This window comes from Lentzea rhizosphaerae, assembly GCF_042649515.1.
Classification (GTDB): Bacteria; Actinomycetota; Actinomycetes; order Mycobacteriales; family Pseudonocardiaceae; genus Lentzea; species Lentzea aerocolonigenes.
Map to the genome: position 1 here is coordinate 454,460 of NZ_JBHRZI010000011.1, position 55,605 is coordinate 510,064.

General features: G+C 69.5%; 61 protein-coding genes (2 of these 61 only partly in view). 26 read left to right on the forward strand and 35 right to left on the reverse strand.

Translation table 11 applies throughout. From position 1 onward, the window contains the following. From ACFOWZ_RS09495 to ACFOWZ_RS09520, 6 genes are all read right to left on the reverse strand, one after another. A protein-coding gene (locus tag ACFOWZ_RS09495) for a cation diffusion facilitator family transporter (RefSeq protein WP_382371201.1) crosses the window boundary here: on the reverse strand, positions 1-177 show its beginning. It extends 747 nt beyond the left edge of the window; 177 of the gene's 924 nt are visible here — the first part of the coding sequence; its start codon is at positions 175-177; its stop codon lies off the left edge, out of view. Positions 178-223: 46 nt separating this feature from the next. After that, positions 224-1,438 (reverse strand): mannose-6-phosphate isomerase, class I, encoded by a 1,215-nt coding sequence (gene manA / locus ACFOWZ_RS09500; RefSeq protein WP_382371203.1) that lies wholly within the window; start codon positions 1,436-1,438, stop codon positions 224-226. 18 nt (positions 1,439-1,456) lie between these two features. Further along, positions 1,457-2,521: a hypothetical protein gene (locus tag ACFOWZ_RS09505; RefSeq protein WP_382371205.1), complete on the reverse strand. Its 1,065-nt coding sequence runs from the start codon at positions 2,519-2,521 to the stop codon at positions 1,457-1,459. A gap of 4 nt (positions 2,522-2,525) precedes the next feature. Then, positions 2,526-2,726, reverse strand: a complete 201-nt coding sequence (locus ACFOWZ_RS09510) for a Trm112 family protein (protein WP_030473311.1) — start codon at positions 2,724-2,726, stop codon at positions 2,526-2,528. 10 nt (positions 2,727-2,736) lie between these two features. Next, positions 2,737-4,089 (reverse strand): phosphomannomutase/phosphoglucomutase, encoded by a 1,353-nt coding sequence (locus ACFOWZ_RS09515; RefSeq protein WP_382371207.1) that lies wholly within the window; start codon positions 4,087-4,089, stop codon positions 2,737-2,739. Positions 4,090-4,171: 82 nt separating this feature from the next. Beyond that, on the reverse strand, positions 4,172-4,531 hold the full coding sequence (locus ACFOWZ_RS09520; RefSeq protein WP_201780188.1) for a DUF3499 domain-containing protein: 360 nt from the start codon (positions 4,529-4,531) through the stop codon (positions 4,172-4,174). A 93-nt stretch (positions 4,532-4,624) separates the two neighbouring features. Here ACFOWZ_RS09520 and ACFOWZ_RS09525 point away from each other — a divergent pair, with 93 nt between their 5' ends. Further along, the gene (locus tag ACFOWZ_RS09525) at positions 4,625-5,068 is read left to right on the forward strand and encodes a metallopeptidase family protein (RefSeq protein ID WP_382371209.1); all 444 of its coding nucleotides are present in this window, start codon (positions 4,625-4,627) and stop codon (positions 5,066-5,068) included. Positions 5,069-5,369: 301 nt separating this feature from the next. Here ACFOWZ_RS09525 and ACFOWZ_RS09530 read toward each other — a convergent pair whose 3' ends face one another. After that, positions 5,370-8,528, reverse strand: a complete 3,159-nt coding sequence (locus ACFOWZ_RS09530; RefSeq protein WP_382371211.1) for a glycosyltransferase family 2 protein — start codon at positions 8,526-8,528, stop codon at positions 5,370-5,372. Between the two features lie 39 nt (positions 8,529-8,567). Further along, complete coding sequence (locus tag ACFOWZ_RS09535; protein WP_051784712.1) at positions 8,568-8,873, reverse strand: WhiB family transcriptional regulator; 306 nt, start codon at positions 8,871-8,873, stop codon at positions 8,568-8,570. A 245-nt stretch (positions 8,874-9,118) separates the two neighbouring features. Here ACFOWZ_RS09535 and ACFOWZ_RS09540 point away from each other — a divergent pair, with 245 nt between their 5' ends. Genes ACFOWZ_RS09540 through ACFOWZ_RS09555 form a run of 4 tightly spaced genes read left to right on the forward strand, consistent with a single transcriptional unit; the run spans position 9,119 to position 12,700 of the window. Beyond that, on the forward strand, positions 9,119-9,874 hold the full coding sequence (locus ACFOWZ_RS09540) for a site-2 protease family protein (RefSeq protein WP_382371214.1): 756 nt from the start codon (positions 9,119-9,121) through the stop codon (positions 9,872-9,874). Between the two features lie 33 nt (positions 9,875-9,907). After that, positions 9,908-10,861, forward strand: coding sequence for a 2-phospho-L-lactate transferase (gene cofD, locus ACFOWZ_RS09545; protein ID WP_382371216.1), 954 nt, complete (start codon positions 9,908-9,910; stop codon positions 10,859-10,861). Next, positions 10,854-12,176, forward strand: a complete 1,323-nt coding sequence (locus tag ACFOWZ_RS09550) for a coenzyme F420-0:L-glutamate ligase (protein ID WP_382371218.1) — start codon at positions 10,854-10,856, stop codon at positions 12,174-12,176. Before cofD ends, ACFOWZ_RS09550 begins: the two co-directional genes overlap by 8 nt. Continuing rightward, positions 12,173-12,700, forward strand: coding sequence for an NUDIX hydrolase (locus ACFOWZ_RS09555; protein WP_382371220.1), 528 nt, complete (start codon positions 12,173-12,175; stop codon positions 12,698-12,700). The genes ACFOWZ_RS09550 and ACFOWZ_RS09555 overlap by 4 nt, the downstream gene beginning before the upstream one ends. Positions 12,701-12,754: 54 nt before the next feature. Here the strand turns inward: ACFOWZ_RS09555 and ACFOWZ_RS09560 are convergent, their stop codons facing one another. Together ACFOWZ_RS09560 and ACFOWZ_RS09565 are read right to left on the reverse strand one after the other, a co-directional pair. Further along, on the reverse strand, positions 12,755-13,633 hold the full coding sequence (locus ACFOWZ_RS09560) for a DNA-3-methyladenine glycosylase family protein (protein ID WP_382371222.1): 879 nt from the start codon (positions 13,631-13,633) through the stop codon (positions 12,755-12,757). Then, the gene (locus ACFOWZ_RS09565) at positions 13,626-14,693 is read right to left on the reverse strand and encodes a sugar phosphate nucleotidyltransferase (RefSeq protein ID WP_030473323.1); all 1,068 of its coding nucleotides are present in this window, start codon (positions 14,691-14,693) and stop codon (positions 13,626-13,628) included. Before ACFOWZ_RS09565 ends, ACFOWZ_RS09560 begins: the two co-directional genes overlap by 8 nt. Positions 14,694-14,794: 101 nt before the next feature. Between ACFOWZ_RS09565 and ACFOWZ_RS09570 the strand changes: the two genes are divergently transcribed. Continuing rightward, a complete protein-coding gene (locus ACFOWZ_RS09570; RefSeq protein ID WP_382371224.1) occupies positions 14,795-15,199 on the forward strand; it encodes a hypothetical protein in 405 nt (134 codons plus the stop codon). 226 nt (positions 15,200-15,425) lie between these two features. Here the strand turns inward: ACFOWZ_RS09570 and ACFOWZ_RS09575 are convergent, their stop codons facing one another. The 3 genes from ACFOWZ_RS09575 to ACFOWZ_RS09585 all read right to left on the reverse strand — a co-directional run bounded on the left by ACFOWZ_RS09575 (position 15,426) and on the right by ACFOWZ_RS09585 (position 18,532). Beyond that, positions 15,426-16,271, reverse strand: coding sequence for a glycosyltransferase family 2 protein (locus ACFOWZ_RS09575; protein ID WP_382371226.1), 846 nt, complete (start codon positions 16,269-16,271; stop codon positions 15,426-15,428). A 75-nt stretch (positions 16,272-16,346) separates the two neighbouring features. Next, positions 16,347-17,501, reverse strand: a complete 1,155-nt coding sequence (locus ACFOWZ_RS09580) for a glycosyltransferase family 4 protein (RefSeq protein ID WP_382371228.1) — start codon at positions 17,499-17,501, stop codon at positions 16,347-16,349. Positions 17,502-17,548: 47 nt separating this feature from the next. After that, positions 17,549-18,532: a glycosyltransferase family 4 protein gene (locus ACFOWZ_RS09585; RefSeq protein WP_382371230.1), complete on the reverse strand. Its 984-nt coding sequence runs from the start codon at positions 18,530-18,532 to the stop codon at positions 17,549-17,551. A gap of 20 nt (positions 18,533-18,552) precedes the next feature. Between ACFOWZ_RS09585 and ACFOWZ_RS09590 the strand changes: the two genes are divergently transcribed. Genes ACFOWZ_RS09590 through ACFOWZ_RS09610 form a run of 5 tightly spaced genes read left to right on the forward strand, consistent with a single transcriptional unit; the run spans position 18,553 to position 24,100 of the window. Beyond that, complete coding sequence (locus ACFOWZ_RS09590; RefSeq protein WP_382371232.1) at positions 18,553-19,455, forward strand: glycosyltransferase family 2 protein; 903 nt, start codon at positions 18,553-18,555, stop codon at positions 19,453-19,455. Continuing rightward, positions 19,452-19,970: a hypothetical protein gene (locus tag ACFOWZ_RS09595; protein ID WP_382371234.1), complete on the forward strand. Its 519-nt coding sequence runs from the start codon at positions 19,452-19,454 to the stop codon at positions 19,968-19,970. The genes ACFOWZ_RS09590 and ACFOWZ_RS09595 overlap by 4 nt, the downstream gene beginning before the upstream one ends. Then, a complete protein-coding gene (locus ACFOWZ_RS09600) occupies positions 19,967-20,518 on the forward strand; it encodes a hypothetical protein (RefSeq protein WP_382371236.1) in 552 nt (183 codons plus the stop codon). Before ACFOWZ_RS09595 ends, ACFOWZ_RS09600 begins: the two co-directional genes overlap by 4 nt. A 3-nt stretch (positions 20,519-20,521) precedes the next feature. After that, the gene (locus ACFOWZ_RS09605; RefSeq protein ID WP_382371238.1) at positions 20,522-23,008 is read left to right on the forward strand and encodes a glycosyltransferase; all 2,487 of its coding nucleotides are present in this window, start codon (positions 20,522-20,524) and stop codon (positions 23,006-23,008) included. Next, positions 23,009-24,100 (forward strand): glycosyltransferase family 4 protein, encoded by a 1,092-nt coding sequence (locus tag ACFOWZ_RS09610; protein ID WP_382371240.1) that lies wholly within the window; start codon positions 23,009-23,011, stop codon positions 24,098-24,100. Between the two features lie 258 nt (positions 24,101-24,358). Here the strand turns inward: ACFOWZ_RS09610 and rfbD are convergent, their stop codons facing one another. Next, positions 24,359-25,207: a dTDP-4-dehydrorhamnose reductase gene (rfbD, locus tag ACFOWZ_RS09615; RefSeq protein WP_382371242.1), complete on the reverse strand. Its 849-nt coding sequence runs from the start codon at positions 25,205-25,207 to the stop codon at positions 24,359-24,361. A 3-nt stretch (positions 25,208-25,210) separates the two neighbouring features. After that, positions 25,211-26,197, reverse strand: a complete 987-nt coding sequence (rfbB, locus tag ACFOWZ_RS09620; RefSeq protein WP_382371244.1) for a dTDP-glucose 4,6-dehydratase — start codon at positions 26,195-26,197, stop codon at positions 25,211-25,213. Positions 26,198-26,304: 107 nt separating this feature from the next. Between rfbB and ACFOWZ_RS09625 the strand changes: the two genes are divergently transcribed. The 3 genes from ACFOWZ_RS09625 to ACFOWZ_RS09635 all read left to right on the forward strand — a co-directional run bounded on the left by ACFOWZ_RS09625 (position 26,305) and on the right by ACFOWZ_RS09635 (position 29,818). Next, complete coding sequence (locus ACFOWZ_RS09625) at positions 26,305-27,867, forward strand: LCP family protein (RefSeq protein WP_382371246.1); 1,563 nt, start codon at positions 26,305-26,307, stop codon at positions 27,865-27,867. 67 nt (positions 27,868-27,934) lie between these two features. After that, positions 27,935-29,125 carry an LCP family protein gene (locus tag ACFOWZ_RS09630; RefSeq protein ID WP_382371248.1) on the forward strand — a complete coding sequence of 397 codons (1,191 nt, stop codon included), beginning with the start codon at positions 27,935-27,937 and terminating at the stop codon, positions 29,123-29,125. Positions 29,126-29,134: 9 nt separating this feature from the next. Then, entirely contained in the window at positions 29,135-29,818 is a 684-nt protein-coding gene (locus tag ACFOWZ_RS09635; protein ID WP_382371250.1) for a TIGR03089 family protein, read from the forward strand. Here ACFOWZ_RS09635 and ACFOWZ_RS09640 read toward each other — a convergent pair. Both ACFOWZ_RS09640 and ACFOWZ_RS09645 read right to left on the reverse strand, forming a co-directional pair. Then, positions 29,799-30,215, reverse strand: coding sequence for a DoxX family protein (locus ACFOWZ_RS09640; protein WP_382371252.1), 417 nt, complete (start codon positions 30,213-30,215; stop codon positions 29,799-29,801). The genes ACFOWZ_RS09635 and ACFOWZ_RS09640 overlap by 20 nt on opposite strands. Before the next feature lie 94 nt (positions 30,216-30,309). Next, complete coding sequence (locus ACFOWZ_RS09645; protein ID WP_382371254.1) at positions 30,310-31,071, reverse strand: META domain-containing protein; 762 nt, start codon at positions 31,069-31,071, stop codon at positions 30,310-30,312. Positions 31,072-31,236: 165 nt separating this feature from the next. On the opposite strand from ACFOWZ_RS09645, the gene ACFOWZ_RS09650 reads away from it, so the two are divergent. The 6 genes from ACFOWZ_RS09650 to ACFOWZ_RS09675 all read left to right on the forward strand — a co-directional run bounded on the left by ACFOWZ_RS09650 (position 31,237) and on the right by ACFOWZ_RS09675 (position 34,671). Next, positions 31,237-31,563, forward strand: coding sequence for an ArsR/SmtB family transcription factor (locus ACFOWZ_RS09650; protein ID WP_382372621.1), 327 nt, complete (start codon positions 31,237-31,239; stop codon positions 31,561-31,563). Next, entirely contained in the window at positions 31,560-32,039 is a 480-nt protein-coding gene (locus tag ACFOWZ_RS09655; protein WP_382371256.1) for an SRPBCC family protein, read from the forward strand. Before ACFOWZ_RS09650 ends, ACFOWZ_RS09655 begins: the two co-directional genes overlap by 4 nt. Before the next feature lie 74 nt (positions 32,040-32,113). Continuing rightward, the gene (locus ACFOWZ_RS09660) at positions 32,114-32,473 is read left to right on the forward strand and encodes a hypothetical protein (protein WP_382371258.1); all 360 of its coding nucleotides are present in this window, start codon (positions 32,114-32,116) and stop codon (positions 32,471-32,473) included. Positions 32,474-32,705: 232 nt separating this feature from the next. Next, a complete protein-coding gene (locus tag ACFOWZ_RS09665; protein WP_382371260.1) occupies positions 32,706-33,110 on the forward strand; it encodes a hypothetical protein in 405 nt (134 codons plus the stop codon). 100 nt (positions 33,111-33,210) lie between these two features. After that, entirely contained in the window at positions 33,211-33,975 is a 765-nt protein-coding gene (locus ACFOWZ_RS09670; RefSeq protein ID WP_382371262.1) for a GntR family transcriptional regulator, read from the forward strand. A gap of 66 nt (positions 33,976-34,041) precedes the next feature. Further along, positions 34,042-34,671, forward strand: a complete 630-nt coding sequence (locus tag ACFOWZ_RS09675) for a hypothetical protein (protein ID WP_382371264.1) — start codon at positions 34,042-34,044, stop codon at positions 34,669-34,671. Here the strand turns inward: ACFOWZ_RS09675 and ACFOWZ_RS09680 are convergent. The 8 genes from ACFOWZ_RS09680 to ACFOWZ_RS09715 all read right to left on the reverse strand — a co-directional run bounded on the left by ACFOWZ_RS09680 (position 34,661) and on the right by ACFOWZ_RS09715 (position 41,087). Next, a complete protein-coding gene (locus ACFOWZ_RS09680) occupies positions 34,661-35,824 on the reverse strand; it encodes an acyl-CoA dehydrogenase (RefSeq protein ID WP_382371266.1) in 1,164 nt (387 codons plus the stop codon). The genes ACFOWZ_RS09675 and ACFOWZ_RS09680 overlap by 11 nt on opposite strands. Before the next feature lie 78 nt (positions 35,825-35,902). Beyond that, positions 35,903-36,394, reverse strand: coding sequence for a 5-(carboxyamino)imidazole ribonucleotide mutase (gene purE, locus ACFOWZ_RS09685; RefSeq protein ID WP_382371268.1), 492 nt, complete (start codon positions 36,392-36,394; stop codon positions 35,903-35,905). Next, positions 36,391-37,578 (reverse strand): 5-(carboxyamino)imidazole ribonucleotide synthase, encoded by a 1,188-nt coding sequence (locus ACFOWZ_RS09690; RefSeq protein ID WP_382371270.1) that lies wholly within the window; start codon positions 37,576-37,578, stop codon positions 36,391-36,393. The genes purE and ACFOWZ_RS09690 overlap by 4 nt, the downstream gene beginning before the upstream one ends. Continuing rightward, the gene (locus ACFOWZ_RS09695; protein ID WP_382371272.1) at positions 37,542-37,916 is read right to left on the reverse strand and encodes an MmyB family transcriptional regulator; all 375 of its coding nucleotides are present in this window, start codon (positions 37,914-37,916) and stop codon (positions 37,542-37,544) included. The genes ACFOWZ_RS09690 and ACFOWZ_RS09695 overlap by 37 nt, the downstream gene beginning before the upstream one ends. A 29-nt stretch (positions 37,917-37,945) precedes the next feature. Then, complete coding sequence (locus tag ACFOWZ_RS09700; RefSeq protein WP_382371274.1) at positions 37,946-38,908, reverse strand: hypothetical protein; 963 nt, start codon at positions 38,906-38,908, stop codon at positions 37,946-37,948. Beyond that, the gene (locus ACFOWZ_RS09705) at positions 38,905-39,699 is read right to left on the reverse strand and encodes an ATP-binding cassette domain-containing protein (protein ID WP_030473349.1); all 795 of its coding nucleotides are present in this window, start codon (positions 39,697-39,699) and stop codon (positions 38,905-38,907) included. The genes ACFOWZ_RS09700 and ACFOWZ_RS09705 overlap by 4 nt, the downstream gene beginning before the upstream one ends. Beyond that, positions 39,696-40,076 carry a GntR family transcriptional regulator gene (locus ACFOWZ_RS09710; protein WP_382371276.1) on the reverse strand — a complete coding sequence of 127 codons (381 nt, stop codon included), beginning with the start codon at positions 40,074-40,076 and terminating at the stop codon, positions 39,696-39,698. Before ACFOWZ_RS09710 ends, ACFOWZ_RS09705 begins: the two co-directional genes overlap by 4 nt. A gap of 243 nt (positions 40,077-40,319) precedes the next feature. Beyond that, positions 40,320-41,087 (reverse strand): GGDEF domain-containing protein, encoded by a 768-nt coding sequence (locus tag ACFOWZ_RS09715; RefSeq protein WP_382371278.1) that lies wholly within the window; start codon positions 41,085-41,087, stop codon positions 40,320-40,322. A gap of 135 nt (positions 41,088-41,222) precedes the next feature. Here ACFOWZ_RS09715 and tnpB point away from each other — a divergent pair, with 135 nt between their 5' ends. The 4 genes from tnpB (at position 41,223) to ACFOWZ_RS09735 (ending at position 46,092) form a co-directional block, all read left to right on the forward strand. Continuing rightward, positions 41,223-42,596 (forward strand): IS607 family element RNA-guided endonuclease TnpB, encoded by a 1,374-nt coding sequence (gene tnpB / locus ACFOWZ_RS09720; RefSeq protein WP_382371280.1) that lies wholly within the window; start codon positions 41,223-41,225, stop codon positions 42,594-42,596. Between the two features lie 98 nt (positions 42,597-42,694). Then, positions 42,695-44,914, forward strand: coding sequence for a sigma-70 family RNA polymerase sigma factor (locus ACFOWZ_RS09725; RefSeq protein WP_382371282.1), 2,220 nt, complete (start codon positions 42,695-42,697; stop codon positions 44,912-44,914). A 112-nt stretch (positions 44,915-45,026) separates the two neighbouring features. Then, positions 45,027-45,626 carry a GtrA family protein gene (locus tag ACFOWZ_RS09730; RefSeq protein ID WP_382372623.1) on the forward strand — a complete coding sequence of 200 codons (600 nt, stop codon included), beginning with the start codon at positions 45,027-45,029 and terminating at the stop codon, positions 45,624-45,626. Then, positions 45,556-46,092 (forward strand): GtrA family protein, encoded by a 537-nt coding sequence (locus tag ACFOWZ_RS09735; RefSeq protein WP_382371284.1) that lies wholly within the window; start codon positions 45,556-45,558, stop codon positions 46,090-46,092. The genes ACFOWZ_RS09730 and ACFOWZ_RS09735 overlap by 71 nt, the downstream gene beginning before the upstream one ends. 4 nt (positions 46,093-46,096) lie before the next feature. Here ACFOWZ_RS09735 and ACFOWZ_RS09740 read toward each other — a convergent pair whose 3' ends face one another. Together ACFOWZ_RS09740 and ACFOWZ_RS09745 are read right to left on the reverse strand one after the other, a co-directional pair. Continuing rightward, positions 46,097-47,371: an ATP-binding protein gene (locus ACFOWZ_RS09740; RefSeq protein ID WP_382371286.1), complete on the reverse strand. Its 1,275-nt coding sequence runs from the start codon at positions 47,369-47,371 to the stop codon at positions 46,097-46,099. After that, on the reverse strand, positions 47,371-48,045 hold the full coding sequence (locus ACFOWZ_RS09745) for a response regulator transcription factor (protein ID WP_382371288.1): 675 nt from the start codon (positions 48,043-48,045) through the stop codon (positions 47,371-47,373). The genes ACFOWZ_RS09740 and ACFOWZ_RS09745 overlap by 1 nt, the downstream gene beginning before the upstream one ends. 31 nt (positions 48,046-48,076) lie before the next feature. On the opposite strand from ACFOWZ_RS09745, the gene hisN reads away from it, so the two are divergent. Then, complete coding sequence (gene hisN / locus ACFOWZ_RS09750) at positions 48,077-48,856, forward strand: histidinol-phosphatase (RefSeq protein WP_382371290.1); 780 nt, start codon at positions 48,077-48,079, stop codon at positions 48,854-48,856. Here hisN and ACFOWZ_RS09755 read toward each other — a convergent pair. The 4 genes from ACFOWZ_RS09755 to ACFOWZ_RS09770 are packed head-to-tail and all read right to left on the reverse strand — an operon-like array spanning position 48,837 to position 52,531. After that, positions 48,837-49,091, reverse strand: a complete 255-nt coding sequence (locus tag ACFOWZ_RS09755; protein WP_382371292.1) for a hypothetical protein — start codon at positions 49,089-49,091, stop codon at positions 48,837-48,839. The two genes, hisN and ACFOWZ_RS09755, sit on opposite strands and share 20 nt — an antisense overlap. Next, entirely contained in the window at positions 49,088-51,733 is a 2,646-nt protein-coding gene (locus ACFOWZ_RS09760) for a TNT domain-containing protein (RefSeq protein ID WP_382371294.1), read from the reverse strand. Before ACFOWZ_RS09760 ends, ACFOWZ_RS09755 begins: the two co-directional genes overlap by 4 nt. Position 51,734: 1 nt before the next feature. Continuing rightward, entirely contained in the window at positions 51,735-52,049 is a 315-nt protein-coding gene (locus tag ACFOWZ_RS09765; protein WP_382371296.1) for a hypothetical protein, read from the reverse strand. Next, complete coding sequence (locus ACFOWZ_RS09770) at positions 52,046-52,531, reverse strand: YbaB/EbfC family nucleoid-associated protein (protein ID WP_382371298.1); 486 nt, start codon at positions 52,529-52,531, stop codon at positions 52,046-52,048. The genes ACFOWZ_RS09765 and ACFOWZ_RS09770 overlap by 4 nt, the downstream gene beginning before the upstream one ends. A 98-nt stretch (positions 52,532-52,629) precedes the next feature. On the opposite strand from ACFOWZ_RS09770, the gene ACFOWZ_RS09775 reads away from it, so the two are divergent. Then, positions 52,630-53,067, forward strand: a complete 438-nt coding sequence (locus ACFOWZ_RS09775; protein ID WP_382371300.1) for a MaoC family dehydratase — start codon at positions 52,630-52,632, stop codon at positions 53,065-53,067. Here the strand turns inward: ACFOWZ_RS09775 and ACFOWZ_RS09780 are convergent. The 4 genes in view from ACFOWZ_RS09780 to ACFOWZ_RS09795 are tightly spaced (at most 13 nt apart) and all read right to left on the reverse strand, a layout consistent with a single transcriptional unit that may run on beyond the window. Further along, positions 53,051-53,599, reverse strand: a complete 549-nt coding sequence (locus ACFOWZ_RS09780; protein WP_382371302.1) for a GNAT family N-acetyltransferase — start codon at positions 53,597-53,599, stop codon at positions 53,051-53,053. The genes ACFOWZ_RS09775 and ACFOWZ_RS09780 overlap by 17 nt on opposite strands. After that, positions 53,596-54,525 (reverse strand): hydroxymethylglutaryl-CoA lyase, encoded by a 930-nt coding sequence (locus ACFOWZ_RS09785; protein ID WP_382371304.1) that lies wholly within the window; start codon positions 54,523-54,525, stop codon positions 53,596-53,598. Before ACFOWZ_RS09785 ends, ACFOWZ_RS09780 begins: the two co-directional genes overlap by 4 nt. After that, positions 54,512-55,036 (reverse strand): PH domain-containing protein, encoded by a 525-nt coding sequence (locus ACFOWZ_RS09790; RefSeq protein ID WP_382371306.1) that lies wholly within the window; start codon positions 55,034-55,036, stop codon positions 54,512-54,514. The genes ACFOWZ_RS09785 and ACFOWZ_RS09790 overlap by 14 nt, the downstream gene beginning before the upstream one ends. A gap of 13 nt (positions 55,037-55,049) precedes the next feature. After that, positions 55,050-55,605: the 3' portion of a biotin--[acetyl-CoA-carboxylase] ligase gene (locus ACFOWZ_RS09795; protein ID WP_382371308.1), read on the reverse strand. It continues 248 nt past the right edge of the window; only the last 556 of its 804 coding nucleotides appear in the window; its start codon lies beyond the right edge, outside the window; it ends in the stop codon at positions 55,050-55,052.

Sequence of the window (55,605 nt, forward strand, 5' to 3'; positions counted from 1 at the left end):
CGTCTTCTGGCCGAGCAGCAGCAGGCCCTGGTTCGACGTGTCCGCCACCGAGTGCACCGACTCGGCCAGCATCGACGACGAGCCGGTGATCAAGAATCCGACGAACTTGGCCGCCGCGATGCCGGCATTCGCCACCAACGCCGCGACGATGGCCTTGGTCCCGCCCCCTGCTGACACGCCTGTCTCCTCGCTGAACCCAGTCCGGTTTGTCCGGTCGGGAACTTTAGTCGTTTCCGGCCGTGGCGCGGAAAAGTTGGGCGGATTCAACACCATCCGGCTTGATGAGCACCGCCGGGTCCGACGCGGGCAGCCACACGGACTCACCGCGGGCCAGCCGCAGCTCGTCCCCGCGGGCGTTCGTCAGCACGGCGGCGCCCGAGGTGCAGAGGATGATCTGCGGGCCGTCGTGGTTGATCCGCGTCTCGGCAGTCAGGTCCAACCTGGACAGTTCGAACTCCGGCGCGGGCGTGCGGTAGACGCGCACACCGGGCGAGACCTCCTCGCCGGTGAGCACCTCCATGTCCCCGCACGTGAAGTCGAGCACGCGCAACAGCTCGGGCACGTCGACGTGCTTGGGCGTGAGGCCGCAGCGCAGGACGTTGTCCGAGTTCGCGAGGATCTCGATGCCGGTGCCGCGCAGGTACGCGTGCAGGTTGCCGGCGGGCAGGTGGATGGCCTCGCCCGGCTGCAGCACGATCCGGTTCAGCAGCAGTGCCGCGAGCACGCCCGCGTCGCCGGGGTAGGACTCGCCCAGCTCCAGGATCGTGCGGCACTCCAGGTCGAACTCGCCGTGTTCCTTCACGTGCAGCACGCACGCGTCGAGGACCTGCGGCAGCAGCGAGGAGAGCGACGTCTGCGGCAACGTGATCAGCATCGTGAACAACGCCCGCAGGCCCGACGAGTCCGGCTGCGCGACCAGCATCTCGGTGTAGGGCGCGAGAGCGGGGGCGTCCAGCGTGCGCAGCAACGACACGGTCCGCGCCGGGTCGCGGAAGCCCGCGAGGGCGTGGAACTCGGTCAGCGCGCAGATGAGCTCCGGCTTGGCGGCCGGGTCCTTGTAGTTGCGCACGGCGGCGTCGAGCGGCACACCGCGGTGCTCCTCGGCCGCGAAACCCTCGGCAGCCTGAGCAGCCGACGGGTGCGCCTGCAGGCTCAGCGCCTCCTCGGCGGCGAGGACCTTGAGCAGGAACGGAAGCCTGCTGCCCCACCGCTCGGCCACGCGAGTGCCGAGCTGACCGTCGGGGTCCGCGCTCAGCAGGTCGAGCAACGAACGTTCGACGCCGTCCGCGCCCGTGACGCGGGACGGGTCGCCGGGGTGGGCGCCCATCCACAGCTCTGCCTCGGGATGGGGTGCGGGCACCTCCCTCCCGAGCAGCTCGGCGATGGCCGTGCGTGAGCCCCACGCGTACGGCCTGACCGCGTTGTGCAGCAGGTCCACTTCTAGTTCAGCTCCCAATCAGTACGGGTTGCCGCCGAGAGTTCCGGCGGCGAGCCCGAGGTACAGCGCGGCGAGTTCGAAGCGGAGGGCGAGGAGCGCGGCACTGACCGCGTCGCCTCCCGCCACCTCGACGGCCGGCTCCAGCACGTCTGCTCCCGGCAGGGCGTCCTCGGCGGCGTGCCGCGCGGCTTCGGCCACCGGGCCCTGGCGCACGGCCAGCAGCAGCACGCGCACAAGTCCACTTCCCGGTTCGTCGTCCGGGTCCGCGAAGAGGTCCGCCCCAGAGGTCCCCTGCACCGCACGGCGGTGCAGCACCGGGCGGGTCAGTGCCTGCGGATACCCGGCGACGTCGCAGGCAACCCCGGCGAACGCGGCCAGCGCGCCCGCGCCGTGCACACCGACCGACGTGGCGACCTCGTCGAGGCCCCACAGCAGCGGTGTGCGGTCGGCGACGCGCAACGCGAGCGACTTCGCCGGGTTCACGAACGACTCGTGCATCGGGTGGTCGCGCTCGGCCTCGCGGTCGAGCTCGTCCGCGACCAGCCCGACGTCCACCTTGAGCAGGTTCAGCGAGTTCAGCACCACGAGCCAGGCGGCGAACGCCTGGTGGAAGCTGAAGCCCGGCGGCACCTCGATCCGAGGCGCCAGCAGCACGGCCTGACCGGCGGCGGCAGCGGCGACCGGACCGGAGTCTGGCGCGGTCACCAGCGTCCGCGCGCCGCGCCGGGAAGCGCGGTCGATCGACTCGGCCAGCACCCGGTCACCGGGGTCCTCGGTGTGCGCGAGCACCACGTCGAGGGCGCCGACCCACGGCGGCACCTCGTCGGAGACCACCACGGGCACCGCGCAGCCGGGACCGAGCAACGCCATGATCACGCCCGCGACGGCGACCGCGTGGCCGGGCCGGGTGACCAGCACGATCGCACGCGGGCGTTCGGAGAAGATCCGCTCCACGCCCGCCTCGGCCGCGGCCTCGGCGGTGGAACGGACCTGGGCGCCCGCCCGTGCGGCGGCGCGCAACCAGCCACCGGTGTCGGCGTCGGCGAGGCGGCTCGGGTCGTCGAGCAGCGTGTCGTCGAGCACCGGATCACCCAGCAGACGGCGGCTCGACCGCCTCGTCCAGCAGCAGTACCGGGATGCCGTCGCGAACCGGGAACGAACGCCCGCACGCGGTGCACGTGAGGAAGTCCGCCTCCGGGTCGGCAGGCGTGCCGATGCGCAGCGGCGCGTGCTCGGGGCACGGGCAGGCGAGGATTTCGAGCAACTGCTCTTCGAGCTTGACGGCCACGGTTCTCTCCTCAGGCCCGCACGATCGCGAGGACCTCGTCGCTCAACGCGGCGACGGCCTCGGGAGTGGCGGCTTCGACGTTCAGGCGCAGCAGCGGCTCGGTGTTCGAGGCGCGGAGGTTGAACCACGACCCGTCCGGCAGCTGCACGGTGAGACCGTCCAGCTCGTCGATCGTGACGCCGTCCTTCGAGCCGTACGCGTCCTTGATCGCGGCGATCCGGCCCGCCTGGTCGGAGACGGTGGAGTTGATCTCACCGGAGGCGGCGTAGCGGTTGAAGGCGGCGGTCAGCGCGGACAGCGGGCCGTCCTGCTCACCCAGCGCGGCCAGCACGTGCAGCGCGGCCAGCATGCCGGTGTCCGCACGCCAGAAGTCGCGGAAGTAGTAATGCGCCGAGTGCTCACCACCGAAGATGGCGCCGGTCCTGGCCATCTCCTCCTTGATGAACGAGTGCCCGACGCGCGTGCGCACGGGCTTGCCGCCGTGCTCCTGCACGATCTCCGGCACGGCGTGCGAGGTGATCAGGTTGTGGATGATCGTGCCGCCGGGGTCCTTCGCCAGCTCGCGCACGGCCACCAGCGCCGTGATGGCGGACGGGCTGACCGGGTCGCCGTTCTCGTCCACGACGAAGCAGCGGTCCGCGTCACCGTCGAACGCGACACCGGCGTCCGCGCCCTCGGCCTTCGTGCGGGCCTGGAGGTCGACGATGTTCTTGGGGTCGAGCGGGTTCGCCTCGTGGTTCGGGAAGCTGCCGTCGAGCTCGAAGTACATGGGGATGATCTCGATGGGCAGGCCCTCGAAGACCTGCGGCACGGTGTAGCCACCCATGCCGTTGCCCGCGTCCACGACGATCTTCAGCGGACGGATCTCACGCAGGTTGACCAGCTCGTTCAGGTACTGCGCGTACTCGGCGAGCATGGTGCGCTCTTCGAACGTGCCCGGCGTCACGCCCTCGGCGTCCGGCACCTGGTTCTCGGCGTCCTGGCGGATCTGCGCGAGGCCGGAGTCCTGGCCGACCGGCGATGCGCCCGCACGGCACAGCTTGATGCCGTTGTACTGCGCCGGGTTGTGGCTGGCGGTGAACATGGCACCCGGCAGGTCGAGCTTGCCGGACGCGAAGTAGAGCATGTCGGTGCTGGCCAGGCCGATGCTGATCACGTTGACGCCCTGCGCCTGCGCACCCTCGGCGAAGGCCCTGGAGAGCCCAGGCGACGAGTCGCGCATGTCGTGACCGATCACGATCGCGGGTCCACCGACCAGGCGCGCGAAGGCCGCGCCGAAGTCGCGCACTACGCCGGCGTCGAGCTGCTCACCGACCACCCCGCGGATGTCGTACGCCTTGACGATGCCGGACAGGTCACGCACGCCGCACACTCCCGAAACTCGCTCTTGACGGCCACTGCCCCGGCAGCCTACCGGCGAGAGGATCTGGGATGCGTGTGGTCAGTCAGTCCTCGTGCGGATCAGGCAATACCCGCAGGTGACCACGCCTCTGCGTGCCGATGGGCACGTCAGGCACCTTCGGGGTCACATCAGCCCGCCCAGCCTCACGAACGGCCTCGGCCAACGCCGTCAGGTCGTCCACACTCGGCTCGGGCGCCGCGAACTCACCCTGGTGCCTCACGACCTCCCAGCCGCGCGGCGCCGTGAGCCGCAGGGCGTGCTCCTCGCACAGGTCGTAGCTGTGCGGTTCGGAGTACGTGGCAAGCGGTCCGACGACTGCGGTGGAGTCCGCATAGGCGTAGGTGAGCGTGGCGACAGCCGGGTTAGCACACCCGGTTCGCGAGCACCGTCTCACGCTCCGCACGATCGGGGACGATAGCGCGTCCACGCGACCCTGTGTGTGAGGCACGCTGTGTTTGCTCCCCGGCAGCAGCAACTAGGCTGCTCGGTTGTGGTGATGGCAAGGGGTTCACGTCGACAGGACGAACCGCGTCGGCGCAACCGTGACCGACACGGCCGAGGCCTGCGCGGCCCTCTGTACCCGGCCACCCTCCCAGCCGCCCGCTCAAGGGCAGAACGCTTCGACGCCCTGGTCATCGAAGCCCTCGAACCCCTGGAAGCCCGCTGGCGAACCGAGCTGACCCAGCTGGACGTGGCCGTGGACGACGTCCCAGACGTGCAGGTCGAGGGCGAAGACGGCGTGGTCGAGGACGGCAGCGTCCCCCTCGCCCGCCTGCTCCCGGCAGCCACCGACAACCGTGCCCGAATCGTTCTGTACCGCCGCCCGCTGGAGGCACGGGCGAAGGACGGCGCCGATCTGGCCGACCTGGTGCACGACGTCCTGGTGGAGCAGATCGCGAACTACCTGGGCCTGGACCCGGACGTGATCGACGAGGGCTAGTGCCCTGCGCCGGAGACCCGTGATCTAAGTCATGTTTGGCGCGAAAAGCACGTTCGGGCCATCTAGCGGCCCCGACGTCCCGTTCGCGCCATACGGCTCCCTTGAGCGAACGAGGAGCCAAGGCCATCTAGCGGCCCGAACGTGCTTTTCGCGCCAAAACAACAGAACACGACTTTGGCGGTTGATTTACGACGCGGGACACCAGCTGAGCCCCCTCTCACGCGCCGCGCATGTGCACGCGGGGAGCTTTCGTTCGCTCTGAGCGCACGGAAGGGCCCCGCGTGCGCTCGGACAAGCGGGATCACGGGCGGCGGCGGGTCGGGATCGCGGTCAGGAGTGTGAACAACGCGGCCGCGGCCTGAGCCAGCAGCAGGAAGTCCCGCAAAGTAGTGGACATCTCCACCCGGACCTCGGCATCCGAGGACGGCAACGGCACCCCGACCAGGTGCCCCCAGGCCCGGACCACAGGCACCTGCACCCCGTCCACGGACACCCGCCACCCCGGCTCGTCCTCAGCGGCAAGAACGAGCACCCGCCCCTCCCCACCAGGCGAAACCCGAACAGCCACCTCCGGCAACGACACGTTCACCGGCGCCACCCCAGCAGCAGCCAACTCACCAGGAGGCTCCCCACCAGTCCGAGCCCGCCGAGCCAACTCAGGCGCCAACAACACCCCGGTGTCCGCAGCAAACCGCAACCGCAAAACCGGCCGCCCATCAGAAGCCCCAGGCGCCACCGAAACCAGCTCCCCAGCAGCAGCACGAACCCGCGAAGAAGCCTCCTCAGAAGGCAACACCACAAACGCAACCCCAGACGAAGCCGCCTGAGCCAACGCAACCTTCACCGCAGGCGCAGCCCCGTCCAGCAACGACGAGTTCCACCGCCGCAACCGAGCAGGCGAGGAAACAGTCGGCACCAGGTCATCGTCCCCAAACGCAGGCATCCGCCCAGCAACCTGCCGAACCGGCGCCCCCAAAACCAGCACCGACCGACCGGTCCGCTCCAACTCGGCAGTCAACGACGACGACAACCGCACCCCGCCATCAGCCCTCAACGGCCCGGACCGAAGATCCAGGAACCCGGCCACCCCGAGGCTGACCAACGTCACCACACCGACGACGTACACAGCCCGTCGCACCCGAACCTGCCCCGCGACGCCAGGCGGAACCCCGCGCTGACACCCGGCGAGCACCACACACACGAGCCCCCACGCCACGAGAACCAACGGCGTCCCAGGCCAAGCCTTCACAGCGGCAACAGCGGCCAACGCCCCGATGGCGAGCACGATCACCAACAGCCCGGGAAGCATCCCCGCGTTGGGACGCAGCACAGCGGCAGCGAACGCGGCGGCCACGAAGACCGAGCACACGATGAGGTTCGGCGGCGGCGACTCGAAGGCCGCGCCGAGGCCGTTCAACACCATCTCCGGGTGTTGCAGCAGCACGGCCGGCCACGGCAGAAGCAACGCCATCGGCAGAAGCACGATCACGAACAGCGCCGCGATCCGCCGAGCCCCGCCGGACACCGCGATGAACCCGACCAGGGACCCGACGATCGTGACGGCATGCGTCAGCGGGGAGAACGCGCCCAGCACGGCGACGCCGATGGCTGTTCCCGATGCCATGGGCAACCAGGCGTGCGTGGACGACGCGCGCAAGACCGCGTACACACCGGCGAACACCACGGGCACTACGACGTGGACGACGACGACATCGAGGCGTCCCTCGGACACGGCCGTTGTCGCCACGGGCAGCAAGCCGTAGAAGGCGGCGACCACCGCGCGCACGGAACGTCGTACGCGCATGCCGCGTGACGCGATGTACGCCGACAACGCGGCGAGGGGGATGTCGCCGAGCAACAGCATCGCCACGGCGAACGACGGGCCGCCCGGGATCAGGCCCAGCACGGCCAGGGCGGCGGGGGCCGGAGCCGCGGTGCCGCCGGAGACCGGGTGCCACGACGACAGGTAGGTCGACCAGACCTCCCCCAGCGAGCCGACCGGGAGCAGGCGGCCGCCCGCGAGGTCGAGGCCGAGGCGCGACCAGTTCGCGATCACCGCCACCAGCGAGAGGCTCAGCACCAGCAGCACCGGGGGCGCGAGCAGCAGCGACCGCAGCACCCGCGACTGGTCGACCTCGACGAAGACCATCTCGCCACCGGCGCGCGGACCCGGGGACGGACGTGGGCGCGGCGAAGGGCGAAGTGTGCCCGGAAGAGCAGCCTCCACCTGGACGACGACCGGCGGGCGGCGCAGACCGGCGACGCGCGGGCGTCCGCGGGACGCTCCGGCGGGCAAGGCGGACGGGCCCACCGGGCGCGAGTCCACTTCGGACGGTTCGAGCCACGTCGAACTGGCATCGGTTGCGGGCAAACGACCCAGGGCGGCGTCGGCCTCGACGCGACGGCGGATCAGGAACGTGGCGCCGGCGCGGACCGCGTTGCGAAATCTGGTGAGTCTGCTGGTGAAGAGGCCGCGCACGACGGCGGAACCCCGGCGCGCGCGGCGTCCTTCGAGCAAACGGCCGCGCGTCAGCAGATATCGGGCGGCGCCGACTTCGGCGTGTGCGTCGGCGAAACGCCGGAGGAACAGGAAACCGAGAGCGCGCAGCAACGACAACAACAGCAGCCGCGGAAGTCCGATGAGGAACGAGAAAGTTGAACAATTGACCAGAAATGTGCGCATGCCGTGCGCGCGGTCGACACCGCGAAATGACGGACCCGGTCGAGCCATGGCCGCGTCCAAACGGCGTGCGCCTTTGGTCGCGGCACGCGCGTGACGCATCCGCGCGACGGGAACGCACAGGACCAAATGACCGGCACGATTGGTCCGCCAGCCGAAGTCGAGATCGTCGCGCAGCAGCGGCATCGCCTCGTCGTAACCGCCGAGCGCGTGCCAGACCTCGCGTCTGATCAGCGATCCTGCCGACGACACCGCGAGAACCTCGGTGCTCTGCTGGAACGACGCGGAGTGCTCGGCCGACGACAGACCTGTCTGCCGATGACCCGAGGAATCCGTCGACAAACCCGCCTCGACGACCAGACGAGAATCCACCCAATCGAGGCACAGCGGGCCCAGCACGGCAGCCGACGGCGACACCTCGGCCGCGGTCAGCAAAGCGGCCAGGCAGTCGGGTTCGGGTGCGCTGTCGTCGTGCAGCAACCACAGCCACTTGCCGGGGTCGCCCCATCGTTCGACGGCGTGCTCGACCGCGATGCGCACAGCGGTGGCGAAACCGGTGCCGCGCGGCGCGGTCAGCACTCCGTCCAGCAGATCTTCCGCCTCCGCCAGCACCTTCGGCGTGCGGTCGTGGGATCCGGTGTCGACCGCGATCACGTGCCGAGGGCGAATTCGCTGACGCCGCAACGCGGACAGCGCCGTGCTGAGCCACTGGTCGCCGTCGTGGCAGACCAGGACGCACAGCACCGGCGCAGTCCGGAGCCTCGGGTGAGGACTTGTCACGTCCTCAAGTTAAGGCAGAAAGATCACGCTTCTGACCGACTAGACGGCTCGCTTCTTCAGTTTGCGGCGCTCCCGTTCGCTGAGACCGCCCCAGATGCCGAAGCGTTCGTCGTGCTGGAGCGCGTACTCCAGGCACTCCGACCGAACCTCGCAGCCCAGGCAGATGCGCTTGGCCTCCCGCGTCGAACCACCCTTTTCGGGGAAGAACGCCTCGGGATCCGTCTGTGCGCAAAGCGCGCGCTCCTGCCAGTCCTGCTCGTCGGCAGGGTCGAACAGGTACGACAGCTCGCCCTGTACGACCGGCTGCGTGACGTGATCTTCTTCGAGCTCTTCGAATTCCTGCATTTCGTCCGCCTCCTCGCCTTCCGCTCTCCCCGGTTGGCGGACGCCAGACGCCGCTCCCACAACGACGAATGACACCGATGTGATTACACCTGCGTCACAGCGGGCGGTCAAGCGGAGTCCACACGTCGGGGGATATTCGCGCGGATGGCCGCTCAAACCTTGACTGGAGGCACGGACAGTGATTCAGGTGTCGCAACCGGTCCCCGAACGGCCCACCACGCCAGCCGACACGCCACACTGGTGGGGTGAAGCGATCAGCGGTGCGCCCCAGTCCACTGTTCCTCGGCCTGCTCGCGGCGACCGTCGCCGGTGGGGCCCTCACCCTGCTCGATGGCGACGTCGCCGTCATCTCGGGCACCATCCTCTTCGTACTCGCCGGGTGGGCGGTGACGCTGTGCCTGCACGAGTTCGGGCACGCCGCCGTCGCGTACAAGGGCGGCGATTTTTCCGTACGTGACAAGGGTTATCTGACCCTCGACATCCGCCGTTACACCGACCCCGTGCTGAGCATCGTGCTGCCGCTGGTGCTCCTCGCGTTCGGCGGAATCCCCCTGCCGGGCGGCGCCGTGTGGATCAACCACCACGCGCTTCGGTCGAAGAAGATCGAGTCGTTGGTCTCACTCGCGGGACCCGTCACGAACCTCGTGATCGGCGTGATCCTGGCGGGGGCCGTCGCGTTGTTCTCACCGCCGGCCGCGCTCGCCTACGCAATTTCGTACCTGGCGTTGTTGCAGGTCTTCGCGTTCGTGCTGAACATCCTGCCGATCCCGGGACTGGACGGCTGGGGTGTTTTGGAACCGTTCATGTCGTACCAGGCCCAGCAGTTCGGCGCGAAGGCCCGGCCGTGGGCGCCGCTGGTGCTGTTCGCCGTCCTGATCGGCTTCTCCGAGGTCAGCCTGCTGTTCTTCCAGGCGGCGGCAACGGTGTTCGAGGCGATCGGCGGGGTGACCGGCTACGCACTCCAGGGCTCGGGCAACTTCATGTTCTGGCGCTCCCTCTAGGCCGCTCGCCGCGCTGTGGAAGCATGGGACGGCGTGAAGGTCGTAGCACTGGTCGGCGGGGTCGGCGGCGCGAGGTTCCTCCAGGGACTCAAGACACTCGGGGCGGACGTCACCGCGGTGGTGAACACCGGCGATGACGTGTGGATGCACGGGTTGCGCATCACGCCCGACCTCGACACCTGCATGTACACGCTGGGCGGCGGGATCGACGTCGAACGCGGCTGGGGCCGTGAGAACGAGTCGTGGACCGTCAAGGAGGAGCTGGCGGCGTACGGCGCCGAGCCGACGTGGTTCGGGCTCGGCGACCGCGACATCGCCACGCACCTCGTCCGCACGCGGATGCTGCGCGCCGGCTACCCGCTGTCGGCCGTGACGGAGGCGCTGTGCGACCGGTGGAAGCCGGGCGTGAAGCTGCTGCCGATGTCGGACGACAGGGTGGAGACGCACGTCGTCGTGGAGCTCGACGGCGAACCGAAGGCGATCCACTTCCAGGAGTGGTGGGTCAAGCACCGGGCGGGCGTGCCGGCGCAGTCGTTCGCGTTCGTCGGTGCCGAGGCCGCGACCGCCGGACCGGGCGTGCTGGACGCGATCGCCGAGGCCGACGCGGTCGTCCTGGCCCCGTCCAACCCGGTGGTGAGCATCGGCACGATCTTGAACGTGCCCGGTGTGCGGGACGCGCTGCGCAAGACCGAGGCCGGTGTCGTGGGCCTGTCGCCGATCATCGGCGGGAAACCGTTGCGGGGCATGGCCGACGCTTGTTTGGACGCGATCGGTGTGGAGACCACCGCCGAGGCGGTCGGGCGGCTCTACGGCTCCCGCAAGTGCTCGGAGGACGGCATCCTGGACGCGTGGCTGGTGCACACCGGCGACCGCGCCGACGTGCCCGGTGTCGCGGTCCGCGCGGTTCCGCTCCTGATGTCCGATGTGGACGCCACGGCCCAGATGGCCCGTGACGCGCTGGAACTGGCCGGAGTCGAAGTTGACTGATCACGCCGCGGCGGCGCTGGAGCTGCTGCCGGTTGCGGGCCTGCCGGAATTTCGCCCAGGCGACGACCTCGCGGGAGCGATCGCGAAGGCCGCGCCCTGGCTGCGCGACTCCGACGTGGTGATCGTCACGTCCAAGATCGTGTCCAAAGTGGAGGGACGGCTCGTCCGCGTGCCGGACGACCCGGAGGAACGCGACAGGATCCGGCGCGAGCACGTCGACGCGGAGTCGGTGCGGGTGCTCGCCCGCAAGATGCGCACGCTGATCACCGAGAACAAGCTCGGCATCGTGCAGGCCGCGTCCGGTGTGGACGCCTCGAACGTGGCGGGCGACGAGATCGCGCTGCTGCCCGTCGACCCGGACGGCTCTGCCGCCGCGCTGCGCGGCGCGTTGAAGAGCCTGCTCGGCGTCGAGGTCGCCGTGGTCGTCACGGACACGATGGGCCGCGCGTGGCGGATCGGCCAGACCGACGCCGCCATCGGCTCGTCCGGCATCCGCGTGCTGCACGACTACGCGGGCTCGGTCGACCAGCACGGCAACGAGCTCGCCGTGACGATGGTCGCGATCGCCGACGAGATCGCCGCGGCCGCCGACCTGGTGAAGGGCAAGCTCGGCGCGGTGCCGGTGGCGGTGCTGCGCGGGTTCGAGGTGGTCGACGACGGCTCCACAGCCCGCGACCTGACCCGGCCGACCGAGGAGGACCTGTTCCGGCTCGGCACCGAGGAGGCGCTGGCCCAGGGCCGCGCCGAGGCCGTGCTGATGCGCAGGTCCGTGCGGTTCTACTCGCCCGAACCCGTTGATCTCGGTGCCGTGAAGCGTGCTGTCGGGGCGGCGTTGACCGCGCCCGCGCCGCACCACACGAAGCCGCTGCGGTTCGTGCTGGTGCGGGAGAAGCGCTTGGAGCTGCTCCAAGCGATGCGCGAGCAGTGGGAGAACGACCTGCGCGGCGACGGGTTCACTCCGGATCAGATCGCACGCCGCGTGCGCCGCGGCGACCTGCTGGTGGAGGCGCCGGAGATCGTGGTGCCGTTCCTGGTCCGCGACGGCGCGCACACCTACCCCGACGCCCGCCGCGCCGACGCCGAGAAGACGATGTTCACCGTCGCCGGCGGTGCCGCCGTGCAGGGCCTGCTGGTGGCGCTGGCCGCCGAGGGTCTCGGCTCGTGCTGGGTGTCGTCGACGATCTTCTGCGCGGACGTGGTGCGTTCCGTGCTGGGCGTTCCCGACGACTGGGAACCGTTGGGCGCGGTAGCGGTCGGCCACCCGGTCGAGCCGCTCGTTCCGCGCGAGCCGCTGGAAGGGCTGATCGAACTGTGACGCTGCACGCCGACGCCGTCTCGACGCTGAGCCGGTTCACCGGTCAGGACGCGCTGAAGGAGGCCTACCTGGGCTTCCTGGCGGCCCGTGAGGACGCCTGTCAGCGCTCCTGCGAGCCAGGACACCTCACGGCCTCCGCGCTCGTCCTGGACGCCACGGCGGAGCACGCGCTGCTGACGCTGCACCCCCGCGTGGGCCGGTGGCTGCAGCTCGGCGGCCACTGCGAGCCGGAGGACGTCTCCCTGGCCGCGGCCGCCCTGCGCGAGGCCACGGAGGAGTCGGGCATGCGCGGCCTGCGCATCGAGCCGACGCCGATCCACCTCGACGTGCACCCGATCACGTGCTCGCTGGGCAAGCCGACGCGGCACTTCGACGTGCGGTTCCTGGTGCGCGCCCCCGTCGGCGCGCAGCCGGTGCGGTCGGCGGAGTCGGTGGACCTGCAGTGGTGGCCGCTGGACTCGCTGCCGGACAACGTCGACGACCTGCACCCGTTGATCGAGTCGGCGCTGGAGCGCCTCCGCTGACGATGAACGGCGCATTTGTGCACCTGAGGTGTACAAATGCGCCGTTCATCGTTTCTAGAGCTTGCGGTAGTCGCGCGGCGAGAACCTCGGTGCTCGCCGCGGCCGTTGCAAGCCCGCGGCCTCCAGGTACCGGACGGCACGGTGGCGCTGCGGCTTGTACGGCTCCAACAGCTCCATCATTCCGTCGTCGTCCACCGGTTTGCCGGTCAACGCCCAGCCCACGTTCTTGGCCACGTGGTAGTCGCCCACGCTTACGGCGTCCGGATCGCCCCAGGACCGTTGCGCAACCTCGGCGGAGGTCCACACGCCGATCCCGGGCACCTTCTCGAGCAGCTCGCGGCTGCGCATCTCCGCGGCCTTCTCCAGCCGGTGCGCGACCTGCGCGGCGTTGACCAACGTCCGGCGGCGCGCGCCGTCGAGCCCGCACTGGTGCCACTCCCAGTCCTGCAGACCCAGCAACCGCTGCGGCGTCGGCGGCACCTTCAACGGCATCGGCCCCGGCGCCGGCTCACCGAACCGCCGCCCGAGCTCGCGCCACGTCCGGAACGCCTCCTTGCCGGTGACCTTCTGCTCCAGGATCGAGGCGAACAACAGGTCCCAGACCCTGCCGGTGGCCCCGAGCCGCAGCCCGGGCCGTCGTCGCGCGGCCTCCGCGACGATCGGGTGGTGCGCGACGAACTCGTCCAGCGGATCGTCCGCGCCGAGCAGCGCGGGCAGCCCGTCCAACAGCCACTGCCCGCCCTCGCCCCACGCCTCGGCCTCGACCACGTCCGTCCGCCGGACGCGCAACGTGCCGGGCCCGCACGGCGTGTTCGCCGCGAACCAGATGCCGCCCTCCGCCGAGAACGACGGGTCACCGGGCCCGCGGCGCAGCGGACCGAGCACCGCGCCCAGATCGAGGGGGAACGGCGGTGTCCAGCTCCTGCTAGGCATCCGTCGAGAAGCGCACGCCGGCCTCGGGCAGCACCACACCCGGCCAGACCCGCGCTCCACCGATCAGCTCACACCGCGCCCCGATCACGGCGGAGTCACCCACGACCGCGTCCCGCAGCACCGCACCGGCCTGAACCAGCGCACCCGCACCGACGATCGACCGCTCCACGACAGCACCCTCACCGACGACGGCCCCGTCGAACAGGATCGCACCGTCCAGCACGGCCCCGTCCGCAACCGTGCAGTTCGACCCGACGGTGCTGCCACCCTTGACCGTCGCGCCCTCGTGCACGGCCGACCCTTCGAGCACCAGGAAGTCGCCAGGCTGCGCAACGGCCGCAGAAGGCGCGACCCCGCGCACGAGATCCGCCGAGCCCTGCACGAACGCCTCGGGCTTGCCGAGGTCCAGCCAGTACGTGGCATCGACGTGCCCCTGCAACCTCTTCCCGTCGGCAAGCAGCCCGGGGAACGTCTCGCGCTCCACCGACACCGGCCGCCCAGCGGGAATGGCGTCGATCACCTCACGCTTGAACACGTAACAACCAGCGTTGATCTGGTCCGTGGGCGGGTTCTCGGTCTTCTCCAGGAACGCCTGCACACGCCCCTCGTCGTCCGTCGGCACACACCCGAAGGCCCGAGGATCGGCAACCTTGACCAGGTGCAGCGTGACGTCCGCCTCGTGCTTGCGGTGCGTGTCCACGATCCCCGTCAGATCGACCCCCGACAGGATGTCGCCGTTGAAGACCATCACGTCGGGCTCACGCAGCTTGTCCGCCACGTTGCGAATAGCCCCGGCCGTGTCCAACGGCACTTCCTCGACCACGTACTCGAGCTCCAGCCCGAGCCGCGACCCGTCCCCGAAGTACTCCTCGAACACCTCGGCCTTGTAGCTGGTACCCAGCACCACGTGCGTGATGCCGACCTCCTTGATCCGCGACAGCAGGTGCGTCAAAAACGGCACCCCCGCAGTCGGGAGCATGGGCTTGGGAGCGGACAGGGTAAGCGGGCGAAGACGGGTGCCCTTGCCCCCGACCAGCACCACAGCTTCGACGCCGTGCACCTTTTTCCTCCTCCGCGTTACGGCAAGCCGTTCGACGGAATACTCTGACACGAAGCAGATCGTCATACGGGATCTGGTCCCGGCAAGGAGCAAAATCCGACATGGACCCCCGCGACCGGGCCGACGCCATGCTCGCCCGCGCCCGCGCACGTGGGCGGAACATCGTGACGCCGGACAACATGACGTCCCCGATGGACTCCTCGGACACGCAACAGATCCCTCGCACGCTGGTCAACGCCATGGACCCGCGCCGAGACCCGGACTCGACGATGATCCTGCCCCCGGCCCAGATGGGCCACCACCAGCAGCACGCCCCGCGCCCACCGCAGCAGCCGCAGCACCAGCACCCGGCCCAGCCCATGCCGACGCAGCCGATGCCGCAGTCGGCGGCCCCCGGAGAAGACGCGGAAGTCACACAGGTGGTTCAGCAGGGCATGATCCCGACGGTCTCGAACCACCAGCAGACCCGCACGTCGCTGACGCAGCGACTCAACGGCAACATGTGAGGGACGCCGCACCCCGAGCGCACGAGCAGTCCTTGCTTGAAACGAAGGTGCCGGCGAACCGCACCACCCACGCAACGCGCAGCCGCCGAAAGCAACAGGCGTGCCATCAACCCGCGCGGCGCTGGCCGGTCTTTGATCAGATTGGCGGGGTAAGGGCAGAGCCCCAAGCCCTAACAGGAACCGGACACGGCGACGCAACCAACCTACGGACCCCGCCGCCAGGCGGTCACCGAGTGAGCAGCTTCACCCGCAAAGCCAACCCAGCCTTCAAAGCCACCCGAAACGGCGCCCACAAAGCCCCAGCATGCCGATCGGCCAAGTACCGATAAGCACTCCGATGATGCTCCCGAAGCATCCGATCAGAAGACCGAGCCGTCGAGTGCCCCCCGATGTGAGTCACCTCAGCCGACGGCACATAAACGTTCTGCCACCCAGCCCGAGCCACCCGATCCCCAAGATCAACATCCTCGAAGTACATGAAGTACCGCTCATCAAACCCCCCAACAGAGTCGAAGGCCTCCCGGCGCATCAGGAAGCAGGACCCCGACAACCACCCGGCAGTCCGCTCAACCGGCGACTTCTCCTGCCGATAGGCCCGAGTCCAGGGATTCGACTTCCACACAGCCCCAAAAACCGCATGCCCGACCCCACGCCCCAGAGAGGGCAACAACCGGGCAGACGGGTAAACCTCCCCAGAAGGCTCCCGAATCAACGGCCCGAACATCCCCCCACGAGGCCAGCGATCAGCAGCCGAGATCAACGCGTCAACGCTCCCGGGCGCGAACTCGATGTCGGGGTTGGAAATCAACACCCACCCGACATCGTCTCCCAATGCCGCAACCCCGCGATTGGCCCCACCGCCGTACCCGAGATTCCCCCCAGTGGGCAAAAACCGAACGTGGTCCCGAGTAGCAGCCACCGCCTCGGGAACCCCGTCAGTGGACCCGTTGTCGGCGAGGATCACCTGCACCGGCCGGTTGGTCGCCTTCGAGAGGGTGTCCACGAACGGTGCCAGCGTCTCGCCCGGCGAGTACGTGACCGTCACGACACCAAGTCCGTCGCCGTAGTTCACGCGCGACACCCTAGCCGTGCGCGGACATCACGCCTCCACGCCCCGATGAACGGCCACGGCCTTCGCAGCCGGGCCTCAGCTCACCCGCCGCCGACGCACCAACACCGCACGCTCGTACGCCAGCCGGTGCCGATCCGCACTCACAGACCACGAGAAGTCCTTGGCCCGCCGCTGCCCCGAAGCCGCCAGCGCCGCACGCCGCGCCGGGTCGTCCAGCAGGTCGGCGATGGCCGCCGCGATGTCCCCCGCGCCGACGCCGCAGTACGCGACGGCTTCTCCACCGACCTCCGGCAGCGACAGGCGGCGGGTCGTGAGCACGCACGCGCCGCACGCCATGGCCTCCAGCACCGGCAGGCCGAAGCCCTCGCCGAGTGACGGGTACGCCACGAGCTCTGCGCCGCCCAGGAAGCCCGCGAGTTGTTCGAACGGCAGGTAGCCCGCGCGGATCACGCGGATGCGGTGCGGCACCGAGTCCAGCGCGCGCTCGACCTGGCTGTCCCAGCCCGGCTGGCCCGCCAGGACCAGGGCGGGAGGGTCGACACGGCCCACCATCGCCTGGGCGAAGCCGCGGATCAGGGCCGGGACGTTCTTGCGCGGTTCCAGAGCGCCCAGGAACGCCACGTAAGGCATGTCCCCCAACGACAACGTTCGCCGCACCGCCAGGATCTCGTCCGGCGACGGCGGGTGGAACCGCTCCGTGTCGACGCCGTGCTGCGCGATGTGCAGGACGCGGGCATCGGCTCCGGCGACGCGCACCAGCTCGTCGGCGGTCGCCTGGGACGGCACCACGCACAGTTCCGCGCGTCTCAGCGAGGCTCGGGTCCACGCGCGGAAGAAGCGCGCCTTCACCGACGAGTGCAGCACCGGGTCGGTGAAGAACGTGGCGTCGTGCAGCGTCACGACCGACGCGGCCTTGCTGGCCAACGACAGCGTGTAGTGCGGTGAGTGGACGACGTCGATGCCGAGCGACCGCACGAGGCGCGGCAACGTCGTCTGTTCCCAGGCCAGCCGGGCCGTCCTGGTGGCGACCGCGTCGGCGGCGCGGACGACGCGGGCGTTGGGGGCGATCTTGGTGAAGAGGTCCTCGTCGCGGGGCTGACACACGACGGAAAGCCTGGCGCCGTCCGCATCCAGTGCGGCAACGAGCGAATCAACGTATCGGCCGACTCCACCTCGGTCCGCGGGGATCGCGGTGGCGTCGATCAGGACGCTGGGTTCTGCGGTCGGCACGATCAGCTAGCGTAATGTCGTTTGCGAAAGTGTTTAACGGGAATGCACTAATCCGGTCGTCTAGCGTGCACGGTCCAGACACCCAGAGCGGTCTTTTCCCAGGTGAAGTCACTCGCGCGGGTGACACCCGCCTCTGCGGTGTGATGAGGATCCGCTATCGCGGCCCTCAGTCCTTCGGTCAGCGAGGCGAGATCACCCCTGCGCACCACGGTTCCCGCGCCGCCCGCGACCTCCACCAGAGCCGGGTCGTCCGAGTGCACGACGGCGACTCCGGCGGCCATCGCCTCCAGCACCGGCAGCCCGAAGCCCTCCGCCAGGCTGGGCGCCGCGAGCACCGTGGCGCCGGCGAGCACCGACGCCAGCCGCTCATCCGAAACCTTGCCCAGCAACGTCACGTGCGGCGCGCGCAGATCGATTCCACCCCAGCCCTGAGGACCGATCACGACCAACGGGACACCGAGCCGTTCGGTCGCCCGCACCAGCAGGTCGAAGCCCTTGCGCGGATCGATGGTGCCGATGGCGAGCACGTAGCGATCGGGCAGATCGGCAGGCCTGGAACCGACGAGCCTGGTCACACCGTTCGGCACGACGTGCACCGGCACCTCGACCCGGACGCACTCCTCCAGCTGAGACGCGACGGCTCGCGTCGGCACCACCAACGCCCGTGCCTGCACAGCGGCCTTCGCGATCACCTTGCGGTGCCACGCGACTCCGCGCGGCGTCAACGTTTCCGGGTGCGTCCACGGCACCACGTCGTGCACCGTGACGACCGCGCCCGGCAGCGGGGCGAGCGGCGTCGGGGCGTGCACGTGCGGCCCGAGCCGCGGCGGCAGTCCTCGTTCCCACAACGCCACCAACGCCCGGCGCGGCACCCTGATCACGCGGTCGGCGTGTGCCGTCGCGGCCGTCGTGACGGACCAGCCGTCCGGGGCGGTCACGACCAACGCCTTGAGCAGCTCGGCGGTGTAGCGGCCGGTGCCGCCGGGGACCGGGGCGTTGAGTTGCTCGGTCAGCAGTACTAGCTCGGGCACATCGCGTACCGTCTCACGCCGTGTCGGCCCTCAGCACCGTGGTGGTCGTGACGTGGCGCGGCCGTGACCACATCACGGCGTGCCTGGACGCGCTCGCAGTCCAGAAGAGTCCACACAGGACGATCGTCGTCGACAACGCCTCCGACGACGGCACGGCCGCGCTGATCAGCGGACACGAGGTCGTGCGGCTGCCGCGCAACCGCGGTTACGCGGGCGGGCTGGCGGCCGTGCTCGACATGATCGACACCCCGTACGTCGCGTGGCTCAACGACGACGCGGTGCCGGACCCGTCGTGGCTGACCGAGCTCGAGAACGCTCTCGAAGCCGAGCCAGAAGCGGCCGCCGCCACCTCGTCGATCCTGCTCACGGACGGCTCGACGCAGTCCGTCGGCGTGGCGCTGACCGCGGACGGGCACGGCAAGGACGTCGTGCTCGCCGGGCGCGAGGTGTTCGGGTTCTGCGGTGGCGCCGCCCTCCTCCGAACCGATGCGCTACGCGCCGTGGGCGGCGTACCGGCGAGCTTCTTCTGCTACTACGAGGACACCGACACGGCGTGGCGGCTGCGGCTGGCCGGGCACCGGGTGATCTCCGTCGGACCGGCGCGCGTCCGGCACCGGCACGGCGCCAGCACCCGTCCCGGTTCGAAGCTCTTCCACCGCTGGAACGAGCGAAACCGGCTGCTGATGTTGCTCAGGTGCGCTCCTGCGGCAGTGGCCACGACCCAGCTCGCCCGCTTCCTGGTGATCACGGCCCTGCTGCCGTTCCGCGGGAACGTGCCGGACGCGGCCAACTTCCGGCTCGGGCTGCGCGCCCAGGTGCTGGGTGAGGTCCTGCTCAGGCTCCCCGCCACGCTCTGGCAGCGGCTGACGATCAGGACCGAGGTCCCGCGCAGACGTGTCTGGCAGGACTGGGCAGGCAGGTGAGGGCGGCCTGGCTGATGATCGCCGGCGGCCTGGTCGTGCTGGCGCTCGGCATCGGCGTGAGCATCACGCTGACCTACGGGCTGGTGTTCGTCGGGTTCCTCGGCGGCCTCGCCTACGCCCTGGGCGTCAGCGGGCTCTCCCAGCGCAAGTGGATCGCGCTGCCCGCGTTCGTCCTGGGGCTCATGGCGCCGTTCGTACTGACGTTCGGCGTGCACAGCGTGCTGATGCAGCGAACAGGGCACGCAGAGCGCTGCACGGTCACGGCGAAGGAGGAACACCCCTTCGCCAAGTACCCGTCGGTCGACTACGTGCTGGCCTGCCCGAGCGGTGAGGTCGAGCTGGACCGCGACTGGAACGACCGCCTGAAAACGGCGGAAGCGGACGTACTGGTCGGGCCGCCGCTGCAGCCGGACTGGGCGGACAGCACCCGATGGAACCTCCTGCTGGTCACAAGCGTCTCCGGAACGATGATTCTCCTCGTTCCGGTCGCCCGGCTGCTCAGGAAGCAGCCGTGAGGCGGCCAGTACCACTCGTCGTGATCGGGCTCGCCGCGATCGCCGCCGTGGTCGTGCTCGGAGCGATCGTGCCGGTGAGGTACGACCTCGCGGTCCTGGTGCCGTGCTCCGTGCTCGCGCTGGCGTTCGTCTGGGGTCTGGGCAAGCTCGGGCCGGCGTGGCTGATGCTGCCCGCGTTCATGGTCGTGATTCCCGGCACAGCGGTGCTGGTCAGCGACGGCCACCGCGCGTTGATGGACGTCCTCGGCACGCCTCAGACGTGCGTGATCACCAGCGTCGAGGACCTCCCCCGGCCGGACAACCCGGCGTTCGCGCACCACATCACCTGCCCCGACGGCGCCCAGCTGCGCATCGTCGTGCTCGGTGAGCAGGAGAAGAAGATGCAGCCGGGTCCCGCGACGGTGCTGCGCCACCCGTTGATGCGGCCGTTGCTCGCCGACCGCAACGACTGGTCGGCCGAGTGGGTGTTCGGGGTACCAATCGCGATCTTGCTGCTGCTGATCTGTGCGACCACACTGCGGGCGCGCAGAGTGATGAGGCAGGCTTAGCGCGTGGATCGAGCATCACTGCCCGTCGTCTCCGTCGTCGTCGTCAACTACCGCGGCGCCGAGGACACCATCACCTGCGTGCGCGGCCTGACCGAGGTGGACTACCCCGCCGAGCTGCTCCAGGTGATCGTCGTCGACAACGAGGCGCACGACACCGCACGCCTGAAGGCCGAGCTTCCCGGGGTCGAGATCGTCACCTCGGCGCAGAACCTCGGGTTCGCGGGCGGGTGCAACCTCGGTGTCGAGAAGGCCACCGGCGGGGTGCTCGCGTTCCTCAACAACGACGCGCGCGCTGACCGGAACTGGATCAAGGCCGCGATCAGGGTGTTCCACGCGGAGCCGGCGGTCGGCGCGGTCGCGAGCAAGGTGCTCGACTGGGACGGCGAGAAGATCGACTTCGTCGACGGCGGCCTGACCTGGTTCGGCATGGGCTACAAGCGGCACGCCGGGCAGGACGACGACGGCAGCCACGACGGCCCGAAGGACGTGCTGTTCGGCACCGGGTCCGCGATGTTCGTGCGGGCCGAGGTCTACCGCGAGCTCGGCGGGTTCGACGAGCGGTTCTTCATGTTCTACGAGGACGTCGACCTCGGCTGGCGGCTGAACCTGCGCGGCTGGCGGGTGCGCTACGAGCCGGCGTCGCTCACGTTCCACCGCCACCACGCGTCGATGAGCTCGATCGACCTCAGCCGCGAGCTGTACCTGCTGGAGCGCAACGCCCTCGCGGCGCTGTACAAGAACTTCTCCGACGAGACGCTGGCCAAGGTGCTGCCCGCCGCGCTCGCGCTGTGCGTGCGCAGGGCGACCGCGCGCGGTGAGATCGACGCGACCCAGCTGGAGATCACCCGCCGCCCGTCGGACCCCGCTCTGGACCGCGAGCCCGTCGGGGTGTCCCGCCAGGCGCTGGCCGGGTTCCTCGCGATCGACCAGTTCGTCGAGCTGATGCCGTCGCTGGCCGAGTCGCGCAAGGTCGAGCAGGCCGCGCGCCGGTTGTCGGACACGGACCTGGTTCCGTTGATGCGCAAGGCTTTGGAGCCGGCCTATCCCCTGCCGCGCTACCTCGCGGCGCACGACGTCCTCGTCGACGTGCTCGGCCTCGACGACGTCTTCGGCAAGCCGCGCAAGATCCTGGTGATCACCGGTGACGCGATCTCCGACCGGATGGCCGGTCCCGCGATCAGGGCCTGGCACATGGCCGACGTGCTGTCCGGCGAGCACCAGGTGCGGCTGGTCACGACCAACCCGCTGTGCGCGCCGCCGGACGCGCCGTTCGCCGTCGAGCGGGCCCGGCCGAAGGAGCTGCCGCCGCACGTCGCGTGGGCGGACGTGGTGGTGTTGCAGGGCCACGCGCTGGAGATGATCGGCGAGCTGAAGAAGCAGTCGTCGACCAAGATCGTGGTCTGCGACATGTACGACCCGATGCACCTGGAACTGCTGGAGCAGGGCAAGGACGACACGGACGAGAAGCGCGCGCTGGACCTGGAGACGGTCACACGGGTGCTGAACACGCAGCTGGAACGCGGCGACTTCTTCCTGTGCGCGTCGGAACGGCAGCGGCACTTCTGGCTCGGTCACCTCGCGTCGCTCGGCCGCCTGACACCGACGTTGTACGACAACGATCCCACCACGGAGTCGCTGCTCGGCATCGTCCCCTTCGGACTGTCGGGCAAGCCGCCGCAGCGGACCGGCCCGGCGATCAAGGACGTCGTGCCGGGCGTGACCGACGCCGACAAGGTCGTGATCTGGGCCGGTGGCGTCTACAGCTGGTTCGACCCGCTGTCGCTGATCCAGGCGATGGACCACCTGCGGGAGCGGCAGCCGTCCGCGAAGCTGTACTTCCTCGGCATGAAGCACCCGAACCCCGAGGTCCCGGACATGGACATCGCCGGCCAGACGCGGGCGTTGTCCGAGCAGCTGGGGCTGACCGGCAAGAACGTGTTCTTCAACGACGGCTGGGTGCCGTACAACGAGCGGCAGAACTGGCTGCTCGACGCGGACTGCGGGGTCACCACTCACTACGAGCACGTGGAGACCACGTTCGCGTTCCGCACGCGGGTGCTCGACTACCTGTGGGCGGGCCTGCCGATCGTCACCACGTCCGGCGACTCGTTCGCGGACCTGGTGCTGCGGGAAGGTTTGGGCGTCGTCGTGCCGCCGGAGGATCCGGAGGCGCTGGCCGACGCACTGGAGAAGGTGCTCTACGACGAGGAGTTCGCGGCGGCGTGCCGCGAACGCATCGCCGTCGTCCGCGAACGGTTCACCTGGGAGACGGCGCTCGCGCCGCTGGCGGAGTTCTGCCGCAATCCCAGGCCCGCCGCGGACCGTCTGCCTGGCTCCGCACCGATGGTGCGCACACCGGGGTTGAGCAAGGCGGACAAGGTGAAGCGGGACCTGCGGCTGGTGCGCGAGTACCTCGACGCGGGTGGCCCGACCGAGTTGGCCAAGCGGGCGACGGGGCGTCTGCGCAAGATCGCACGTGGTGGCAGCTGAATGGCGAGATCCCCGAAACCCCTCAAGGTGCTGCTCGACGGCACCCCCCTGCTCGGTCATCGCACCGGGATCGGCCGCTACACGGCTGCACTGGCCGAAGAACTGGCTTCCATGCCGGAAGAGGCCGACGTCCGGGCGGTGGCTTTCACGTTGCGCGGCTGGCGCGCGTTGCGGACGGTGCTGCCGCACGACGTCACCGCCCGCGGCCTGCCCGTGGCGGCACGGGCCCTGCGCCAGATGTGGCTGCGCGCGCCGTTCCCGCCGGTCGAGATGTTGGCCGGGTTCTCCGACGTCATGCACGGCACGAACTTCGTGCTGCCGCCGACGATCAGTGCCGGGAAGGTCGTCACGATCCACGACCTGGCGTTCCTGGACGCGCCGGGTGACCTGCCGCCGTCCGATCGCCGGCTGCCGGAGCTGGTCAAGCTCTCCGCTCAGCGCGCGGACGTGATCTGCACGCCGACCGCCGCCGTGGCTTCCGTGGTGGCCGACCGGTTCTCGGTGCCGCTGGAGAAGATCGTCGTGACACCGCTCGGGGTCGACCCGGCGTGGTTCGCGTCACGGCCGCCCTCGCCGACGTTGCGCGGCAGGCTCGGACTGCCGTCGGAGTACCTGCTGTTCGTCGGCGCCGACGGCCCGCGCAAGGGGCTGCAGTACCTGATCAAGGCGCACGCCGCCGACCCGTCGTTGCCGCCGTTGGTGATCGTGGGGCCCGGCCGGTCCGGTGTGGACGGTCGGGTGCTGCGGACCGGGTACCTGTCGGACGTGCACCTGCGGTCCGTGGTGGCCGGGGCGACGGCCCTGGTGCTGCCCTCGCGGGACGAGGGGTTCGGGCTGCCGGTGCTGGAGGCGTTGGCCTGCAACGTTCCGGTGGTGTGCTCGGACGTGCCCGCGCTGCGCGAGGTCGCCGGCGGGCACGCAGTGCACGTGCCCGTCGGGGACGTCGAGGCGCTGGCCGAGGGGCTGGCCCAGGCCGTCGCGGCGCCGGCCACTCCGGAGGCGCAGTCCGAGCGGCGGGCGCACGCGGCCGGGTTCACCTGGCGCCGCTGCGCCGAGAAGACGGTAGAGGCGTACCGCAGGAGCCGGGCCTGAACGATGAACGGCGCTTTTGTCCACCTGACGTGGACAAAAGCGCCGTTCATCACGCACCTGGCGGCCTTACCGAGAACGCGGCCTCGGCGAGCGCCTTTCGAGCTGGCTCATCGACACCTGTCGCGAGCCCGTGAGAACGGCAACGCACCTCAGGAAGCGCTGCCGATCGGAATCCGCTGTCGCGGGACGCTGAGGAGTGCGCCCGGATTCGAACATGCCGAACAGGTTCTCGTACTTGAAACGGCCGTACCAGACCAGTCACTCCAATGGCGCAGCACCGGTACGCGGAGCTACCACTCCGGCCTTGAATGCCTCCGAAAGGGCGCTTCGCCAGTGCGGCAACGGACGTAGTCCCGCTGCTTCCCACGCCGCGCCCGACAGCACCGAGTAGGCGGGTCGAGGCGCCGGTCGCGGGAAGTCGGCAGTCGTGCACGGGTGCACGCGCGACGGGTCGGCGCCCAGCTCCTCGAAAATCGCCTGTGCGAAACGGAACCACGTCGTCTCGCCACCACCGGTCGCGTGCAGCAACCGCGTCGAGGGCAGCACCGAGGCCAGCTCGAGCAGCCCGGCGGCCAGGTCGTGCGACCACGTCGGCGAGCCGACCTGATCGTCCACAACGGACAGAGAAGGTCGCGTGGACTCCAACGCCGCCATGGTTTTCACGAAGTTCGAGCCCTGCACGCCGTACACCCACGCGGTGCGCACGACGTACCCGCCAGCCTCCAGCACGCGGCGTTCGCCTTCGAGCTTCGTGCGGCCGTACGCGGACTTCGGGCCGACGGGGTCGGACGGCTCGTACGGCCGCGTCCCGTCGCCGGAGAACACGTAGTCCGTCGACACGTGGATCAGTGGAATGCCAAGGGAAGCGCACGCCTCGGCGAGCAGACCGGGACCGACGGCGTTGACCGCGAACGCGCGGTCCTCGTCCGTCTCGGCCGCGTCGACCGCGGTGTAGGCGGCGCAGTTGATCACCGCTGAGGCACCGGCGAGGTCGGCGGCGCTCACCGCCGTGACGTCGAGGTCAGCGGACGACAGCGCGCGGACGTCGGAGGACAGGGCTGCGAGGTCGTGGCCGAGCTGGCCACGACCACCGGGAACGAGGATCAACGCTCAGCCCTTCACCAGCTGGGCGCGCTCCTTGAGCGGCTCCCACCACGCGCGGTTCTCGCGGTACCACTCGACGGTGTCCGCGAGGCCCACCGCGAAGTCCACCTGCGGCTGGTAACCCAGCTCGGCGGAGATCTTGGAGATGTCGACCGAGTAGCGGCGGTCGTGGCCCTTGCGGTCGGTCACCGGCTCGACGAACGACCAGTCACGGCCCGTCGCGGCGAGCAGCTTCTCGGTGAGCTCGCGGTTGGTGAGCTCGGTGCCGCCGCCGATGTTGTAGATCTCACCCGGCCGGCCGGCCTCGGCGACGAGCTGGATGCCGCGGCAGTGGTCGGCCACGTGCAGCCAGTCGCGCACGTTCAGGCCGTCGCCGTAGAGGGGCACCTTCCTGCCGTCGATCAAATTGGTGACGAAGAGCGGGATCACCTTTTCGGGGAACTGGTACGGCCCGTAGTTGTTCGAGCACCGGGTGATGCTCACCGGCAGTCCGTGGGTGCGGTGGAACGCACGCGCCAGCAGGTCCGAAGACGCCTTGGAGGCGGAGTACGGGGAGTTCGGCTCCAGGACGTGTTCCTCCGACCACGATCCGTCCTCGATGGACCCGTAGACCTCGTCGGTCGAGACGTGCACGAACCGGCCGACACCCGCGTTGAGGGCGCCCTGCAGCAGGGTCTGCGTGCCGAGGACGTTCGTCAGCACGAAGTCGGCGGATCCCGTGATGGAGCGGTCGACGTGCGACTCGGCGGCGAAGTGCACCACGACGTCCACGCCGCGCATCTGCTCCGCGACCACCTCGGCGTCGCAGATGTCGCCGCGCACGAACTCGAACTTGCCCGCGACCGGCGCGAGGTTGGTCTCGCTGCCCGCGTAGGTGAGCTTGTCCAGCACCACCACCTCGGCACCAGCGAAGGCAGGGTACGAGCCGCTCACCAACTCCCGCACGTAGTGCGAGCCGATGAACCCGGCCCCACCTGTCACCAGTACGCGCATGCCATTTCCTCCTGTGGTGTTCCCCGCTCGCAGTCTGTCACGTACCTAATCGCTGCAACCCACAGCAACGTCACGTCGTGTGTCTTATAAACGACTAAACTCGAGGCGTGGGGGAGGAAACGGCTGTGGAAGGCAAGAGCCTGCCGGTCCGGGTGGTCGGCACCCGACCGTCGGCGGCTTTCCGCGCATTCCTCGCGACCGGGAAGATCTTCGTCGCCCTCGTCTCGGCGGCTGTGCTCCTCGTCACGTCGTACGGCTGGGGCAAGCTGCGGGCGGCCGACAACGGCATCGTCAAAACCGAGGTCATCTCGGAAGAGCTCACCAAGCAGGGCCCCAAGCCGCTCGACGGCGCCGTCGACATCCTCCTCGTCGGCATGGACAGCCGCACCGACGCGCAGGGCAACCCGCTGTCGAAGGAAGTCCTCGCGCTGCTCAACGGCGGGTACGCCGACGGCGAGCAGAACACCGACACGATGATCCTCGTGCACATCCCCGTCGACGGCACGCGCGCGGTCGCGATCTCGTTCCCGCGCGACTCCTACGTCGAGATCGCGGACGGGTTCGGCAAGCACAAGCTCAACTCGGCGTTCGCCCGCCAGCGCAACACCGTCGACCAGGAGATGCGGTCGAAGGGCGAGACGGACGAGCAGAAGATCCGCACCGAGTCGATGGCGGCCGGCCGCAAGACGTTGATCAAGACGATCGAGAACATGTCCGGCGGGGCCGTGCGCATCGACCGGTACGCCGAGGTCAACCTCGCGAGCTTCTACGAGGTGACCAAGGCCATCGGCGGCGTCGAGGTGTGCGTGAGAGAGGCCACCTCGGACTCCGACTCGGGCGCCGACTTCAAGGCGGGCCAGCAGACGATCGAGGGCAGGGCGGCGCTGTCGTTCGTGCGGCAGCGCAAGAACCTGCCCGGCGGCGACCTCGACCGGATCGTGCGGCAGCAGGTGTTCATCGGGGCGCTCGCGAAGAAGGTGCTGTCGACGGGCACGCTGACCGACCCGGCGAAGCTCAACGGACTCGTCGAGGCCGTGCAGAAGTCGGTGATCCTCAGCTCCGGCTGGGACATCACGACGTTCGCCGAGCAGATGCAGGGCCTGGTGGGCGGCAACTTCGAGTTCCGCACCATTCCGGTGGGTCCCCCGACCGACACCTACGGCGACGGCAACGTGCTGCCGGTGAACCCCGCCGAGGTGCGCAAGTTCCTCACCAGTCTCGCCGCGGACAAGCCGTCGACCAGCAACTCGTCCTCGCCGACGGCCACCACGACGCTGCCGGCGCCGCCGAACTCGTCGATCACCGTGAACGTCGTCAACGCCGCAGGGGTCCAGGGCCTCGCGAACCAGGTGCTGAACACGTTGGCCGCCAAGGGTTTCAAGCGCGGCTCCGCGTCGTCGGCCCAGCAGCCCGCCGACACCGTCGTGTTCTACGCGGCCGGCGAGGAGGGGTCCGCGCGCAAGGTCGCCGCGGAGCTCGGGCCGAACGTGAACGTCGCGGAGGAGAAGTCAGTCCGAAAAGGACAGGTGACCGTCCAGGTCGGCACCGACTACTCCTCGCTCGACGACTCCGAGGACGTCGACGCGCAGGGTGCGCCCGGCACGACGACGCCGCCGAGCACGAGCAGCACGCCGCCGATCACGGCGGGCGGCCTGGTGTGCGTGAACTGAACCCCCGGCGTAACGCGCTCGCGATAGTTACGCTGAGGAGACGAATTCCGCACCTGGAGGACCGACGTTGAGCGCCGCACGCGCGAAGAAGACCGCACTGGTCGCCGGCCGCACGGTCGTCGCGCTCGTCGCCGTGACAACGCTGGCCTTCGCCGGCTACTTCTGGACCGCGCTGCGGCTGGTGAAGCAGAACACCAACACCACGCAGATCCTCGAGGTGCTGGAGGACATCCCGAACTCGCCGCCCGTCCAGGACGGCGCGATCGACGTCCTGCTGGTGGGCAGCGACAGCCGGACGGACGCACAGGGCCGCCCGCTTCCCGCGGACGTGTTGCGCAAGCTGCGCACCGAGGGCACCGACACCGTGAACACGGACACGATCATCGTGATGCGCATCCCGCGCAACGGCGGCAAGGCGAGCGCGATCTCCATCCCGCGCGACACCTACGTGCCGATCCCCGGCTACCGCGAAGACAAGATCAACTCGGCGTACGGCGCGGTCAAGTTCCTCACGGCCGAACGGCTGCAGGCCGAGGGCGTCTCGGACCAGCAGGAACGTGAGCGCAAGTCCGACGAGGCCGGGCGCAAGGCCCTGGTGCAGGTGGTGCAGGACCTGACGGGGATGCGCGTCGACCACTACGCGGAGATCAACCTCTACGGGTTCTACCTGCTGACCGAGGTGATCGGCGGCGTGAAGGTGTGCCTGAAGGCGGGCACGTCGGACCCGAACTCCGGCGCGAACTTCCGCGCGGGCGAGCAGGTGATCTCGGGCGGCGACGCGCTGTCGTTCGTGCGGCAGCGGAACATGCCCGGCGGCGACCTCGGCCGCATCGCGCGGCAGCAGGTGTTCATGTCGCAGGCGATGAAGCAGCTGCTGTCCGCCGGCACGTTCACCGACACGGGGAAGATGAAGGGCCTGCTGGACGCGGTGTCGAAGTCCGTGGTCGTGGACGAGAAGCTCGACCTCGCGACGCTGGCCGCCCAGGCGCAGGGCATCGCGTCGGGCAACGTGGAGTTCGCCACGATCCCCGTGACGAGCATCGACGCCCGCAACGACCGCGGCCAGAGCATCGTCACGGTGGACCGCGAGGCGGTGAAGGCGTGGGTGGCGCAGCTGATCGGCGAGACGCCGAAGCCCACCCCGTCCTCTTCTGTCACCCCCAGTACGCCGGCGCGGTTCGGTCCTGAGAAGCTGCTCTCGCTGGACGGCTTCCCCGCCGTGGCAGCTGCCCGACAAGATGTGCCCTGCATCGACTAGGAGTGCCGCGTGAGCGTGACCGAGATCCTCTTCACGCCGTTGCTGAAGGCCGATCCCGGTCGTCCGCTGATCACGCACTACGACGACGCGACGGGGTCGCGCGTCGAGCTGTCCCGCGCGACGATCGCGAACTGGGCCGCGAAGACGGCGAACTGGCTGCGCGACGAGCACGACGTCGAGCCGGGCGACTCCGTGGCGGTGCTGCTGCCCGCGCACTGGCAGACCGTTGGCCTGCTGCTCGGCGCGTGGTGGTGCGGCGCCCGTGTCGTCGGTGCGGGCGAGGACGCGAAGGTGGCCGTGGTGCCGCCCGGCGGCACGGCGGACGCGGACGTCGTGGCCGTGGCTTCGTTGCACCCCATGGGTTTGGGCGCGGGTGCCGCGGTCGACTACCTCGACGACGTGCGGGTGCACGGCGACGACTTCACGCCGTGGGAACCGGTTCCGGGCTCGACGCCCGCACTGGGTGAGTCCACTGTGGACGACGTGGTGGCGCAGGCGCGCGAACGCGGCGCGGAGCTGGGCTCCGAGCCGCGTGCGCTGTCCACTTTGGAGTGGAACGTTCCTTCCGGTGTGCTGGAAGGCTTTCTGGCAGTGCTCGCGGCCGGTGGCTCACTGGTTCAGGTGAGCAATCCCGACGCGGGCCTGCTGACCGCGCGCCGGGAGAGCGAGAAGATCACGCAGCTGCTGGGTTGAGCACCTTGTTGTTCTTGAACAGCACGCGGTCCAGCGAGTAGGCACCACCGTTGAAGCCGAGCGCGAGTGCGGCCGCGGCCAGCACGACGACGAGCTCGGAACCACCCTGACCGATCAACGGACCCGACGCGTGCACGAGGACGAACGCGCCGACCATGTTGAACGCGAGCAGCACACCGGCGATCGGCAGGGCAAGGCCCGCGATCAGCGCGAGGCCGCCGACGAGCTCGACCGTCGCGGCGAACGCGGCGGACACCGAAGGCAGCGGCACACCCATCTTCTCGAACGACCCGGCGGTGCCGGCGAGGCCGTACTCCGTCCACTTCTGCCAGCCGTGCGCGACGAACACGATGCCGACGCCGAGGCGTCCGATGAGGGCGGCGACGTCCTTGACCATGCTTGCTCCCCGATCCTGTCGTTCAGCTGTTCAACTTCGAACCAAAACTAGTACAGGTTTGAACAACCTCATGGTTTCGACAGGAACCAGACAGCTACTTGCTAAGTCCTATGCCGTCACCCTTCGTGGTCGTGAGAGTCAGGTTGTTGCGGTCGATCTTGTACGTGACCTGGCCTTTCAGCGTCTCCAGCACGACCTTCTCGACCGCCATCTTGTCCGGCTCGCACGACTTCTCCGTGTGACCCAGCTCAAAGGTGATCGTCGACCCGTCCACCTTGTAGGTGCCGAAGGCGTCGTTGCACCCGGTCTTCGCGTCGAGCTTGCCGTTCTCGAACTTGATCGTCGCCTCCACGCCGGCCGGAGTCGACGAGACGGAGTCGGCCTGGATGAGACTCGCCAGCTTCCACGTGCCGCCTTCGAGCGTGGCGGGCGCCTCGGGCCCGAGCACGATCTCCGCGTTCGACCCTGTGACCACCAGGTTCGTGCCGTCCATCCGCCACGACGGTGACGCGCGCAGCAACTTGGACAGCCACTCGTCCTGGGTGTGCAGCTCAGGGCTGGGGCAGCCCATCGCGGTCATGCCGAGGTCGGGGACGGCGATCTTGCCGCCGTCCAGCGAGACAGGTCCCTGCATCTGGTTGCAGCCGGCGCTGGCGAGCAGCCGCCCGTCGTCGGTGAATCTGAGCTCGATGTTCGTGCCCTCGACCAGGGCGCGCGGCTTGCCCTGTTCGGTGACGAAGGCGGAGCGGAACACCTTGCCTTTCACCTCACCCCCTCCTCCCCCGGTGGACGTGCCGCTGCACCCCGTGGCGAGCAGGGCGGCGGCGAGTGCTGCGACGAGAACTCGGTAGCTCATGTGGTGAGGACGGAACGCCGAGCCTCCAGGGTTGCCCCAAGGCGGGATTTCCGGCCACGTCAACGGAAATTCGACGTCACGGGGACTTCGTCGGGTACTTGACAGGACGCCGAGCAAAGGCTCTACTTAACCCAGAGGTTAGATAACCAAGTGGTTAGGTACGAGATGGACCAGCTGAGCGCCACCTTCGCCGCACTAGCGGACCCGACCCGCCGGGCGATCCTCGCCAGGCTCACCGAGGGCCCGGCGACGGTGAAGGAGCTCTCCGAGCCGTTCGACATCAGCGGCCCGGCGATCTCCAAGCACCTGCGCGTGCTGGAAAAGGCAGGCCTGATCACCCGCGGCAAACAGGCCCAGTGGCGCCCCTGCCAGCTCGACGCGACGCCGTTGAAGGAGGTCGCCGTGTGGGCAGAGAACTACCGCCGCTTCTGGGATGCGAGCTACACGCGCCTGGACGCACTCTTGACGGAGATGAAGGAGAAAGAGCGATGAACACCACCAAGTTCGGCACCACCGTTACCCTCCCGTCCGACACCGAGATCGCGATGTCGCGCACGTTCGACGCGCCCGCCGCGTTGGTATGGAAGGCGTTCACCGAGCCGGCGATGCTCAGGCGCTGGCTGCTCGGCCCCGACGGCTGGGAGATGCCGATCTGCGAGGTCGACCTGCGCGTGGGCGGCAAGTGGCGCTACGGCTGGGCCCAGCCGGACGGCTCGCAGGCGTTCGAGATGTACGGCGAGTACACCGAGGTCACGCCTTTCACTCGTCTGGTGAACACCGAGCACTTCGAGGACAACCCGCCGGCCGTGACGACGGTGGAGTTCGTCGAGTCCGACGGGCAGACGACGATGACCAGCACGATGCGCCTGGTGTCGCAGGAGGCGCGGGACGCGGTGCTGGCGACGGGGATGGCGGACGGCGCCGGGCGTTCCTACGAGAGGCTGGGCGAAGTCCTCGCGTCGCTGTGACGACTTTGGGTAGTCACCAGTCGTGACGCCGGTTCCCCCGGTAGAGGCCGTGGTGCGCGGCTACGTTCGTCCACATGGGACGTTTCCTCGTGGCTCTGGCCATCACGCTCGGTTTCGCCGTGCTGTCCACGCCTCTGGCTCACGCGTCCACGGCGACCCGCTGGCAGGTGACGCCGTGCCCGTCGGGTGCGAAGGCACTGTGGCTGCCGCGCGTCGACAAGTTCGGCACCGACATCAGCTGCACGACGGAAGAAGCCCGTGCGGCGGCGGTGAAGGAAGCAGTCGACAGCGGCAGCCCGACGCGGATGATGAACGTGGCGATCGCGTTCGCGCAGCAGCTCTCGGACAAGTCGCTGACCGCGGAGTCGTCGTGTGTGTTGGGGACCAAGGGGGCGATCGGGGAGGCGGTCGGCACGTGCGTGGCCGCTCGCTGAGCGGATCGCCACCAGCCGGTAACTCGTTACCGAAATCGGCCCACATTTTCCAGAAAATATCGCCACGTCGAATACTGGGGCCGAAAGTCCTCTGAAGCGAGACTCGCGACCTGGAATCCAGCGACAATTCACAACACTGATAGCCCTATTGAGGGAACCATCTTCACTTGATCTGAGGCGGCTCGTAGAAATCAGGTACAACCCAATCCGCCGCACGAAAGAGGGTTGTACCGTGAGCGATGATCCACTTGGCGACGAAGGCCTGGACATCGGCCTTGACACCATGGCGCGGGACGAGCCGGGTGCGCGTATCCACTTCGAAGTCCGGCAGGCAGACGACCCCCAGAACGTGGAATTTCGACTGGAGGTCGCCGACCGCATCACGTGGTGGAAGTCCCTCGACATCTACATGGCCTTGACGCCGGGCACGTTCATCCCGATCGGCCGACGCATCGAAACGAAGGACGCAGTGAAAGCCGCGGAGGCGTTCGTCCAGCCGTTCGAACTGACGAAGTTCGGCCGCGTTTCGCTGTGGAAGGGCGGCTTCCTCGGATTCGGCGCGTGGGTTCTCGACTGGCACTACAACGCGTGGGCGAACCGTGGACGAAAGTTCGTCTTCCGATGGGAAGAGGACTAGGCCCACGGCACGACGAGGGCGGTCTGATCACGAGGGTCAGACCGCCCCGACGTGTAGGTTGGTCGCTGTACAGAACCGCGACCCGCCGAGGAGATGGCTCATGACCGACAACGCCCGACCAGGGCGCGTTGGCTATCGAGACATCGCGAACGACCTCCGGCAGCAGATCGACTCCGGCGAACTATCGCCCGGTAGCAAAGTGCCCGGCGAGAACGACCTCACGAGCCAGTACGGCGTCGAGCAGCCAACCGCTCGCCGGGCCCTGGACATGCTGAAGAACGAAGGGTTGATCGTCGCCAAGCGCGGCTCCGGCACGTTCGTCCGCGAGTTCAAGCCGATCAGGCGCGTGTCGCCGGACCGGTTGCAGGCCGGCACTTCATGGGGCGCAGGCCGGCCGATCTGGACGACCGACGTCGGCACGCGGCCGAGGACCGAAGGCGTCACAGTCGATGTAGAACTCCCGCCTGCGAACGTCGCTGAAGTGCTGAACCTCGATGACGGCGTCCGCGTCGTGACTCGGCGACGCAGGTACGTGGTCGACGACAAGCCTGTACAGCTCGCGACGTCCTACTACCCGGAAGTCTTGGTCGCAGGATCGGCGATCACCGAGATCGACACGGGAGAAGGCGGCGCCTACGCCCGGCTCAAAGAGCTGGGTTACGAACCCACGAGGTTCCGTGAGGAACTGCGCGTCCGCATGCCGCGGGAGTCCGAGCGCGAGGCTCTCGACCTGGCACAGGGCACGCCGGTCATCTTGATCGTGCGGACGGCGTACACAGCCGATGACCAGCCGGTCGAGGTCAACGAGATGGTTCTCGACTCGGCGGCGTACGTGCTCGAGTACAAGTTCACCGCCCACGACTAACAGTTGCACTTCTGTATAGAACTGCGCTTCACTAGGTGAACCAAGTTCTGTACAGAAGAGGCCATCATGTCTAGCAGCATCGCGCCGTACATCACCGCGTGGAGTGGCGAGCAAGATCTGCCGTGCGCGCTGGTGGAGCGGCCTGACCGCAGCATCGGGTACGCCAGCGAACTGTTGAGCGATCGCGATCGGCATGGTGTCCTGTGGCGCCAAACCGCACTGCGCCATCGGGTTGGACGGCCTGAGTTCGCCAGAGTGCATCCGCAGAGGCAGCGGCGTGCGATGGAACTGTTGCTGTGCCAGGTCTGCGGCGGACCCGCCGACCAGAACGAGGACGGTGTCCTGTGGTTGCACCGGGACTATCGCGACGACTGGCCGCACTGGCCGGAGGGAATGGCGTCGGTGGAGCCGCCGGTATGCCTGCCGTGCGTTTCGGTTGCACTGCAGCTGTGCCCAGCGTTGCGGCGCGGAGCCGTGACCGTTCGCGTGAAGGAATGCCCGGTCGCGGGCGTGCGCGGCACGATCTTCCGGCAGAGCGTGTTGGCTCCGGCAGCAGTCACTGCGGGGAATTTCGCATACGACGATCCTGCGGTTCGACGGGTTCTCGCCTCCGCACTGATCCGTGAACTGCGCGGCTGCGTCATCGTCCCGCTCGAAGAGTTGAGCGGGACGATGACTGGAGGACTCAGCCGTTGAGCACGGCGCGCGACATCACGACGCGCTGGATCTGGTTCGTGCCCTCGTAGATCTGCGTGATCTTCGCGTCCCGCATCATCCGCTCCACCGGGAAGTCACGCGTGTACCCCGCGCCACCGAACAGCTGCACCGCATCCGTGGTGACCTCCATGGCCACGTCGGACGCGAAGCACTTGGCGGCAGCGGTGATGAAGCCGATGTTCGGCTCGCCGCGCTCGGCCTTCGCGGCCGCCACGTACACCATGTGCCGGGCCGCCTCGATCTTCATCGCCATGTCGGCGAGCATGAACTGCACGCCCTGGAAGTCCGAAATGGACTTTCCGAACTGCTTGCGGTCCTTGACGTACTCGACCGCGGCGTCCAGGGCACCCTGAGCGATGCCCACGGCCTGCGCGCCGATCGTCGGACGGGTGTGGTCCAGCGTCCGGAGGGCCGTCTTCAGGCCTGTGCCGGGCTCGCCGATGATCCGCGAGGCGGGGATCGTGCAGTTCTCGAAGTAGATCTCGCGGGTCGGTGAGCCCTTGATGCCGAGCTTGCGCTCCTTCGGGCCCACCGAGAAGCCGGGGTCGTCCTTGTGCACGACGAACGCCGAGATGCCGGCCGACTTCTTGGCGGCGTTGGGGTCCGTCACGGCCATGACCGTGTACCAGGTGGACTCGCCGGCGTTGGTGATCCAGCACTTGGTGCCGTTGAGCACCCAGTTGTCACCGTCCAGCTGAGCCCGCGTGCGCATCGAGGCGGTGTCGGAGCCCGCCTCGCGCTCGGACAGGGCGTAGGAGGCCATGGCCTCGCCTGAGGCGATGGACGGCATGACGAGCTGCTTCAGCTCTTCCGAGGCCGAGAGCAGGATCGGCATGGTGCCGAGCTTGTTCACCGCGGGGATCAGGGACGACGAGCCGCAGACGCGGGCGATCTCCTCGATCACGATGCAGGTGGCCACGGAGTCCGCGCCCTGGCCGTCGTACTCCTCTGGCACGTGCACGGCCGCGAAGCCGGACTTGACCAGGGCGTTGTGCGCCTCGACCGGGAAGCGCTCGTTCTCGTCGACCTCGGCCGCGAACGGCTTGATCTCCTTCTCGGCGAGCGAGCGGACGGCCTCTCGCAGCGCCTCGTGCTCCTCGGCGAGCTGGTAGGTGCCGAAGCTCGGGTTCACCTTGTTACCTCCCGGTAGCGAGTACTCAGCACGATGTTAGCGCCCGTTTACCACGGGCGCCGCTGTGCTGTTGAGCACTCAGAGGGACTTCTGCAGCGCCGCGTCCTTGTCTAGTACGAGCTGCTCGAGTTCCGCCTGGAAACGGGCCATGCGTTCCTGCAGCGCCGGGTCGCAGGAAGCCAGCATCCGGACGGCCAGGAGACCGGCGTTGCGGGCGCCACCCACTGAGACGGTCGCCACCGGGACGCCCGCGGGCATCTGCACGATGGAGAGCAACGAGTCCATGCCGTCGAGGTACTTCAGCGGCACCGGCACGCCGATGACCGGGAGCACGGTGGCGGAGGCGACCATGCCGGGCAGGTGGGCCGCGCCGCCCGCGCCCGCGATGATCACTCGCAGACCGCGCGAGGCGGCCGAGGTCGCGTAGTCGAGCATGCGCTGCGGGGTGCGGTGCGCGGAGACGACGCTCACCTCGAACGAGACGTCGAACTCGGCGAGCGCCTCGGTGGCGGCCTTCATCACCGGCCAGTCCGAGTCGCTGCCCATGATCACGCCAACCTGAACCGTCACTCCGAGCTCCCGTGAATGTCGTATCCGTCTGACCAAACGCCGGTGGACAGGAAGTCCGCGGCCAAGCGAGCGCGCTCACGCACCGAAGCCATGTCGTTGCCGAGGAACGTCACGTGCCCGACCTTGCGGCCCGGCCGTTCCTCCTTGCCGTAGAGGTGCACGTGCGCGTCCGGGAAGCGGGCGAACAGGTGGTGCACGCGCTCGTCCGGGCCCATCGCCGGCGGCTCGGACGCACCCAGCACGTTCGCCATCACCACGGCCGGCGCCATCAGGTCGGTGCGGCCCAGCGGGTAGTCCAGGACGGCCCGCAGGTGCTGCTCGAACTGGGACGTGCGCGCGCCCTCGATCGACCAGTGGCCCGAGTTGTGCGGACGCATCGCGAGCTCGTTGACGACCACGCCGTCCGCCGTCTCGAACAGCTCCACGGCCAGCACGCCCACCACGCCCAGCGCGTCGGCGACCTTCAGGGCCAGCTCCTGGGCCGCGGCACCGTCCAGCCCCGGAGCGGGCGCGAGGACCTCGACGCAGATGCCCTCGGACTGCACGGTCTCGACGACCGGCCACGCCGCGCCCTGGCCGAACGGCGAGCGCGCCACCACGGCCGCCAGCTCGCGGCGCATCGGCACGCACTGCTCGACCATCAGCGGCGTCCCGGCCTCCAGCAGCTCCGGCACGACCAGCTCGGCGCTGTGCGGCTGGTTCAGCATCCACACGCCGCGGCCGTCGTACCCGCCGCGGATCGCCTTCAGGACGCACGGCCAGCCGTGCTCGGCGCCGAAGCGGAGCACGTCGCGGACGTCGTGCACCTCGGCGAACGGCGGCACCGGCAGGCCCAGCTCCGCCAGGCGCACGCGCATCTTCAGCTTGTCCTGCGCGTACTGCAGCGCGTCCGGACCGGGGTGCACCTTCACGCCCTCGGCCACCAGCGCGCGCAGGTGCTCGGACGGCACGTGCTCGTGGTCGAACGTGACGACCTCGCAGCCCTTCGCGAACGCGCGCAACGCGTCCAGGTCGGTGTGCTTGCCGAGCACCACGTCCCGCGCGACGAGTGCGGCGGGGTCGTTCTCGGAGACGGCGAGCACGCGCAGCGACTGACCGAGCGGGATCGCGGCCTGGTGCGTCATGCGGGCGAGCTGCCCGCCGCCGATCATTCCGACGACGGGGAGACGGGTACGGGAGTCCACGGTTCAGGCATCCTACCTGCGGCTTCTCCGGCGCTCACGAGCAGAGCCAGCCGCCGCGCGGTGACACTGCCCTCGGGTGCGACGTGGATCACGAGTCGCTGGTCGCGCTCGGGTGCGCCGAGCACCTCGCAGTCGAACTCCGGCAGGCCCGCCACCGGGTGCCGCAGCCGCTTGCGGGCCGAGCGGCGCACCGCCACCTCGTGCTCCGCCCACAGCCGGGCGAACAACGGACTCGCCATCAGCTCGTCGCCCAGGAAGAACCTCCTGAGCAGGTTCCTGCCGACGACGTCGCCGAACACCAGCTCGGCCCGCGGCGTCGCGGCGAGCACGTCGCCCACGCGCAACAGGTGCTCGGGTTCCGCCCGCGCTATCCCTCGGCGTGGGCAGCGGCGGTGTCCGGCGTGCTCTGAACGGGTGCCGGAGCGGAATCAGGCGCGGGATCAGGCGCGGGTTCGGTCCTGATGCGACGGTGGGAGCGCGACGGCTTCCACCCTCCGCCGCGCCGGAGAAGCCGGAAGGTGACGGCGAACAGCGCGGCGGCCATCAGCGCGAACAACCCGAACTCCATGAACTGGAAGAGCCCGAGCCGCCCGATCGGCTGGTAGTCGACGTACGTGCCGATGGCGGCCTTCGAGCTGCGCATGCAGGTACCGACGTTGGGCATCTCCGCGCACTGCTCGGTCACGTCCACCGGGTCGAGATCCGGCCCGATGAACCCGCCACCGAGATCCGTCGAGGCTCCAGGCACGTCCGGGGTGTCCTCCCAGCGGGCGATCTCGCGCCTCGCCGGCAGGTAGTGGTCGCGCACGAACGCGGCCACCACCGCGCGGACGACGACGTAGGCCACCAGCGTCGCCGCCATCGCCGTCACCACGTGCCGGGACAGCAGGCCGATGAGCAGGCCGAGCGCGAAGCCGAAGATCGCGTAGCCGGCCTGCACGACCGGGCTCCCCTCGAACCCCGCCCACGACCGCTGCCTGCTGATGAAACCGCCGCCGAACCCGATCACCCCGCCCAGCACCAGGGCCAGCGCCCCGAGCAGCAGAACCTTGCCGCGCACCCACTGCACTGGTGTGACGTCCTGGCCCCACGCCACGAAGTAGGTGCGCTCCTCGAGCTCACGGGCGATCAGCGGGGCACCCCAGAACACGCCGATCACACCGCCGAACGCGACCTGCACGGCGAGCCCGTAGAAGCCCGCCAACAGCATCGAGCCCACCGGCCCGCCCTCCGTCGAGACGAGGACGAACGCCGCGACCAGCGCGAGGACCGAGGTACCGATGATCATCCAGCGGTGCTGACGCCAGGTCAGCCAGACGAACGCGCTCACGCCACACGCTCCAGGTGCGCCACGACCAGCTCCTCCAGCGTCACGTACCGCGCGGTCCACGGTTCGTCGACCTGCGTACCGCCGGAACGCACCAGGAACTGCGACTGCGACTGACTGTGCTTCGCCAGCACCACGGGTCCTTCCACGGGCGGTTCCGGATCACGCGGACCCGTGTAGAGAACGTGCTCTTCCAGCAGCTCGTCGGTGTCGCCGTCCACCAGCAGCCGTCCGCCGGAGAGCAGCAGCAACCGGTCCGCGACGCCACCGATCTCCGCGACGACGTGCGTGGAGAAGATCAGCGTCATCCCGTTGTCGCTGACCTCGGTCAGCAGCTCCCGCATGACCTTCCTGCGCGCGAGCGGGTCCAGTTCGGACATCGGCTCGTCCAGCAGCAGAACGTCGGGACGGGATCCCAGGGCCAGCGCGAGCGTCACGTGCGTGCGCTGGCCACCGGACAGGTCGCCGACCTGGAGCTTGCGCGGCACCTTGAACCTGGTGAGCCAGTCGTCGGCGCGCTTGTGGTCCCAGATGGTGTTCATGCGGCGGCCGAACTCCAGGACGTCCGGCACCTCGAAGTTCTTGTACATCGGCTTGTGCTGGGGCACGTACGCCACGCGACCGGCGATCGACGTGTGTCCCGACCGCGGTGGCAGGTGCCCGGCCAGCACGTTCAGCAGCGTCGACTTGCCGGAGCCGTTGGCGCCGACCAGGGCCGTGACGCTGCCCGGCGGCAGTTCGAAGGAGACGTCTCGCACCGCCCACTTCGACACTTCGGCCGCGACCACGCTCATTGCGCTCCCCCACTCAGCCCTTCGCGCAGCAGCGCGAAGATGTCCTCGTCCTCCAACCCGGCGGAGCGTGCTTCGGCGATCCACGCGGCGAGCTTGGCGCGCAGCGGGTCCAGGTCCTCGGGGACGGCGGACCCCAAGGAGGCCTTGACGAACGTGCCGGAGCCCTGGCGCGCCTCGACGAGCCCCGCGAGCTCGAGCTCGCGGTAGGCCTTCAGCACGGTGTTCGCGTTCACCCCGCTGGTCGCGACGACGTCGCGGACCGTCGGCAGCCGATCGCCCGGCTGCAACCAGCCGAGCCTCAGGGCCTCCCTGACCTGCTGACCGAGCTGCAGGTACGCCGGAAAACCACTGCCGCGGTCGACGTGGAACTCGACCACACACACTCCCCAGATTGTTCTACTGAACTAAGACAATAGAACACTTTCGCGGGCGTGCGGAAGTGCACGCGGGGAGCTTTCGTTCACTCCTGGCGCACGAAAGGTCCCCGCGTGCGGCCGGGGAACAGAGGGGGCGGGCGCGGGAGGGGAGAAGTACGCGGGGAGCTTTCGTACTCTCGTGGTGCACGAAAGGTCCCCGCGTGCGGTGGGGAACGGGGAGCGGTCGGGCGCGGGACAGGGGAGTCAGCGCCCGAGCGAGGTGAGGAGTGCGCACGCCTCGGCGTGCGTGTCGGGGAGGCGTTCGGTCCAGACCTTCGCGGGGCCGGTCGGCCGGACGTTGGGGTCGTCCGCCAGGCGGTCTGCCGCCAGGACGCGCAGGTTGGAGACGCGGCGTGCGAGGGTTTCGTCGCGACGCACCAGGACCGCGGCCACACAGGGGCCCAGGCTCGCCAGAGTCTCGCCGCCGTCGAAGACCGTCCGCAACGCGTCGGACACGAGCGTCATCGCGACGACGCGCGACCACCCGGACGCCCGGTGCACGTCGAGGCGCAGCAGCACGAGGGCGTAGTCGAGCGGCGCCACGGGCGTCTCCCGGTACACCTCGCCCAGCCGTGTCCGCAGGTAAGCGGCTGTCGCCAACCCGGTCAGAGGATCCTCGGCCGCGCAGTCGCCGGCCTGCTTCGTCACCACGTCCGCCCATCCCAGCGCTGTCATGCGCACCATCCGGGAAGGGAGCGCATCGACGTTCGGCGACACGATGTGCGACGCGTCGGTCAGCACCGCGTGCAGCGCGGCCAGGTCCAGCAGCGTCTCGCTGAGGCCGGCACCCGCCTCGGCACGAGCGCGGCCCAGCCGGACCAGCGCGTCGCCGGGGTCGGTGTTCTCCAGCATCGCCGCGCACACCTCGTCGACCTCGGCGAGCGGCCAGTCTGCGGGGAACGCCCAGCCGGCAGCCATGGTGGCGGTCCGCCACCTCGACTTCAGCAGGCGTTCCGCTTGTGCGACACCCACCCGGTCTCCCTTCAGCTCTCCGATTCCAGGTGGGAAACGCACTCGCCAACGGTTCATGACGCGATTCGAAAACGCCGGATGAGAGGTGGGCGACGAGCCTGAACTGTCGGTGCCGCTCGCTACGGTCACGGCGAGATGGTCGTGATGATCCAGGCGTACAAGTTCGCGCTCGATCCGACCGCGGTGCAGCAAGATGCCCTGCGGTCGCATTGTGGTGGGCAGCGGTACGCGTTCAACTGGGGCTTGGCGCGGATCAAGGCGAACATGAACCAGCGTGCCGCCGAGCAGACCTACGACATCCCCGACGGTCAGCTCACTCCAGCGGTGTCGTGGTCGGCGTACGGCCTGCGCAGGGACTGGAACCAGGCGAAGCACCAGGTAGCGCCGTGGTGGCGCGAGAACTCCAAGGAGGCGTACTCGTCAGGACTGGCCAACCTCGCCACGGCGTTGACGAACTGGCGAAGCTCTCGCGCCGGCGACCGGCGCGGCCCGGTGACGCGGTTCCCGCGGTTCAAGGGCAGACGCGGCACGGTGTCGTGCCGGTTCACCACCGGCGCACTCGGCCTGGTCGAGTCGGATCGGCGGCGTGTGAAGCTGCCACGGATCGGCGCGGTGCGGACCTGCGAGTCCACCCGCAAGCTCGCCCGTCATGTGGAGCGCGGCACGGCCCGCATCCGGTCCGCCACCGTGTCCCACCTGGCCGGACGGTGGTTCTGCGCGTTCTCGGTGGAGATCACCCGCCCCGATCCGGTACCCCCGCCTCCTGACGCGGTTGCAGGCGTGGACCTCGGAATCAAATCGCTCGCGGTGCTGTCGACAGGTGAGGTCGTACCGAACCCGAAGCACCTGGAAGTCGCACAGCGGGAGTTGCGCCGACTGCAACGCCAGGCCGCCCGCCGGACCGGCCCCGACAGACGCACCGGGCGGACCCCGTCGAAGCGGTGGCGCAAGATCCAGGCCCGTATCGCGCGACTGCACGCGCGGGTCGCGAACGCGCGCCGGGACGGGCTGCACAAGCTCACCACCCGCCTGGTCCGCAGGTTCGGCACGATCGTGCTGGAAGACCTCAACGTGTCCGGCATGATGCGCAACCGCCGCCTGGCCCGCCACATCGCCGGCGTCGGCATGGGCGAACTGCGGCGGCAGATCGGCTACAAGGCGGCCTGGGCCGGTGTCCGGCTGGTCGTCGCGGATCGCTGGTTTCCGTCCTCGAAGACCTGCTCGGACTGCGGCGCGGTGAAAGCCAAACTGCCGCTGCGCGTCCGCGTGTACCGCTGCGACGAGTGCGGTTTCACGCTCGATCGCGACCTCAACGCCGCACGCAATCTCGCCGCACTCGCCGATGAGACAGCAGGCGGCACGTCCACGGCGAGTTGCGCCGGGACGTCAAACATGCCCGATGGAAACCCATGTCAGACCCACATCGCGTGGGCAACGGGTATCGCCACGGGAAGACCCGCGCCGCTCAGTGCGGGCCAACGCCGCCGCCGCAAGGCGACGACTGCCTGAAGAGTGCGGACTCACTGTCACTCACTTAGGTAACGGATTGAGATGACTCTGTGCGGCGTCGTACGTCACACTGAGCGCCGCGAGGAGGGACACGAGACTTGGCGACCGTTCCTGCAGACGTCCAGGGGCCCAGCGACGCGGAACTGATCGAGTCCGTGCGCGGAGGGACCATCGACGCCTACGGCCAGTTGTACGAACGGCACGTCTCGGCGGCCTACAACCTCGCCCGCCAGTTGGCCCGTTCGCAGGCCGAGGCCGACGACCTCGTGTCCGAGGCGTTCGCGAAGGTCCTGGACACGCTGCGTGCCGGGCGCGGGCCCGACTCCGCGTTTCGCGCGTACCTGCTCACTGCGTTGCGGCACACCGCGTACGACAAGACCCGGCGTGACAAGAAGGTCGACCTCACCGAGGACATGACCGACGTCGCGCCTCCCGTGGCGTTCAGCGACACCGCGGTGGCCGGACTGGAGCGGTCCATGGCCGCCCGCGCGTTCGCCGCGTTGCCGGAGCGCTGGCAGATGGTTCTCTGGCACACCGAGATCGAGGGTCAGTCGCCCGCCGAGGTCGCCCCGCTGCTCGGGTTGACGGCCAACGGCGTGTCCGCGCTCGCCTACCGTGCCCGTGAGGGTCTCAAGCAGCAGTACCTGCAGATGCACCTGGCCGACACCGAGGCGGAACGGTGCCGTGCGACCGTCGACCGGCTCGGGGCCTGGACGCGCGCGGGTCTGTCCAAGCGCGAGGCGACCCAGGTCGAGACGCACCTCGACGAGTGCGGGCGGTGCCGGGCGCTGGCCGCGGAGCTCGCGGACGTCAACGGCGCGCTGCGGATCTTCGTCGCCCCGCTGGTACTGGGTGTGGGCGCCACGACCTACCTGGTGGCGGCCGGTACGACCACGGCCGTCGTCGGTGCCGGAGCGGCCGCCGGTGGTGCGGGCGCGGTCGGTGCCTCGATTCCCCGGCAGCTCGTCACCGTCGGTGGTTCTGCCGCCGCCGTGGCCGCGGCCGTGGTGATCGCGCTGACTGCGGGCGGCAGCGACCAGCAAACGCCGGCAGTGCAGGCCGTCGAACCGCCTCCAGCGGTCACGCAGGTCCAGCCGAAGCCGCCCTCGCCGCAGCCACCTCCGCCGGCTCCGACGCCGCCACCGACGGTCCCCTCGCCGAGCCCGACCCCGAGCCCGAGCCCGTCGCCGCCTTCACCGGCACCCGCGCCACCCGCTCCCTCCCCGGCTCCGCCGCCGACGCCCGCGCCGCCGTCGCTCACGCCGACCACGCCGAGCGGGTTCACGCTCACGCCCGGCGAGGCGCCCAAGGACTTCCCGATCACCGTCCGGAACACCGGCGGCTCCGCGGCCCCGCCCGCGAGCATGTCGCTGAACCTGCCGCCGGGTGTGCTGTCGACCGGCGGGCCGGCGTCGTTCGCCGCGCGTCTGCTGCAGCCCGACGGATCGGCCGACCAGACGGTGAACTGCCCGGCGGGCGGCGGCACGATCACCTGCTCGACACCGCAGGGCATCGCACCCGGCGGGCAGGCGACGTTCCTCTTCCGGCTCCAGGCGACTCCCGACGCCCAGCCGGGCACGATCACCGGCACGATCAGCGCGGGGGCGTCGATCTCGGTCAACGTCAGCGTCGCCGTCGACGTGCCGCCGATCAACGACGACATCGAGCTCACCGTCTCGACGTGGCACGAGATCTACTGGGACCCGCGCGTCGACGTGCAGGTGCGCAACAAGGGCCCGCGCGGCGGCACGTTGAAGCTGGACGTGTCGTCGTCGGAGAACATCGTGGTGTTCACGCCGTGCCGCGAGTGCTCGCGAACGGACAAGAACACGATCCACTGCGTCACCGACCTGGACAAGGGCGGCAAGTTCCGGATGGCCGTGTGGGCGTTCGGGCTGCCGCACCGGGGCGGAACGATCACCGTCACGGCCACGCTGGGCAACGCGACGAAGACCGTGACCGTGCCGGTGAAGCTGCACCCGGACCACCCGCCGGTCGTCGACCCGGTGAAACCGCCGAACCCCACCACGACGACGGTGCCGCCGACGACGACCACGACGCCGCCGGTGAAGCCGATCGAGCCGACGAAGCCCGGCACGCCCGCGGTGCCGACCCCGACCGTGCCGACGCCGACGCTGCCGACGCTGCCGCCGGTGCTCCCGCCGTCGACCACCGTGCCGACGCAGACGGTCCCACCGTCGACGCCGGTGCCGACGACTCCGCCGCCGACCTCCGAACCGTGCCAGCCGTGGCCCGGCCTGCGTCCGCCGTTGATCCCGGATCTGCTGGGGTGGCCCTGCGAGCCGGCGCGGAGTTGATCAAAAGTTGATCTTTCTTCGTCACTGAACGTGCAGGTCAAGCACCTCTGAGTTGCGAAAAGTAACACCCGGAGGCAAGCGCCGTTATCTTGATCCGTAAGCTGGCGCGGTGCTGCCAGTCGTACGCCGCGCCATGAGCCGGTTGCCAGAACCACTCCAGTTCCTGCTGCACAAGCACCGCGAGATCATCCGGTTCGCAGTGGTCGGCGGCACAACGTTCCTCATCGACAACGGCGTCTGGTACGCGCTCAAGCTCACGGTGCTGACCGACAAGGTCGTCACGGCCAAGGTCATCGGCGTGCTGGTGGCGATCATCGCCTCGTACGTGCTGTCCCGCGAGTGGTCGTTCCACACCCGCGGCGGCCGCGAGCGCCACCACGAGGCCGCACTGTTCTTCCTGGTCAGCGGCCTGGGCGTGGCGATCAACATCGTTCCGCTGTGGCTGTCGCGGCACCTGTTCGGCCTCCAGGCGCCGTTCGTCTCGGTCATGACCGAGGAGATCGCGGACTTCGTGTCGGGCTCGATCATCGGCATGCTGCTCGCCACCGGCTTCAAGTTCTGGGCGATGCGACGCTGGGTGTTTCCCGACGCCGGCGCTCGTCCGGACCGCCGCGTTCACCCGATCTCCGTAGACTCGTCGCGTGTCCCTAGCCGAAACAGTGGTCTCCCGGTTTCCGGAGCCGATCCGGTCGATCGCGCTGAAGCATCGTGAACTGGTCAAGTTCGCCCTGGTCGGGGGCACCTGCTTCGTGATCGACACGGTCCTGTTCTTCGGGATCAAGACGGTCGTCCTGCCCAACAACCCGGTGACGGCGAAGATCATCGCGACCCTGGTCGCGACGATCGTGTCGTACGTCCTCAACCGGGAGTGGTCGTTCCGCACCCGCGGCGGCCGCGAACGGCATCACGAGGCGGCGCTGTTCTTCCTGGTCAACGGCATCGGCATCGTGCTGAACTCGGCGCCGCTGTACATCGCGCGGTACCTGTTCCACCTGCAGGAGCCGCACGTGTCGCGGCTCACCGAGGAGATCTCGGACTTCCTGAGCGCGCAGATCATCGGCACGCTGATCGCGATGGCCTTCCGCTGGTACGGGTACAAGACGTGGGTGTTCCCCGAGGAGAACGTCCGCGGTCGTGGCCGGTCCATCGAGGAGGAGAAGGAGCTCGGCCACTCCTGACGGCTCAGCGCGGCGTGCTCGGCGCCTTCCACGGGATGCCGACCACGTCCTGAGCCTTCGGCACCGGCAGGAACACCGCGAACGTCGCCGGGCGGGCCGTCGACAGCTCCAGCCGCCCGCCGTCCGCGTCGACCAGCGCCCGTGCGAGTGCCAGTCCCACGCCTGTCGAGCCGCCACCGGAGACGCCGCGCTCGAAGATGTGCGCCGCGAGCTCGTCGGGCACGCCGGAACCGCCGTCGCTCACCTCGACGACGACCGTGCCCTCCTCGCTGCGCGCCGACAACACGACAGAGCCCTCGCCGTGGCGCAGGGCGTTGTCCAGCAGCACACCGATGGCCTCGCGCAGGCGCGCGGGCGTGACGCGGGCGAGCAGGCCGTCCGGGACGCGGACCCGCAGCGCCCGGCCCTGGCTCTTCACCTGCTCGCGCCACTCCTCGGCGATGGCGTTCAGCGCGGGACGCAGCTCGACCGGTTCCGCGCCGACGGCTCGGGCCGCGCGAGCGGCGGCGAGCAGTTCGTCCAGCACCGCGGCCAGGCGTTCGGCCTGTTCGAGGGCCGCGCGGGCTTCGGTCGCGGTGTCGGGTTCCGGGTGTTCAGCCAGGGCTTCGAGACGCAGCTGGAGGGCGGTCAGGCGGCTGCGCAGCTGGTGGGAGACGTCGCCGACGAGCTCCCGTTCGCGTTGGACGAGCCGGGCCAGCGCCGTCGCCGAGGTGTCGAGCGCCTCGGAGACCGCATCCAGTTCCTCGATGTTGTAGCGCTGCTCATCGGCGCGGAAGTCACCGGCGCCCAGGCGGGACGCGCGGGCGGCCACGTGACCGAGCGGGCGGGCAAGCGTTTGCGCGGTCACCAGCGCCACGACCGTGCCGGTGCCCACGGACACTGCGAGCAGGAGCAGGACCAGGCCCGCGACCTGGGCCTGGGTGGTGTGCATCGGGCCGGACGGGATCTCCAGCCGCACGGTGCCCTGCTGAGCGATCGGCAGTTCCGCGCTGAGCGGATCGGCGCCGGGTGAGGGACCGGTGACGCTGGTGGTGCCACCGGAGGTCACGGTGAGGCGGCCGTCGGTCGGTATGGCGAACTTGACCGCCTCGATGTCGATGCTCTGCCTGCTGGCGAGCTGGTCGTCGAGGGCCGTCGCGATGCGCTGCGTGCTTTCGGTGAGGGCGCCGCGGGCGTTGTCCTCGACGAGCGTCAGGGCGGAGTAGCCGAGCGGAATGCCGAGCACGAAACCCGTGACGGCGACGGCGAGCAGGATCGCCCGCAGGATCCGGCGGCGCATCAGTCTGCGTTGAAGCGGAAACCGCGGCCGCGCACGGTCGCGATGCGGCGCTCGGCCGAGTTGGGCGTGCCGTCACCGAGCTTCCGGCGCAGCCACGACATGTGCATGTCGAGCGTCTTGCTGCCCTTGAGGTCCGGGTCGTTCCACACCTCGGAGAGGATCTCGTCGCGGCTCACGACCTGTCCCGCGCGCTGGATCAGCACCTTGAGCAGCTCGAACTCCTTGTTCGCGAGCTGGATCTCACCGCCGTCGACCGTGACACGACGGGCGGCCAGGTCGACGCGCACGCCGTTGACCTCCAGCGTTCCGGGTGCGCGGCGGCGCAGCAGGGCCCGGATGCGCGCCATCAGCTCGGCGAGGCGAAACGGCTTGGCGACGTAGTCGTCCGCACCCGCGTCGAGCCCGACCACGAAGTCGACCTCGTCCGCGCGGGCCGTGAGCATCAGGACAGGTATGCCCCTGCCGTTCTGACGGAGTCTGCGGCACACCTCCAGTCCGTCCATGCCCGGCAGTCCGAGATCCAGCACCAGCAGGTCGATGCCCCCGGCGATGGCGGCTTCGAACGCACTCGGCCCGTCCCCCACGACCTGCACTGAATAGCCCTCCCGCGTCAACGCGCGGGAGAGAGGTTCCGCGATGGCCGGATCGTCCTCGGCCAACAAGACCACGCTCACGGCCACAGCGTATTCGTGGAACGATCGCCGCGTGTCACGCCACGATGCTGATCTCGAACTCGCCCTCCGCCTCGCCGACGCCGCCGACGCGATCACCGCGGCCCGCTTCCGCGCCCACGACCTCGCTGTCGAGCGCAAGCCGGACCGCACGCCCGTCACCGATGCCGACGTCGCGGTCGAGGACGCCGTCCGGGCCGTGCTGGCAACCGAACGCCCCGACGACGTCGTGATGGGCGAGGAACGCGGCGGCACCCTGGACGCCTCCCGCGTCTGGGTGCTCGACCCGATCGACGGCACCAAGAACTTCCTGCGCGGCGTGCCGATCTGGGCGTCGCTGATCGCCCTGGTCGTGGACGGCACGCCGGTGGTCGGTGTCGTGTCGGCACCCGCGCTGGGCCGCCGCTGGTGGGCGGCGGCGGGTGGCGGCGCGTTCATGTCGGACGCTTCCGGTGAGCGCGCGATCTCCGTATCCGGCGTGCGCTCTCTCGAGGACGCGTACGTGTCGACGACGGACATCAAGTCGTGGGTGGAGTACCACTCACGTGAGGCGTATCTGCGGTTGGTGGACGCGACCTGGGAGAGCCGCGCGTTCGGCGACTTCTACCAGCACTGCCTGGTCGCAGAAGGCGCGATCGATCTCGCGCCGGAGTGCGTGGCGAACCCGTGGGACATCGCCCCGTTCCAGGTGCTCGTGACCGAGGCAGGTGGCCGTTTCACCTCACTGGACGGTGAGGAGCGCTACGACGGCGGCAGCGTGCTGACGTCGAACGGCCACCTGCACGAGGCCGCGCTCAAACTGTTGGCACGGTGAGGGATCCGCGCGCGACCTGAGCCCAGGCGAGCCGGCCGAAGAGGTAGTGGCACGCCACGCTCTCGTCGTCGAACCGGGCCCAGTCGTAGCGGTTCCCCTGCTCCTGCCAGAACACCTCGTGACCCGTCTCGTCGGTGAGGAGGCACCAGCGCCCCTCCGCCTCCTCACCGATGCTGACGACGTCGTCCGGCACGCCGATCCTGGTCAGCCACTCGGGCAGCGACTCGACGTTCATGCGGTGATCTCCGTGAGGTAGCCGAGCGCGACGAGGTCCGCGACGGGGTAGGTGGTGCGGTAGCGGGCCCCGCCACCGGGCTGGCCGAACCAGGGCGCGCTGATCGTGCGGTGAACCGGCAGGTCCTTCGTGACGCGGTACCTGCGGTAGCCCTCCTCGGCCGCGCCCGGCGGCAGCGACCGTTCCTTGAAGGGCGTGCCCGCCGTGCTCAGCACACGTCCCTCGGTCGTGCCGAACCTGTCGAGCTCGGCGCCGGCCTTCAGGACCTCGGGCCGGCTGTCCTCGTAGCCGCCCTCGCGTTCGACCGGCCAGCGCGGCGTGCCGTCCTCGTTCTGGAAGAGGCTCTCCCAGTCGCGTTCGTGCATGCCGGCGAGCGTGTCGTAGTCCTTCAACAGCTCCTGCACGACCGGGTGGTCCTTGCCGAGGCCGTCGGTCGTGTCCGCCGCCTGCGTGGAGGAGACGTCGACCAGGTCCGCCTGCGGGTGGTCGTTCGGGGCGAAGGTCGGCACCTGCTGCTCCGGCTCCTGCGGGGGCGGGGGCAGCTGGCGGGCGGGCTTCGGGGCGAGGCGGGGTGCCTGGCCGGTGGACAGGAAGATGGCCATGAACCAGCTCCCGGCCGCGACCGCCGTGTAGGCGTGCCGGGCGATGTCGCCGACGAGATCGGGGTTCGCGAGGGCGTGGGCCTGGTCGCGGTTGCTCTCGAGGCGGTCGGTGAGGGAGCCCGAGGTGTGGTGGCCGCCGAGGTCGACGGACGCCAGCGGAGCGCCGAGGTCCGCGCCCGGCCGTGGTGCGGCGCCGAGATCCACCCCAGCCACCGGAGCAGCCGGAGCGGCGATGGTCTCGCCGACCTTCTGACCGCCGGGAGCGGCAGCCTCGATCGCGCCGTCGCCGAATTCCGCGTCCTTGAGCAATGCGTCCTTGGCGGCGTCCTTCGCGAGCGCGTCCTTGCCACCCGCCGGGGCCTGCCCGGACGTCTGGCTTCCGGACTGCCCCTGACTCGGCCCCTGGTTGCCGGCCTGGCTCTGGCCGGAGACCTGGCTGCCGGCCTGAACGCCCACGGCCTGACCCGCGCCGAGCCCTCCGGTCTTGGACGCCACCGCCTGCGCACCCGCCTTGGCCTCGCCGACCTTGGCCTCCGCCGCCTTCGCGTCCACGGCCTTCGCGTCCACAGCCCTGGCCTCCGGGGCCTTGGCGTCACCGGCCTTGGCCCCCTGCTGTCCCTGCTGGGCGGCCTGAGCAGCCTGAGCGGCCTGGGCCTGCTGGGCCGCCGCCTGAGCGCCACCCTGCTGCCCGACCACCGCACCGACATGACCGGCCGACGCGGGACCCGCCGACGCGACACCACCCACGGCAGCGCCGACCGCGCCTCCCACCGGACCACCGACCGGGCCGCCGCCACCGAGCGGGCTGCCCGTCGCCGGACCCGGCTGCGCCGCGGGTGCGGCGGGCGTCGCGCCCTGCCCAACGGCGGCTGCGGGCTGGCCGGGCATCTCGCCGCCGCGGATCAACGGCTGGTCGAGCACCGCGGCCGAGGCCTGCGTCGTGCCCTCGGCGACCGGGCCGAGGGTGCCCTGAACGCTCGGGATCGCCTCCGGCACCGCCTGCGTCACGTGGCCGACGGCCTGACCGATGGCCTGGCCCGTGTCGGCCACCAGGCCGGGGAGCACGCCCTTGTTCTCGCCGCGACCGACAGGAGGACCTTCCCCGCGGCCGGCGTCACCCGTGTTGCCGTCGATCAGGCCGGGGAGCAGTCCCTTGCTCTCGCCTTCACCGCGACCGGCACCATCGGCCGGACTGTTGCCGTCCACCAAACCGGGAAGCAGGCCCTTGCTCTGGCCATCACCACGGGCAGAACCGTCGGACGGCCCGTCCACGAGCTCCATCGCCGGCTGCACCACGGCAGCGGCGGGCGCGGTCACGGGAGCAGCCGCGTTCAGCACCGGCGCCGCGACATCGTTCACCGCACCGACAACAGGCGCCGTCACGGCACTCACCGGAGCGGTGACCGCACCGACGACAGGTGCGGCGGTCTCCACGACACCCCCGACGACGTTCGTCACCGGGGACAACAGCCCTCCGCCACCGCCGGGACCGTGCGCGCCGGGCGCGGTGTTGACGGGCGGCGAGCCGTGGCTCATGTCCACGCCGCTGTCCAGCCGGATGGCGGAGGACAGCGTGTTGTGCAGGTTCGCGACGTTGGCCGCGGTGCCCTTCGTCAACGTGTCGAGCCCCAGCAACGCGTTGGGGTTGCCCGCCTGCGCCGAAGCGGTGGCGGCGTCGTTGTTCTTGGCGAGCGTCACGAGCTCGCGCACGATCTCGACCTTGGCGGCACCGACCTGCGCAGCCGCGTGATCGAGCCGGTCGGCAGCAGCGTGACACCCGCGAGCCGCCCGCTGCAGATCACCGTCGGGCGCCACGACCTTCGCCCACCGCCCGCGCGCAGCGTCACCGGTGGCCCCGCTCACGCCTTCCAACGCCCGCCCGGCAGCCCCGTCGGACGAGGTCCCCAGCGTCTTGATCTTGTCCCCGGCCTCCCGCCACGCGGCGGCACTGGAACGCATGGCGTCCTCGTCGGCCTTGGGCCACGAAACACCGGCCTTGGCAGCGACCTCGGTGAGTTCGACGGGAAGCTCGATGCCCATGTCAGCCGTCCAACCTTCTCATCGCGGTCGAGTTGCTCTCCTCGACGTGCCGGTACGTCTCAGCAGTGGCGGCGAGCTTGTCGCCCACGTCCCCCAACGTGGTCGCAAGCCCGGCCAACGCCCCAGCCGCGTCCCCGGAAGGCTTCTCGTGCGAAGCGGCAAAACTGCGCCCCACAGCGTCGTCCCCCCAACAGGCCCCGAACCCGGCCAACGCCCGATCGAGCGCCCCGGCGATCTCAGTGGCCTGCCCGGCAAACCCCTTCAACTCACGAGCCCCGGCGTCCAAGCGCTCGAGGTCGGCGTTGTACCCGGTCATCGCACCCTCCTGTCGATGAGCTCGGAGTCGAGCCAGCTCTCCCGTTGCTCGTTGTCCTCGTCATCATCAACACGACGACGAACAGGCTGCCGCCCCAAATCCACGGTCTCGGTGTCGTCCACCGCGTACTCGGCAGGCCGCAGGTCGGCAGTTCCCGCAACCAGCGCCGCAGGATCGGTCGCCGCAGGCAACACCGCGCTCAACGTCTGATACGTGCCCTCAGCAGCAGAAGCGGCAGCCGCCCCCACAGTCCGCACGATCAACTCGGCCAGCTGCTCAGGCCGATGCCTCCGATAGGCCAGCTCGGAAAGCTCCAGGGACACGAGCTTGCCGCCAGCCCCCACAGTCGCCGTGACCATCCCATCAGGACTGGAGGCCCGCCCGGAAACCGCAGCGAGCTCCCGCTGAACAGACGCCAGCTGCTCACGACTGCGCCGGTAGTCGGCCAGCAGCTCCTCGACCTGCGCACGGTGGTCGTCCACCGAGTCCCCCTCACACACGCATAGCCCTGGGCTCGGGCTCTTGGACGCCGTCGCCCTTAGATCGGTTCCCAGCGGTTTCAGTTACGTAGGATCAACGCGTGATCGCCTTCGAGGATCTGCCCGCAGGCCGAATCATCCCGCTGGGCGACGTAATCGTCGACCGGGACGACATGATCGACTTCGCGAAGAAGTTCGACCCGCAACCCTTCCACCTGGACGAGGAAGCGGCCAGAACCAGCATTTTCGGCGGTTTGTCCGCCTCGGGCTGGTACACAGCCTCCCTCTGGATGCGCCGCTGGGTGGACGAAGTCCTGGCCAACTCCACCTCCCAGGGCTCCCCAGGCGGCCGAGAACTGTCCTGGCTGGCCCCGGTGTACGCAGGCGACAAGCTCACCTTCGCGGCCGAGGTGCTGAGCGCCCGCCTGTCGAAGAGCCGCCCGACCCTGGGCCTGGTGGAGTTCGCGGGAACGGCGCACCGTGGCGACCAGCTGGTCTACAGGTTCATAGCAACGGGCATGTTCACAGCGCGCGGCTGACGAGCGCCCTGCGCGTTCCCCGTCGTTCGACCAGCTCGAAGCCCGCGTCGAGGAACATCGTCAGCCGCCCGTGGTAGAGCTCGCCCGCCTGCAGCTTCCTGCCCTCGGTGTCGATCGGATACCCCTCGATCGACTTCGCGCCCGCCTTCGCCGCGTACTCGACGGCGGCATCGAGGAGCAACGAGGTGACTCCCTGCCGTCGTACATCCCGCCGCACGTAGAAGCACGTCACGGACCAAACCCCGGAGATGTCGCCGGAAACGGGCGCGGTGATCTTCGACCGAGCCAACCGCGAATAGGACGCCCGAGGCGCAACAGCCACCCACCCGACAGCGTCTCCGGTATCGGACACCGCCAGCAGACCGATCGGCGACCCCACCCGAGCCCGCAACACCTCGCGGTTGTCCCCGCGGTCCATCTCAGCGTTGGTCTGCATGAACCACGTGCAGAAACACCAGGAAACCGTCTTGCTCGTCGCGAAGAGCGACTCGGCCAGCGGCCAAGTCGACTCGTCGAGCGCGACAACCTTCACTTGGACAACGCCCGAACCACACGAGAAGGACTGGGCCGCCCCAACTGCTCAGCCATCCAAACCGAACAAGCAACCAGCTTGTCCAGATCAACCCCGGTCTCGATCCCCAACCCGTCGAGCATCCAGACAAGGTCCTCAGTAGCCAGGTTCCCAGTAGCCGACTCCGCGTACGGACACCCACCAAGCCCACCAGCGGAGGAGTCCACAGTCGTGACCCCACAACGCAAAGCAGCCAACGTGTTGGACAACGCCTGCCCGTAGGTGTCGTGGAAGTGCACCGCAAGACGAGAAACGTCCCGGAACCCCTCCAACAACGACTCGACCTGACCAGGCGTGGCAACCCCGATCGTGTCCCCCAGAGACAGCTGCGAACAGCCCATCTCCAGCAGCCGCTCCCCCACAGCCACAACCTGCGACCGAGCGACCGGACCCTCCCACGGGTCCCCGAAACACATCGACACGTACCCGCGCACGTCCAGCCCAGCGTCCAACGCACGGGCAACAGTCGGCGCGAACATCTCGAACTGCGAGTCCAGCGTCCGGTTCAGGTTGCGCGAAGCAAAAGTCTCGGTGGCAGAAGCGAAGATCGCGATGTGCGTGACCCCGGCCTCCAGCGCACGGTCCAGCCCACGCTCGTTGGGCACCAGCACGGGGTAGACAACGCCGGGCCGAGCGTCCAAACCGGACAACAGCTCGGCCGCGTCGGCCAGCTGCGGCACCCACTTGGGGTGCACGAAGGACGTTGCCTCCAAAACGGACAGTCCGGCGTCGGCCAACCGCGCCAGGAACTCCAGCTTCACCGACACCGGCACGACGACCGACTCGTTCTGCAGCCCGTCCCGCGCACCGACCTCCCAGATGGTCACCCGCGACGGGAGCGTTCCGGACGGCACGACGTCGGGCAGGCCTGCCTCACGCGCGCCCATCGAGCGTCCTCGGGTGGAAGTCGTCGTCGGGGTTGTCGTTGACCTCTCGGTACAACATCGTGTGCACCTTCTCCACGGACGGGATGTCGTCGAACTCGAGCGGCTCGTCCGAGGCCGACTCGATGATCAGCGTGCCGCAGCCGAGCACGCGGTCCATCAGACTGTGCTCGAAGCGGACGCTGTTCACACGAGCCAAAGGGATGTCGAGTCCTGTGCGCTTGAACACGCCCTCGCGGTACATCACGCGGTCCGAGGTGATGATGAAGTGCGTCGTGCGCCAGCGCACCACCGGTGCGATCGTCAGCCACAGGATCAGCACGACGCCGATCACCGCCAGCGCGATCCACGCGATGTTGGCCCACGACTGGTCCACGACGAGGCCGGCCAGGTAGGTGCCGAGCGCGACCACCACCAGCAGCCAGAACACCGGGAAGATCAGCATCTTCCAGTGGGGGTGCTTGTGGATCACGACGTGCTCGCCTGAGCTCAGCAGGTCGTCGGGATAGGCCATGGGCCAACCCTAACTACGCCGGGCGCAAATGCACCACGTCACCAGCGGACACGCCGTGGCTCCGGCCGTCGTCGCCGCGCACGACCAGCGTGCCGTCCGGTTCGACGCGCTGCGCCACCCCGAGGATCTCCAGGCCGCCCGACAACTCGACCCGCACGCGCTGACCGATGGTCGACGAGTGCTCGACGTACTCCTCCAGCACACCCGACTCGACCGCGTCGCCACCGTTCTTGCGCCACACGCCCTCCAGCTGCGCCAGCTCGACGAGCAGCCGGAACGCGAGCTCACCGCGGTCCAGTTCGGTGGCGTCCAGGTCCTCGAGGGAGGTCGGCGCGAGGCCACCGGGCGCGGGTTCCACGTCCGACGGCAGCTCGGCCACGTTCAGGCCGATGCCCACCACGACGGAGCCGTCGGCGGTGATCTCGGACAGGATCCCGGCGCCCTTGCCCGCGCCGGCACCGAGCAGCAGGTCGTTCGGCCACTTCAGCGAGGCCTCAACACCAACCGATCGGGCGACACGCACCAGCGCGAGCCCGGCGATCAGGTTCAGCCACGGCAGCTGCGCGGCG

Bases quoted from the DNA above. Each gene is read 5' to 3' on its own strand.
- ACFOWZ_RS09525 (WP_382371209.1), top strand. From the start codon at position 4,625: ATGGCAAGGGGTTCACGTCGACAGGACGAACCGCGTCGGCGCAACCGT.
- ACFOWZ_RS09535 (WP_051784712.1), bottom strand. From the start codon at position 8,873: ATGCAGGAATTCGAAGAGCTCGAAGAAGATCACGTCACGCAGCCGGTC.
- ACFOWZ_RS09560 (WP_382371222.1), bottom strand. From the start codon at position 13,633: ATGCCTAGCAGGAGCTGGACACCGCCGTTCCCCCTCGATCTGGGCGCG.
- ACFOWZ_RS09570 (WP_382371224.1), top strand. From the start codon at position 14,795: ATGGACCCCCGCGACCGGGCCGACGCCATGCTCGCCCGCGCCCGCGCA.
- ACFOWZ_RS09610 (WP_382371240.1), top strand. From the start codon at position 23,009: ATGGCGAGATCCCCGAAACCCCTCAAGGTGCTGCTCGACGGCACCCCC.
- rfbB (WP_382371244.1), bottom strand. From the start codon at position 26,197: ATGCGCGTACTGGTGACAGGTGGGGCCGGGTTCATCGGCTCGCACTAC.
- ACFOWZ_RS09640 (WP_382371252.1), bottom strand. From the start codon at position 30,215: ATGGTCAAGGACGTCGCCGCCCTCATCGGACGCCTCGGCGTCGGCATC.
- ACFOWZ_RS09645 (WP_382371254.1), bottom strand. From the start codon at position 31,071: ATGAGCTACCGAGTTCTCGTCGCAGCACTCGCCGCCGCCCTGCTCGCC.
- ACFOWZ_RS09650 (WP_382372621.1), top strand. From the start codon at position 31,237: ATGGACCAGCTGAGCGCCACCTTCGCCGCACTAGCGGACCCGACCCGC.
- ACFOWZ_RS09655 (WP_382371256.1), top strand. From the start codon at position 31,560: ATGAACACCACCAAGTTCGGCACCACCGTTACCCTCCCGTCCGACACC.
- ACFOWZ_RS09660 (WP_382371258.1), top strand. From the start codon at position 32,114: ATGGGACGTTTCCTCGTGGCTCTGGCCATCACGCTCGGTTTCGCCGTG.
- ACFOWZ_RS09670 (WP_382371262.1), top strand. From the start codon at position 33,211: ATGACCGACAACGCCCGACCAGGGCGCGTTGGCTATCGAGACATCGCG.
- ACFOWZ_RS09675 (WP_382371264.1), top strand. From the start codon at position 34,042: ATGTCTAGCAGCATCGCGCCGTACATCACCGCGTGGAGTGGCGAGCAA.
- ACFOWZ_RS09705 (WP_030473349.1), bottom strand. From the start codon at position 39,699: ATGAGCGTGGTCGCGGCCGAAGTGTCGAAGTGGGCGGTGCGAGACGTC.
- tnpB (WP_382371280.1), top strand. From the start codon at position 41,223: ATGGTCGTGATGATCCAGGCGTACAAGTTCGCGCTCGATCCGACCGCG.
- ACFOWZ_RS09740 (WP_382371286.1), bottom strand. From the start codon at position 47,371: ATGCGCCGCCGGATCCTGCGGGCGATCCTGCTCGCCGTCGCCGTCACG.
- ACFOWZ_RS09755 (WP_382371292.1), bottom strand. From the start codon at position 49,091: ATGAACGTCGAGTCGCTGCCCGAGTGGCTGACCAGGATCGGCGTGCCG.
- ACFOWZ_RS09760 (WP_382371294.1), bottom strand. From the start codon at position 51,733: ATGGGCATCGAGCTTCCCGTCGAACTCACCGAGGTCGCTGCCAAGGCC.
- ACFOWZ_RS09765 (WP_382371296.1), bottom strand. From the start codon at position 52,049: ATGACCGGGTACAACGCCGACCTCGAGCGCTTGGACGCCGGGGCTCGT.
- ACFOWZ_RS09785 (WP_382371304.1), bottom strand. From the start codon at position 54,525: ATGGGCGCGCGTGAGGCAGGCCTGCCCGACGTCGTGCCGTCCGGAACG.
- ACFOWZ_RS09790 (WP_382371306.1), bottom strand. From the start codon at position 55,036: ATGGCCTATCCCGACGACCTGCTGAGCTCAGGCGAGCACGTCGTGATC.